General features: G+C 56.9%; 37 protein-coding genes and 4 tRNA genes (1 of these 41 running past the window's edge). 29 read left to right on the forward strand and 12 right to left on the reverse strand.

Annotated features, from left to right (window positions below):
* Together J1W56_RS10615 and J1W56_RS10620 are read right to left on the reverse strand one after the other, a co-directional pair.
* On the reverse strand, positions 1-908 hold the 5' portion of the coding sequence (locus J1W56_RS10615) for a DEAD/DEAH box helicase (RefSeq protein WP_223613233.1). The gene continues 622 nt to the left of window position 1, outside the view; 908 of the gene's 1,530 nt are visible here — the first part of the coding sequence; its start codon is at positions 906-908; its stop codon lies beyond the left edge, outside the window.
* 189 nt (positions 909-1,097) lie between these two features.
* Positions 1,098-1,871, reverse strand: coding sequence for an NAD kinase (locus J1W56_RS10620; RefSeq protein WP_223613234.1), 774 nt, complete (start codon positions 1,869-1,871; stop codon positions 1,098-1,100).
* Positions 1,872-2,026: 155 nt separating this feature from the next.
* Between J1W56_RS10620 and J1W56_RS10625 the strand changes: the two genes are divergently transcribed.
* Positions 2,027-2,102 (forward strand) — tRNA-Thr (locus tag J1W56_RS10625).
* 113 nt (positions 2,103-2,215) lie between these two features.
* Here J1W56_RS10625 and J1W56_RS10630 read toward each other — a convergent pair.
* Complete coding sequence (locus tag J1W56_RS10630) at positions 2,216-2,602, reverse strand: YkvA family protein (RefSeq protein WP_223613235.1); 387 nt, start codon at positions 2,600-2,602, stop codon at positions 2,216-2,218.
* 239 nt (positions 2,603-2,841) lie between these two features.
* Here J1W56_RS10630 and J1W56_RS10635 point away from each other — a divergent pair, with 239 nt between their 5' ends.
* Positions 2,842-3,132 (forward strand): hypothetical protein, encoded by a 291-nt coding sequence (locus J1W56_RS10635; RefSeq protein WP_223613236.1) that lies wholly within the window; start codon positions 2,842-2,844, stop codon positions 3,130-3,132.
* Between the two features lie 183 nt (positions 3,133-3,315).
* Here J1W56_RS10635 and J1W56_RS10640 read toward each other — a convergent pair whose 3' ends face one another.
* Positions 3,316-4,614: an Nramp family divalent metal transporter gene (locus J1W56_RS10640; protein ID WP_226904658.1), complete on the reverse strand. Its 1,299-nt coding sequence runs from the start codon at positions 4,612-4,614 to the stop codon at positions 3,316-3,318.
* A 172-nt stretch (positions 4,615-4,786) separates the two neighbouring features.
* Here J1W56_RS10640 and J1W56_RS10645 point away from each other — a divergent pair, with 172 nt between their 5' ends.
* Positions 4,787-5,599: a class I SAM-dependent methyltransferase gene (locus J1W56_RS10645; RefSeq protein WP_223613238.1), complete on the forward strand. Its 813-nt coding sequence runs from the start codon at positions 4,787-4,789 to the stop codon at positions 5,597-5,599.
* Between the two features lie 446 nt (positions 5,600-6,045).
* On the opposite strand, the gene J1W56_RS10650 is transcribed toward J1W56_RS10645, so the two are convergent.
* The gene (locus tag J1W56_RS10650) at positions 6,046-6,576 is read right to left on the reverse strand and encodes a cytochrome b (protein ID WP_223613239.1); all 531 of its coding nucleotides are present in this window, start codon (positions 6,574-6,576) and stop codon (positions 6,046-6,048) included.
* 271 nt (positions 6,577-6,847) lie between these two features.
* On the opposite strand from J1W56_RS10650, the gene J1W56_RS10655 reads away from it, so the two are divergent.
* Both J1W56_RS10655 and J1W56_RS10660 read left to right on the forward strand, forming a co-directional pair.
* A complete protein-coding gene (locus J1W56_RS10655; RefSeq protein WP_223613240.1) occupies positions 6,848-7,369 on the forward strand; it encodes a cupin domain-containing protein in 522 nt (173 codons plus the stop codon).
* Positions 7,370-7,642: 273 nt separating this feature from the next.
* Positions 7,643-8,746 carry an ABC transporter substrate-binding protein gene (locus J1W56_RS10660; protein WP_374042637.1) on the forward strand — a complete coding sequence of 368 codons (1,104 nt, stop codon included), beginning with the start codon at positions 7,643-7,645 and terminating at the stop codon, positions 8,744-8,746.
* A 97-nt stretch (positions 8,747-8,843) separates the two neighbouring features.
* Here the strand turns inward: J1W56_RS10660 and J1W56_RS10665 are convergent, their stop codons facing one another.
* The gene (locus tag J1W56_RS10665; RefSeq protein ID WP_223613242.1) at positions 8,844-9,419 is read right to left on the reverse strand and encodes a transglycosylase SLT domain-containing protein; all 576 of its coding nucleotides are present in this window, start codon (positions 9,417-9,419) and stop codon (positions 8,844-8,846) included.
* A 287-nt stretch (positions 9,420-9,706) separates the two neighbouring features.
* On the opposite strand from J1W56_RS10665, the gene J1W56_RS10670 reads away from it, so the two are divergent.
* Complete coding sequence (locus J1W56_RS10670; RefSeq protein ID WP_223613243.1) at positions 9,707-10,711, forward strand: alpha/beta hydrolase; 1,005 nt, start codon at positions 9,707-9,709, stop codon at positions 10,709-10,711.
* Positions 10,712-11,055: 344 nt separating this feature from the next.
* Positions 11,056-12,042: a sterol desaturase family protein gene (locus tag J1W56_RS10675; RefSeq protein ID WP_223613244.1), complete on the forward strand. Its 987-nt coding sequence runs from the start codon at positions 11,056-11,058 to the stop codon at positions 12,040-12,042.
* A gap of 19 nt (positions 12,043-12,061) precedes the next feature.
* On the opposite strand, the gene J1W56_RS10680 is transcribed toward J1W56_RS10675, so the two are convergent.
* From J1W56_RS10680 to rlmB, 3 genes are all read right to left on the reverse strand, one after another.
* Complete coding sequence (locus J1W56_RS10680) at positions 12,062-12,652, reverse strand: YceI family protein (protein ID WP_223613245.1); 591 nt, start codon at positions 12,650-12,652, stop codon at positions 12,062-12,064.
* Positions 12,649-13,263: a cytochrome b gene (locus J1W56_RS10685; RefSeq protein WP_223613246.1), complete on the reverse strand. Its 615-nt coding sequence runs from the start codon at positions 13,261-13,263 to the stop codon at positions 12,649-12,651. The genes J1W56_RS10680 and J1W56_RS10685 overlap by 4 nt, the downstream gene beginning before the upstream one ends.
* Positions 13,264-13,376: 113 nt before the next feature.
* Positions 13,377-14,240 carry a 23S rRNA (guanosine(2251)-2'-O)-methyltransferase RlmB gene (gene rlmB / locus J1W56_RS10690; protein WP_223613247.1) on the reverse strand — a complete coding sequence of 288 codons (864 nt, stop codon included), beginning with the start codon at positions 14,238-14,240 and terminating at the stop codon, positions 13,377-13,379.
* A gap of 260 nt (positions 14,241-14,500) precedes the next feature.
* Here rlmB and J1W56_RS10695 point away from each other — a divergent pair.
* From J1W56_RS10695 to tuf, 3 genes are all read left to right on the forward strand, one after another.
* A tRNA-Tyr gene (locus tag J1W56_RS10695) sits at positions 14,501-14,585 on the forward strand.
* A 122-nt stretch (positions 14,586-14,707) separates the two neighbouring features.
* Positions 14,708-14,781 (forward strand) — tRNA-Gly (locus J1W56_RS10700).
* A gap of 239 nt (positions 14,782-15,020) precedes the next feature.
* The gene (gene tuf, locus J1W56_RS10705; protein WP_223613248.1) at positions 15,021-16,196 is read left to right on the forward strand and encodes an elongation factor Tu; all 1,176 of its coding nucleotides are present in this window, start codon (positions 15,021-15,023) and stop codon (positions 16,194-16,196) included.
* A 172-nt stretch (positions 16,197-16,368) separates the two neighbouring features.
* On the opposite strand, the gene J1W56_RS10710 is transcribed toward tuf, so the two are convergent.
* Positions 16,369-16,896: an STM3941 family protein gene (locus J1W56_RS10710; protein ID WP_223613249.1), complete on the reverse strand. Its 528-nt coding sequence runs from the start codon at positions 16,894-16,896 to the stop codon at positions 16,369-16,371.
* A 319-nt stretch (positions 16,897-17,215) separates the two neighbouring features.
* Between J1W56_RS10710 and J1W56_RS10715 the strand changes: the two genes are divergently transcribed.
* The 11 genes from J1W56_RS10715 to rpoC all read left to right on the forward strand — a co-directional run bounded on the left by J1W56_RS10715 (position 17,216) and on the right by rpoC (position 31,984).
* Positions 17,216-18,163, forward strand: a complete 948-nt coding sequence (locus J1W56_RS10715; protein WP_223613250.1) for a COG3904 family protein — start codon at positions 17,216-17,218, stop codon at positions 18,161-18,163.
* 74 nt (positions 18,164-18,237) lie between these two features.
* Positions 18,238-19,524, forward strand: a complete 1,287-nt coding sequence (locus J1W56_RS10720; protein WP_223613251.1) for a hypothetical protein — start codon at positions 18,238-18,240, stop codon at positions 19,522-19,524.
* 144 nt (positions 19,525-19,668) lie between these two features.
* A tRNA-Trp gene (locus tag J1W56_RS10725) sits at positions 19,669-19,744 on the forward strand.
* A gap of 225 nt (positions 19,745-19,969) precedes the next feature.
* Positions 19,970-20,170: a preprotein translocase subunit SecE gene (gene secE / locus J1W56_RS10730; RefSeq protein ID WP_091886799.1), complete on the forward strand. Its 201-nt coding sequence runs from the start codon at positions 19,970-19,972 to the stop codon at positions 20,168-20,170.
* Between the two features lie 23 nt (positions 20,171-20,193).
* Positions 20,194-20,724 carry a transcription termination/antitermination protein NusG gene (gene nusG / locus J1W56_RS10735; RefSeq protein WP_223613252.1) on the forward strand — a complete coding sequence of 177 codons (531 nt, stop codon included), beginning with the start codon at positions 20,194-20,196 and terminating at the stop codon, positions 20,722-20,724.
* Positions 20,725-20,862: 138 nt separating this feature from the next.
* A complete protein-coding gene (gene rplK, locus J1W56_RS10740) occupies positions 20,863-21,291 on the forward strand; it encodes a 50S ribosomal protein L11 (protein WP_223613253.1) in 429 nt (142 codons plus the stop codon).
* Positions 21,292-21,295: 4 nt separating this feature from the next.
* On the forward strand, positions 21,296-21,994 hold the full coding sequence (rplA, locus tag J1W56_RS10745; protein ID WP_182552812.1) for a 50S ribosomal protein L1: 699 nt from the start codon (positions 21,296-21,298) through the stop codon (positions 21,992-21,994).
* Between the two features lie 348 nt (positions 21,995-22,342).
* Positions 22,343-22,861 (forward strand): 50S ribosomal protein L10, encoded by a 519-nt coding sequence (gene rplJ / locus J1W56_RS10750; RefSeq protein ID WP_105732675.1) that lies wholly within the window; start codon positions 22,343-22,345, stop codon positions 22,859-22,861.
* 47 nt (positions 22,862-22,908) lie between these two features.
* Positions 22,909-23,286, forward strand: coding sequence for a 50S ribosomal protein L7/L12 (rplL, locus tag J1W56_RS10755; RefSeq protein ID WP_223613254.1), 378 nt, complete (start codon positions 22,909-22,911; stop codon positions 23,284-23,286).
* Between the two features lie 194 nt (positions 23,287-23,480).
* Positions 23,481-27,632: a DNA-directed RNA polymerase subunit beta gene (gene rpoB, locus J1W56_RS10760; protein ID WP_223613255.1), complete on the forward strand. Its 4,152-nt coding sequence runs from the start codon at positions 23,481-23,483 to the stop codon at positions 27,630-27,632.
* A 143-nt stretch (positions 27,633-27,775) separates the two neighbouring features.
* Positions 27,776-31,984, forward strand: coding sequence for a DNA-directed RNA polymerase subunit beta' (rpoC, locus tag J1W56_RS10765; protein ID WP_223613256.1), 4,209 nt, complete (start codon positions 27,776-27,778; stop codon positions 31,982-31,984).
* A gap of 112 nt (positions 31,985-32,096) precedes the next feature.
* Here the strand turns inward: rpoC and J1W56_RS10770 are convergent, their stop codons facing one another.
* Complete coding sequence (locus J1W56_RS10770) at positions 32,097-32,378, reverse strand: hypothetical protein (RefSeq protein WP_223613257.1); 282 nt, start codon at positions 32,376-32,378, stop codon at positions 32,097-32,099.
* 24 nt (positions 32,379-32,402) lie between these two features.
* A complete protein-coding gene (locus J1W56_RS10775; protein ID WP_223613258.1) occupies positions 32,403-34,145 on the reverse strand; it encodes an ATP-binding cassette domain-containing protein in 1,743 nt (580 codons plus the stop codon).
* 231 nt (positions 34,146-34,376) lie between these two features.
* On the opposite strand from J1W56_RS10775, the gene J1W56_RS26155 reads away from it, so the two are divergent.
* From J1W56_RS26155 to J1W56_RS10815, 8 genes are all read left to right on the forward strand, one after another.
* The gene (locus J1W56_RS26155) at positions 34,377-34,517 is read left to right on the forward strand and encodes a hypothetical protein (protein WP_404928128.1); all 141 of its coding nucleotides are present in this window, start codon (positions 34,377-34,379) and stop codon (positions 34,515-34,517) included.
* 104 nt (positions 34,518-34,621) lie between these two features.
* Positions 34,622-35,518 carry an McbB family protein gene (locus J1W56_RS10785; RefSeq protein ID WP_223613260.1) on the forward strand — a complete coding sequence of 299 codons (897 nt, stop codon included), beginning with the start codon at positions 34,622-34,624 and terminating at the stop codon, positions 35,516-35,518.
* Positions 35,508-36,314 (forward strand): nitroreductase family protein, encoded by an 807-nt coding sequence (locus J1W56_RS10790; RefSeq protein WP_223613261.1) that lies wholly within the window; start codon positions 35,508-35,510, stop codon positions 36,312-36,314. The genes J1W56_RS10785 and J1W56_RS10790 overlap by 11 nt, the downstream gene beginning before the upstream one ends.
* Positions 36,298-37,470, forward strand: a complete 1,173-nt coding sequence (locus J1W56_RS10795; protein ID WP_223613262.1) for a YcaO-like family protein — start codon at positions 36,298-36,300, stop codon at positions 37,468-37,470. Before J1W56_RS10790 ends, J1W56_RS10795 begins: the two co-directional genes overlap by 17 nt.
* A 501-nt stretch (positions 37,471-37,971) precedes the next feature.
* A complete protein-coding gene (gene rpsL / locus J1W56_RS10800; RefSeq protein ID WP_008121760.1) occupies positions 37,972-38,343 on the forward strand; it encodes a 30S ribosomal protein S12 in 372 nt (123 codons plus the stop codon).
* A gap of 60 nt (positions 38,344-38,403) precedes the next feature.
* Positions 38,404-38,874 carry a 30S ribosomal protein S7 gene (rpsG, locus tag J1W56_RS10805; protein ID WP_105732683.1) on the forward strand — a complete coding sequence of 157 codons (471 nt, stop codon included), beginning with the start codon at positions 38,404-38,406 and terminating at the stop codon, positions 38,872-38,874.
* Positions 38,875-38,907: 33 nt separating this feature from the next.
* On the forward strand, positions 38,908-40,995 hold the full coding sequence (gene fusA, locus J1W56_RS10810) for an elongation factor G (protein WP_223613263.1): 2,088 nt from the start codon (positions 38,908-38,910) through the stop codon (positions 40,993-40,995).
* 65 nt (positions 40,996-41,060) lie between these two features.
* A partial coding sequence (locus tag J1W56_RS10815) for a GTP-binding protein (RefSeq protein ID WP_244910400.1) occupies positions 41,061-41,187 on the forward strand: 127 nt, incomplete at its 3' end.

Genomic DNA, 41,187 nt, shown 5'->3' on the forward strand with positions numbered 1-41,187 from the left:
GCAACGAGGATCTTGAGCTTGCCGTCCTTGAAATTGGCCAGCATCGTCGTGCGGGCGCGCTGATCCATATCGCCGTGCAGGGCACCGGCATCGAATTCATGCTTGACCAGCGAGCGGAACAGCTCCGAAACATCCTTTTTGCGGTTGCAGAAGATGATCGCGTTCTTCAGGCCATCCTCTTCGGCGCGGATGAGATCGCGCAGCTTGGCGCGCTTTTCCCAATCCTTCTTGCCCGATTTGACCAGCTGCTGTTCGACGGTCTTGGCCGTCGTCGCCGCCTTGGCGACTTCAACACGCACCGGCGCATGCAGGAACTGTTCGGTCAGCTTGGTGATCTCAGGCGGCATGGTGGCCGAGAAGAACAGTGTCTGGCGGGTAAAGGGGATCAGTTTGCAGATGCGCTCGATATCGGGGATGAAGCCCATGTCGAGCATGCGGTCGGCTTCGTCGATGACGAGAATGTCGACGCCGGTCAGGAGCAGCTTGCCGCGCTCGAAATGATCGAGCAGGCGGCCGGGCGTGGCGATCAGGACGTCGGCACCGCGTTCCAGCTTACGCAGCTGGTCGTCAAACGAGACGCCGCCGATCAGCAGCGCAACGTTGAGGCGATGGTTCTTGCCGTATTTGACGAAGTTTTCCTCGACCTGCGCCGCGAGTTCGCGTGTCGGCTCCAGAATGAGCGTACGCGGCATGCGGGCACGGGCGCGGCCCTGTTCCAGCAGCGTCAGCATCGGCAGCACGAAGGAGGCTGTCTTGCCGGTCCCTGTCTGGGCAATGCCGAGCACGTCCTTGCGCTGCAGCGCATGCGGGATGGCGCCTGCCTGGATCGGAGTGGGGATTGTGTATCCTGCTGCTTCGACAGCGTCGAGCACTTTCGGCGAAAGGCCCAGATCAGCGAACGTGGTCAATGGAGGTTTAACTTTCTATCTGCAGTCGATGCCGCACATGTCCGTCATTTTTGCCAATGGAATGGGTGCTTTGTATTGCACATTGTCTTGCAGGAATGGCGTTAGGGCTCATGCCAGCAAAAGTCAACTCTCGCGTCCCGTGAGATTTAAGAGTCTGTTACAATTGTGCATCACTTTAATCTAATGTTGTCAATAAAGGAACTGTTCTTTGAGAATTCGTTCATTCCACGAATGGTTCTTGTCGAACAAGATGGTTGCGCGCAGTTGTGAGGCTTCTTCGATGGTGACCGAAAGAACCGACTTCACTTCCGTGTGATCGGCGACCGCATTGACCGGCCGCTTCTCCGGCTCGAGGATATCAAGCCGCACCGTGACCTTGTTCGACAGCAGCGCACCGCGCCAGCGGCGCGGGCGGAAGGGTGAGACCGGGGTGAGGGCCAGCAAACGGGCATCGAGCGGCAGGATCGGCCCTTGCGCCGAGAGATTGTAGGCGGTTGAACCAGCGGGTGTTGCCACCATCACGCCATCGCAGATCAGTTCCTCCAGGCGAACCTGGTCGTCGACGGTGATCCTGATCTTCGCGGCCTGATAGGACTGGCGCAGCAGATAGACATCGTTGAGCGCAAAGGAGGTCACGGTGCCTTCCTCCAGCGATTCCGCCACCATCTTGAGCGGGCGGATGGTTTCGGCCTGCGCCGCCTCCACACGTTCCTTCAGGCCGGTCTCGCTGTACTCGTTCATGAGAAACCCGACGGAGCCGCGATTCATGCCATAGGTCATCTTGCCCTGGTTCATGTGGTTCTGCAGCGTCTGGAGCATGAAGCCATCGCCGCCGAGCGCAATGATGACGTCGGCATCCTTGGGGGCCGTCTGCCCGTAGACATTGACGAGAGACGCCATGGCCTCGTCGGATTCCGGTGTTCCGGAGGAAAGAAAAGCAAAGGTTTCAATATTCCGGGTCATGGCTGCCTGCGTGTCCGAGCATGTCGAGGATGTATCGCCTAGCACGGCGCGCTTGATCTGGCAAAACGCGGTGCAGGTAAAAAAACCGGAAAAAATGCGCCAAGTGCTGTTTTTTCATTTTACATCGGGGAGGTTTATGCTAATCGGACGCCGCTGCCCTTGTAGCTCAGTTGGTAGAGCATCTGATTTGTAATCAGAGGGTCGGGAGTTCGAGTCTCTCCGGGGGCACCACCTGTTTTTGCTTCATTTTCAAGTGGTTGTTTGTCCAGCATCTTTTTCAAGGTGCGGGGCCGGGATGTGAAGTGCGGGTCGAAGCGTTCTCCATCCGATCCGCGCCATAGGCCTTATCCCCGCCAATGGCTGTACGCGAACGCTCCAAGAGCCAGCGCAGCCAGAGCCCAAACCAGCAGAATGAATGCGAGGCCCGCCTTGCTCGTGGGGCGATCGGATCGCTCGTCGGCGGCGTGGCGGAATTCCTGCATCAACGGCGCCGGTATGAGTTTTATCGCCAGCAGGATACCGGCAGGGACAATCAAGAGATCATCCAGATATCCCACGACCGGGATGAAGTCGGGTATGAGATCGATCGGCGATAGGGCATAGGCCGCCACGAAACCCGCAATGACCTTTGCCAGCGTTGGTGTTCGCGGATCGCGCGCCGCGATCCAAAGCGCCACGACATCGCGCTTTATCCGCCGCGCCCATTGTTTGATATCCGTTGTCCAGGCCATCAGAGCAATTAGCAACGAATTTCAATCAATAGCTAGTCCATTTTGGCCATTCGCGGCATGGCCCGAGCAGAAGCGCAGATCATCAGATGGTGGTTCGACGCTTCGAGCTGCGATGCAATGCGGCAGCGACCAAACTGGGATCAAGTGAAACGTTGATCACCGTATCGCAATGCGGGCAGACAAACATCCCGCCGCGCAAATGCTTCGTGCCATCCACCAAATCAACCTGTTGAACAGTGATGGATGTCAGTTCGTGCGCGCACTTTGGGCATTTCCCGCTCGTCATTCGCTCTTCCCGTCTTTGGACGGATTTTGACACAACTCTGGCAAAAGCAAACCTATCCGATGAGGTGAAGACCTACATCGTTCAGGCACTGGCGGGCGATGCCGACTCCGGTCTGGCGCCTAAGTGGAAAACGACGTCTGAAGAGACCCTTGCATCCCCAAATTCCTTCCGGGGATCTGAAAGCCTGCTGCGGTGTGTTGGCACAGCACAGATCGCCGTGATGGGGCTTTTCGACAAGCCGTAACCGAGAGAACGCCGGGTGGATCGAACAGCACGTCTGCGGTCGTTGATTGATGTCGATGGACAAGGGCTTGAGATCGGCCCGAGCTACAATCCGCTGCTGCCGAAGTTTCGCGCAGGAGGGCTATCAGCCGTTTCTTTTCGCAACAATGACTGTTTAGCCGGGAAAGCTGTCATCGATCCGTGCTTACAGGAGTGATGTCACGATCATGCCGATCACGGCAGCAGCCATAACGGCCGTGGCCAGCCAGCCTATCCAGCAAAGCGGACCCTTTACGGTATTCTTCTTCATGATGTCGGTTCTGGCCGTCATCAACATCATCATCACCATGACCGGGACGGATACGATGCCATTGATGACGGCACTCCAGAACAATGCCTTGATGGGGTCGATGGGCGAAAAATCAACGAGAATGCCAATGAGTGTCGCCGCGGCAATGGTTGCGTAAAACGCCTTGGCTTCCTTCGGCTTGCGCGCAAGGCCGATCGGCCATTTGCGGGCTTCACCCAGGGCATAGGCCGCCGATCCCGCCAGCACAGGAATGGCAAGCAGGCCGGTTCCAATGATGCCCAGCGCAAAGATCGTGAAGGCAAACTGGCCGGCAATCGGTTTGAGTGCCTCTGCTGCCTCAGCCGATGTCTGTATGTCTGTCTTTCCGGTCACGTGCAGCGTTGCTGCAGTCGTCACCATGATGGCCAGGGCGACCAGGCTCGAGAAGCCCATGCCGACATAGGTATCCCAGCGAATGCGATGGATGGCACCCTTCGACTGTTCCGGTGCATCAACGAGCGGCTGGCGGGACGCGCTCTCCCTTTCGTCTTCCACCTCCTGCGAGGCCTGCCAGAAGAAAAGATAGGGGCTGATGGTTGTGCCCAGAATGGCCACGACCGTCGTCCAGAATGCCGTGTCTGCCGAAAAGGTGGGAATAAAGAGCCCGCGCGCCAGCTCTGCGTAGGGGATTTTCACGACCATGACCGTCCCGAAATAGGCGAACAGCGAAAATGTCAGCCATTTCAACACGGAGACATAGCGGGTGTACTGCAGGAATATCTGCAGGCAGGCGCTGAAAATCGCGAACAGAACCACATAAAGTGCGACCTTGCCGCCGATGAGCAATCCGACCGCGTCGCCCATAGCCCCGAGATCGGCACCGATGTTGATCGTATTGGCAATGAAGAGCAGGGCGACGATGGCCGGCAAAATCCAGGGAGGATAATATGTACGCAGATTTGTCGCGATGCCATGGCCCGTCGTGCGTCCTATCCGGGCGCTGATTTCCTGAATGGCGGCCATCAGCGGATAGCTGAACAGCATGGTCCATGTTATCGCAAATCCGAATTGCGCGCCGGCCTGAGAATACGTGGCGATACCGCTGGGATCGTCATCCGCCGCACCGGTAATAAGGCCCGGTCCCAATACGCTCAGAAGCTTTGACTTCGATGTTCCCGCTGCTGGATCCTTTTCCGGATCCCTTGTTTTCTTCAACACGACGATATTCTCCCGAAATGGCCGCTTCAACGGCACACAGCAACGGGCAAAACAGGAATTGGTTCCTTGACGGGAACGACGCATGGCCGCTGATGGCATCAGCGGCTCAACCGATGTATAGTTCTGATTGTTGGCCATCGGAGCCTGAGGCGCGACAGGATCATCACCTATGCCTGCCATGGACAAGCTGTTCGCGGGATCCATCCCCGAGATTTACGACACCTGTCTGGTGCCTCTCATCTTTCAGGCCTATGCAACTGACCTGGCCCGGCGGGCCGCAGGCGCTGCTCCTGCCGACGTTCTGGAAACGGCGGCGGGAACCGGCGTCGTCACGCGTGCACTGGCTCCGCTTCTCGACGCGAGAGCCAGTTACATCGTCAGCGATCTCAACCAGCCTATGCTCGACAGAGCTGCCATCCGGCAGGGACAGGACGGACGCATCACCTGGCGACAGGCGGACGCGCTTTGCCTGCCCTTCGAGCAGGAGAGTTTCGACGCGGTTGTCTGTCAGTTTGGCGCGATGTTCTTCCCCGACAGGGTCTCCGGCTATCGGGAGGCGCTTCGCGTCCTTAAACTTGGCGGCCGCTTTCTCTTCAACGTGTGGGATCGCATCGAGGAAAACGATTTTGCCCGCATCGTCACGGATGCTGCATCCGCCGTTTTCCCCAGCGATCCCCCCCGGTTCCTCGCCCGGACGCCGCACGGCTATCACGATGTCGGGCTGATCGAAGCAGAATTGCGCATGGCGGGCTTCACAGCCATCGAGATCATGACGCTTCAACACCGAAGCGATGCGCCAAGCGCCCGCAGCGCGGCGATTGCCTACTGCCAAGGCACGCCACTGCGCAACGAAATCGAAGCCCGCGACCCGAAGGCCTTGCAGACCGTTACCGACCGTGCCGCCGAAGCGATTGCGAAGCAGTATGGCGATGGGCCGGTTTCCGGAAAAATCCAGGCGCATATCGTTGTTGCACGGGCCTAGCGGATCGAGTCCCAGCGTTTGCCGCAGCCTTTCGTCACTGGCGCGTCACGCCGGATTTGCTTTTGTCGGTCCTGGAGTGGACAGACATGATCGTCTCAAGAACTGAAGAATAGGGGATCATGCCCCAGTCCACTGTCGAGAATGTGGTGCATTGATCTGACGATGAAGCAAAGTGCTGGAAAAGCGCGTGCTGGAATAAATTAGGGCCCTCGTGTGTCTCCAGACGCGAGGGCTTTTTATCTTTCTGGGGTTTCAGGTTTAAAACCAGCTCTGCCACCGCCCCGTATTGCCGCCGCTGGAGAAAAGCGGGTTCGCGTGTGCTGCGCGGCGCCGAAGTTCTCAACAGGGTGAGCGTGGCTTAGCCCACGGCACGACCACCCAATGGCGCAAATCCTATGACATGGAACGATGCCACCGCAGATGTTCGCGTGATCCGCCCTGGCGGATCACGGCAGCATTCGCTGCATCACCTCATCCCCGCGGATGAAGCGGTGCCAAAGTGCGGCCAGGGCATGAATGCCGGCCAGGATGAGTATTCCGTTGGCGCAAAGGCTGTGCAGTTCCCTGATCGATCGCGCGGTTTCCCTGTTGGGAACAAATGGCGTGGGAATGGTGAAGAGGCCGAAGAAGCTCAAGGCGTCGCCTCTGAACCAGGTGAGCAATATGCCAAGGACCGGAATGGCGATCAGCAAGGCGTAGAGCAAAAGATGCCCGACCTTTGCCAACGGACGCTCAAGGCCTGTCATCGAAGGCGGAAGCTCCGGGGCGCCGCGCGCGACACGCAAAGCCACCCGCCAGAACACGAGTGCGGCGAGCAGCAAGCCGAATGAGATATGCAGCCACCACGCCAGGGCCCTCTTGGGATCACCTCTCGGAAAGAGATCGTTGCCATAGGTCAGCGCATAAATCAGCAGGACCAGAACGAACAGCGACCAGTGCAGGGTCTTCTGCATCGGTGAATATCCATTGACCGCCATGGAAGGTACTCCACTTTATAATCATTCTAATGTTTCTACATTGGCGTGAAACGCGGTGCGGCGGCAACGGTTTTTTTCTTAACGATTCGTAAGGTTCGGAGCCGCTGCTTTCCGCCCGCGGTCCATCGTCCGGCAGACATCCGCATATGCTGTGCATGCGCATCCTGCCATCGTCAGACGGCTTGAAACCGGATAGCCGCTCCCATACCATTCCGCCCAGATTCATGAACACACGACCCGTTTGCGCCGTTTGTTCCATCGGGAGTTTGACATGACAACGAAAGACCGGCCGTCCTGTGTTGCGCATTGGTCCGAGATCGAAGGGACTGATGAAAACCACTACAAGGGTGATGACGAATTGCTCGCCATCAACGCGGCTTTCGGTCGGCATTTCGGGCTCGGCAGGATCGGCATTCATCACCAGCGCCTCCTGCCGGGGCGGCGGACATCTTTCCCGCATGCCGAGAGCGCGGAAGAGGAGTTCGTCTACGTCATCGAGGGCACGCCCGATGTCTGGCTGGACGGCGAACTCTGCCGGTTGAAGGCGGGCGATGCTGTTGGTTTTCCGGCGGGCACCGGAATTGCCCATAGTTTTCTCAACAATACCGAGGAGGAAGTCCGTCTTCTCGTGGTTGGCGAAACACCGAAACCGGAGAATCTGATCTTTTATCCGCGCCATCCCGAGCGGAAGGCATTGCGTTCCGACTGGTGGGACAATCCGCCCGAGCGCCCGTTGGGCGACCACGACGGCATGACGGACAAAGTCCGTATTTGGAAAGCGCGGAACGTGTAGACGGGCTTCCCGACCGCGGGAAGAAGAGAACGCAAAGCACGTTCCTGCAAAAGTACTTGCTGATCATGGGGATTTCCGGAAAAACGCGTGAAATCCGCAGTCGGCATGCGCCGGGAAAGCCGCTGTATTGTTCCGATAAACCGGGCCAGATTTTTCATACTAAATGAGCATTGGCGGGACGTGGCATTTCATTTTTACTTATAGTACGGTTCGCTCGTCCTTGCGGACCATTGAAGAAAAATGAGGGGAAAAACCATGTCTTTGAAGAGAATAATGCAGGCTGCGTTACTGAGCGTTGCTTTGGGCGCTCCAGTCGCCTTGGCCGATGATCTGAAGATCGCGGTCGCAGGCCCGATGACCGGCCAGCTTGCCAATATCGGTGACCAGTTCAAGCAGGGCGCACAGGCCGCAGCCGCCGCGATCAACGAAAAGGGCGGCATCAAGGGACGGCAGATCAAACTGGTGTTCGAAGATGACGTCTGCGATCCGAAGCAGGCCGTTTCGATTGCCAACCGTATTGTCGGCGAAGGGATCAAGTTCGTCGATGGTCATGCATGCTCGGGTTCCAGCATCCCCGCGTCGGCGGTTTATGCCGAGGCTGGCGTGCTCATGATGACACCGGCGTCGTCCAACCCCGACCTGACCGATGCCGCAGCGAAAAAGGGCTGGTCGACGATCATGCGCCTCTATACGCGCGACGATGGCCAGGGTGAATTTGTCGGCCCATGGATCGCCAAGACATACAAGGGCAAGCGCGTCGTGATCCTGCATGACAAGGGCGCCTATGGTAAGGGCCTCGCCGATGCGGTGAAAGCCAAGATGAACGAGAGCGGGCTGAAGGAAGTGCTGTATGACGGCATCAACGCCGGCGACAAGGATTATTCGGCGCTCATCACCAAGCTGAAGGAAGCAAAGGCCGATTTCGTCTATTTCGGCGGCTATCATCCCGAAGCGGGCCTCATCCTGCGTCAGGCGGCCGACCAGAACTTCAAGTTCCAGCTGATGATGGGCGATGCGATTGCCTCGCCGGAATTCTGGGCGGTGGCAGGCCCGGCAGGCGAGGGTGTGATGTTCACATTCCCGGCCAATCCGCAGGCCCGGCCTGAGGCGAAAGCGGCGGTTGAGAAGATCAAGGCCAGCGGCTTCACGCCGGATGGTTTCACGCTTTTCTCCTACGCGGTTGTTGAAGCTTTCGCACAGGGCATCGATCGTGCCGGCAGCGATGATCCGGTCAAGGTTGCCGCGGCGCTCAAGGATGGAAAGCCGGTCAATACGGTCATTGGCTCGGTGGTTTTCGATGAGAAGGGCGATATCAAAGATGCCAAATATGACATCAATATCTGGCACAACGGTGCTTACTCGGCGATGAAGCCGTAAGACAGCAAGGGGCAGGCGGTCGTTTCGTCCACCTGTACCGGTCAAAATGAAAACGGGCGCCTCGGGCGCCCGTTTTCCTTGGCAAACAAGACGTGTTCTACAGTCCGCAGCTCTGCATCTGCGCGGCGTACCGGCTTGCCATGGCGGCCGTGCGCCGCGCCGCCCGGTCGACACCCGGCCTGTTGCGCCATGTTCCGCGGGCATATTCCTTGGGACCGGCATAATAGGCGGCGTAGAGATTGTAGGCGTCGTTGAGCGGGATGCCGTTCTTCTTGTTGCTTTGCGCGTGATACCAGCCGACGAAATACACCGCATCGGCAAAACTGGTGCGGCCGCTGCCATAACGTCCGGTGCTGCGCTGGAATTCCGCCCAGGTGCCGTCAAGCGCCTGCGAGTAGCCGTAGGCGCTTGAGGGGCGCGTCCAGGGAATGAAGCCGAGCAATTTGGTGCGTGGTGGCCTTGCCCGGGCCTGAAAGCCGGATTCGGTGTTGATCGTGGCCATGAGAATGGGAACCGGCACGCCATATTGCGCTTCCGCGCCCTTGGCGTAGGAATACCAATTGTTGAAGAAGCCGTCCTTTTGATCGAATACGGCGCAAACATTGCTGGTCTGGGTGGGCGCCGAGGCGCAGCCTGCCAGCAACAACAAGGGTATCATCATGATGCGGCGCATGGGCAAGTCCTTTGTCTTGCCCAACCAACTAGTCCTCAATTCCTAACGGAATCTTACCAAATGGCCTCGGGGGCCGATCACATTCGATCAAATTTGATGTGACAATTTATTGTTTCTTAAACGCTGCCTGCCGCCGCGCGAACAGGGACGGCACGGGGTGAGGCGGTGCCCCGATGTATCCCGGCGAGAAAGAGGCTTGCCTTCGTGCCGCAGCGGGATCACGTTTGGCCGGGCGAATCCGTTCCATGCAATGGAAGTCGCCGGTCACCATTCCAGAGGTTTTCCCCATGCGTGCCACCCATCATCCCGCCGGAACCGTGCATCGACTGATCATCGACGGTGTTTCCCTTCGCAACAATCTGCTGGGCGATCCGACCGCTCGCGTGGTCGATGTCTATGTGCCCGCCGGGCATGACGGCACCGGTCTGCCGCTGCTTGTCGATCTTGTGGGGTTCACCGCCGGCGGTCCCGCGCACACCAACTGGAAGGGTTTTGGCGAGAACGTTCCGGAACGGCTTGACCGGCTGATCGGTTCGGGCGCCATGCCTCCGGTCGTCGTTGCCTTCCCGGACTGCTTTACCCGGCTCGGCGGCAACCAGTACATCAACAGCGCGGCAATGGGCAATTGGGAGGATTTTCTCATCGACGAGATGCTGCCGGCGGTCGAAGGGCGGTTCCGCTGCGGCGGTGACGGCAAGCGCGGGGTTTTCGGCAAGAGTTCAGGCGGCTATGGCACGCACGTGCATGCCATGCGGCGGTCCGATATCTGGTCTGCGGCGGCAAGCCACTCCGGCGATGCGGGGTTTGAACAGCTTTATCTGCCGGAATTTCCCGGCGTGCTGCGGGCGCTTGCCGAACATGATCTCTCCATTGAAGCATGGATGAAGGCTTTCGAGGCGAAACCGAAAAAGAGCGACAGCGATACGCTGGTCATCATGATTTTGGCCCAGGCGGCAACATTCGATCCGGATCCGCAGGCCTTCCTGGGGCTGCGGCTGCCCGTCGATCTGGAAACCTGCGAACTGATCGAGGAGCGGTGGGCGAACTGGCTGGCCTGGGATCCGGCGCGGCTGGCGGAAACGCATGGTCACAATCTGGCGAAACGGAAAGCGGTTTATTTCGATTGCGGGACGAAGGACCAGTACAACATTCTCTACGGGTCGCGCCGGGTGCATCGGACGCTTGACCGGCTTGGCGTCGTTCACCGTTATGACGAGTTTGACGATAATCATTCGGCTGTCGATTATCGCATGGATGTAAGCCTGCCTTTTCTTGCAAAGGCCTTGAGCTGAGGCATCCGGCGACCCAGATAGGGTAGGCCGGACCGGGCAACCAGCATGGAGAGCAGCGCCAAGGCAACGCCGCCACGGGACGAAAGTTCCGGTTGGCAATCGGACAAACGGGGTTTTATGCAATGTTCTTGCAATCTAATGTGGTGACAACCCGATTGCGGCAGCAACCCGGTTTGATCTGCTGATCAGAATTTGACCGATGCCTCGCAACCTGCTTTTCAGATGAAGCGGCATCCTGCGGGCGCCAGAAATTGAGCCGATGAAAAACGACGTGAACCCATTATGACTGCGACAAACATCGAATACAGGTTGATAGCAATGATTCATGCCGGGGGGATAATCCTATGCTGATCCCCAGGAATTCATGGCTCTACGCAGCACTTTCCTATTCATTGTGGCCCTTGTTCTATTGCGTCGGTCTCGTCGGAACCTATGCGGCGTTTCAGACGCAAGCGCCGCTTCTGTGGTTCAATGTGGTGTATTTTTCGGTGGTGGCGCTCATTGCTGTCTTCGAACGGATCATGCCGTACGAGGAAACCTGGCTGAAACGCGACGGCGAAACCTTCAATGACATCGCCCATACGTTGCTGACAAAGGGCGCTGTGCAGATCGCCGCGGCCATTGGCGCATCGTTTCCCATGCTTGTGGCCATCGTCGCCCAGCCGGTGCTCAGCACGTCGGCACATATCTGGCCGAGCGCGTGGCCCTTGGCGATCCAGGTCGTCCTCGGCCTGATCATCGCCGAATTCGGGCTCTATATCGCGCACCGGCTGGCCCATGAAAAACTGGCACTCTGGCGGTTTCACGCCTTGCATCACAGTGTCGAGCGTTTGTGGGTGGTCAACACGGGCCGCTTCCATGTGATCGATTCGCTGTTCAAGATCGCTCTCAGCCAGATACCGCTCTATCTGCTCGGTGCACCGCTGCCGGTGTTCCTGTGGATCAGCGCCGTGACCGCGTTTACCGGGCTTTTGACCCATTGCAATGTCGACGTGCGCACCGGACCGCTTGACTGGATTCTCAGCACGCCACGGTTGCATCGCTGGCATCATTCCAAGGAATTGTCGGAAGGCAACACCAATTACGGTGAGAATCTGGTGCTGTGGGATCAGATTCTGGGGACCTATTTCAATCCGCCGCGGCCATCGCCTGTCGATATCGGCATCAGCGGCAAGGTGGCCAAGAGCTTTCTTGGCCAGCTGGCGCAACCCTTTTCGTCCAAGGGGGTCCGGCAGATTCTCGGTTATGCGCCGAAGAAGAGCGATGAGGCCGGAGCTTCATCGATCGCGGCGAAAGTACTCGCCGGCGACAAGGCCGGCGACAAGGATTGAGGCGGCTCTCGCCGGTTCATCAGCGCTGGCCGTGGATGGTCATGTTGAACTGCACGACATTCGAATAGATCGGCGTGCCGACATCCATGCCGTATCTGGAGCGCATTACCTTGCCTTCGACATGAAAGACGATGGCGTTGCGGTCATGGGTGGCAAGGCTGGCCTGGAAACTGGCCGGGCTGCTCTTGCCGCGGGCGGTCAATATTCCGTCGATTGTCGCCGTGTTTGGGCTGGTCTGGGTGATATGCGTTGACTTGAAGGTGACGGTTGGAAAGTTCTGCGCGTCGAACACCGCGTCGGAACGCAGAAAACTTTCGATCCGCGACTGGCCGGTGTTGACGCTTTCCGGAAACAGCGTGAACTCAATGCTCGACCGGCTGATATCGCCATTGTTCAAGGAGAATACGCCCGAGAACTTCTTGAAGTCGCCCGATATGCCGCCGCCGCCGATTTGCGCGACGACGAAGCCGATGCGGGACGATGCATCGATCTTGTAACGGCCTGCCACATCGGCCAGCGTGTCGGCATTTGCCAGTGCAGGCGCTATGGCAAGCAGAAGTGGTATGACGGCCTTGAGAACGGCACTGATGCAAGCCCGGGCGATTTTCATGATCGAGTATCCTTGTTTGCAATGCGCAGGGGATCGGTGCGCGATCGAACGGAAGCCGGGCGGCGTGCGCCGAGCATGCGCAGGAGGACAGTGTCCTTTTTCCAGAAGTGATGGTGCAGGGCTGCCAGAATGTGCGCGGCAGCAACAATGGCGGAGAGATAGGCGAGCCAGGCATGACTGGCCGTCCAGAATGCTTCGGCCTGATCCGAGATTGCCAGAGGCAAGGGCGGTATCACCAGCAGATTGAAAGCATAGGTCGGTATCTGCAAAGGCGAACTGGAGGCGAGCGCCCATCCGGTCAACGGAATGACAAAGAGGGCGACGTAGAGGAACGCGTGCGCCACATGCGCCGCGGCGCGTTCGATCCGGCTCATGCTGTCGGGCGCACGCGGTCGCGGATTTGCCATCCGCCAGAGAAGCCGCACGCCCGAGAGCAGCAGAATGAGAAAGCCCAGGGATTTGTGCCACTGGAAAAGGCTGAACTGCAGGGCGTAATTGCCGGTGCGGACCATCAGATAGCCCAGCAGAATCTGTCCAAGGAAAATGGCGGCAATGATCCAATGGAAGAGGATCGTCACCACGCCATAGGATTCCGCATCATTTCGCAGCATCGGTACACTCCATCGCACAAGCAGCCCCTGGGGAGGGGCTACCCTGATGTGGAATGAACACCGCAGCGGTGAAAATTATTCGGTCCGCCGATTCTTTTGTTCGGCGGCGCGGATTATCCGGCTTTTGTGCTCAGAAACCGCTGCGCCGCATACAGCGAGATGGCTGCGGCATTCGAAACATTGAGCGATTTGATCGCGCCGGGCATGTCGAGACGGGCGAGGTGGGTCACCGTTTCACGGGTCTTCTGCCGCAATCCCTTGCCTTCGGCGCCCAGAACCAGCGCGATGCGGTCATGCGCCATGGTTTTTTCGAGTTCGAGCGGGCCTTCCGAATCAAGACCGATGGTGGCAAAGCCGAGCTCGTGCAGTTCGTGGATGGCGTCGGCGAGGTTGCGCACCTCGATATGCGGAATGAGTTCAAGCGCGCCCGATGCGGCCTTGGCCAGGACGCCCGATTCCTGCGGGCTGTGGCGGGCGGTGGTCACGATGGCACCGGCACCGAAGGCAACGGCGGACCGCATGATCGCGCCGACATTGTGCGGATCGGTGACCTGGTCGAGAATCAGCAGGAGCTGGCTGTCTTTCAAAGCCTTCAGCGACTGGGTCTTCAGCGGCTTGACTTCGATCATGACGCCCTGATGCACGGCTTCGGAGCCGGTTTCCCGATCAATCGCACGCGGATCGACAATATCGACATCGAAGGGCAGGGCGGACGAATCAGCGATCTCCAGCCGGTCGAGGGCATTCTTCGTCACCAGCATGCGCTTGATCTGGCGCTGGGGGTTGTCCAGCGCGGCGCGCACCGTGTGCAGGCCGTACAGGCGCACGAGCCCTTCGGGCGCCTGTGTGCCTTCCGCAGCGGGCCGCGTGGGGCGCTGGGCCTGCGGCGGCCCTCCGGCCTTCTTGTCGCGAAACTGGCGGCGCAGCGTGGCATAGTGGGAATCTTTGGGTGTACGGGATGGTTTTTCTTCGCTCATGCCGCAACCTATAACCCTTCATGCCGCCCGGCGATATATGCTTCTTGGCGAAAATGCAGATGCTCCCGCTTTGATCGCCGTGGCCGTGCCGGCGAACGGCCGGGGACAATGATTTTCACAGGACCCGTCATTTTCTTCCGCAGACTGTTGACACCACGAAAGCTAGTCGGCATAAGGCCACCCGCAAGCCGCCGCTGGAAAACAAATCCGGCAGCTGGTTTTGCAGAGTGCCTGATGGCGCGGTTCTATCGGTAGTGACCGGAGGAGTGCCCGAGTGGTTAAAGGGGACGGACTGTAAATCCGTTAGCTTGGCTTACGTTGGTTCGAATCCAACCTCCTCCACCACTGCCGGAACCGAGCGCCTGATGCACAAGCCAAAACCGGAACTGGTTTTGGTATGGCTTGTGCGCCGTTGAAAATGTTACGGTGGTTCCAGTGCGTTTCGCACGCACGGCACTGTAATATGTGCGGGTATAGCTCAGTGGTAGAGCAGCAGCCTTCCAAGCTGAATATGCGGGTTCGATTCCCGCTACCCGCTCCAGATTTGCAAGAGCACCGCGTGCACGCGTGAGCGCGCAGGGGTGCTCTTCGATTTTTGTCTTGAGCATTGCACGCCGCTCATGTGTCCCCATATGAACGAGCATGAACAAGACGAAACCAATCCGATCCGGTTGATCAGACCGGGCGGGCGACTGAGCTGACGGACGGCTTGCTGTCTCGTCTGAGCTACAAACATGGTACCGGCCCTAGACCGGTTGTGATGACGAGAGAACGACAGCTATGGCTAAGAGCAAGTTTGAACGTAACAAGCCGCACGTCAACATCGGCACGATTGGTCACGTTGACCATGGCAAGACATCGTTGACGGCAGCGATTACGAAGTATTTCGGTGAATACAAGGCGTACGACCAGATCGACGCGGCACCGGAAGAAAAGGCGCGCGGCATCACCATTTCGACGGCGCACGTCGAGTACGAGACGGCCGCGCGCCACTACGCGCACGTCGATTGCCCCGGCCACGCCGACTATGTGAAGAACATGATCACCGGTGCGGCGCAGATGGACGGCGCGATCCTGGTTGTATCGGCTGCCGACGGCCCGATGCCGCAGACGCGCGAGCACATCCTGCTGGCCCGTCAGGTTGGCGTTCCGGCGATCGTGGTTTTCCTGAACAAGGTCGACCAGGTTGACGATGCCGAGCTTCTGGAACTGGTTGAACTGGAAGTGCGCGAGCTTCTGTCGAAGTACGACTTCCCGGGCGACGATGTGCCGATCGTCAAGGGTTCGGCGCTGGCCGCACTGGAAGATTCCAACAAGGAAATCGGCGAAGACGCCGTGCGCGCGCTGATGGCGGAAGTCGACAAGTACATCCCGACACCGGAGCGTCCGGTTGACCAGCCGTTCCTGATGCCGATCGAAGACGTTTTCTCGATCTCGGGTCGTGGTACGGTTGTGACGGGCCGCGTTGAACGCGGTATCGTCAAGGTTGGTGAAGAAGTTGAAATCATCGGCATCAAGCCGACGACGAAGACGACGGTGACCGGCGTTGAAATGTTCCGCAAGCTGCTCGACCAGGGCCAGGCCGGCGACAACATCGGCGCGCTGATCCGCGGCGTTGGCCGTGAAGACGTCGAACGCGGCCAGATCCTTGCCAAGCCAGGTTCGGTCAAGCCGCACACGAAGTTCAAGGCAGAAGCCTATATCCTGACGAAGGACGAAGGTGGCCGTCATACGCCGTTCTTCTCCAACTACCGTCCGCAGTTCTACTTCCGCACGACCGACGTGACGGGCGTGGTGACGCTGCCGGAAGGCACGGAAATGGTCATGCCCGGCGACAACATCTCGGTTGATGTGACGCTGATCGTGCCGATCGCAATGGAAGAGAAGCTGCGCTTCGCTATCCGTGAAGGTGGCCGCACGGTTGGCGCAGGGATTGTTGCTTCGATCATCGAGTGATCGAAGCAATCCCGTTGCGACCAACCGCACTAAAAGTTGCGAGGCAAAGCCTCGCGGCAGGTGCAGGCATCGTCGCTTCGATCATCGAGTAATTGTCGCAAGACAAGTTGAATACGGAAAAGGCGGCCAGTGGCCGCCTTTTTTGTTTGCCTGCAGCTATTGCCTGATGAAATCAGACGGATTTCGGTTTGCCGTAGGTGCGATGGTAAGCGGCAACGAGTTCGAACAGGCGATCGAAGTCGATCGACAGGACCCGGCCATCGATGTAGATGCCCTTCGGCATGCGGAACAGCGATGCCCGGACGATCCTCGATTTGATGCCCCGACCGAGCTGATCCACCTGATGGGGATCGATACCCAGTACGATTGTCTGTTCGCGGTTGTCATTCCATGACGCCACGTCGTTGATGTTCTTCCAGGGAATGGTCTCGTCGGCCAGGCGCCTGTCGCACAGGCCTTCCGGCGAGATGGTGATCGCATCGCGGGTCTTGAGCAGCCGCCAGACCAGGCGGGCCGTCAGAAGCGGGAAAACCACCGAACCGGCACAGGCGATGTACTCGATCAGGTTTTCCGGCTCACTGCCGAGCAATTCATAGATAACGACCCCGATTGAATAGAATGACAGCATGCTCGTCATGGCAATATGCTGCAATGGCTTCGAGAACGAGGATTTGATTTTGATCGTTTGGCGCGCGTCCATTTTGATCTCTTTCGCCAATCCCCGTGACCGCCGGTCGATGCCGGGCCCGGTCGCGGGAAGGGACAGGTTGAATTCACGAAAATGTGATGACGTAAATGCATGACGTGAGCATGACAATCCTATGACGCGTCAATTCACACTTTGTTTCAATTGTATACTTATCGGGATCGCGGCGCTTCAACGCGCCTGCGGCGAAAGGACAACCGCTTTCTGTTTACCCGTCCGGACCCTTGGTCTATCCTTGCCACAACAGAGCATATTGGCTCCAAGGATACCGCCGCGATCCGGCAGCGGGCGATTGGCAGTTATCGGGATTGACATGTTTGGTTATCGTTTGGCCGGATGCAGCGTTCTTTCAGGCATGGCTGCCTGTGTTCTCCTGGCATTGGTGCTCCAACTGGCGCTTGTCGCGCCCGTTCTGGCGGGAAAGAAGCAGGCCGGGGCACCCGTCCTGCAGTCCATGCGCTTTGCCATTGTCCGCAGCGCGGTGCCCAGTTGCGAGCCCGCCTGTCCGGAATGGATATGGGCCTCCGGCACCATACTGGACGACACGCCGGCCAAGCTGCGCAAAATTCTGAAGGTCATGGGCAAACGGCGCCTGCCGATCATCATGGAATCGAATGGCGGCAATGTGGATGCGGCCATGCAGGTCGGCCGTATGATCCGCAAACGCGGCCTCGACATTGCCATCGGCAGAACCCGCTTTGAAGGATGCAGCCCCGACCAGAAGTGCAAGCCCGATCGGTATGCCGATGGGGCCTATGCCGGGTTTCCCTATCCGGCGGGCGCCTATTGCCTCTCCGCCTGTCCCTATATCTTCGCAGCGGGCGAAAAGCGTCTTGTCGGCCCCTGGGCCCTGATCGGCGTGCACCAGATCACGCAGGTCTATACGCAGACACGCATCACCTATGAGACGCGCTACCGGATGGTGAACGGGAAGAAGAAGATTCTTGATACCAAGATCGTCGGGCGCAAGCCTGCCGGCTCCTATGAACGCACCGATCTCAGCAAGGGATATCGCCAGAAGCTGCTCGCCTATTTCACCGGCATGGGCATCGACCCGGCCATTGTCGACCGGATGCTGTCGATTCCGGCCAAGGATATCTCGGTTCTGACGCAGGATGAACTGGTTGCGTTCAAGCTCGTGTCGGGAACAGGGGATGTCAGCGATCTCGCGGCCACGCGCATCTGCGAGCAGGAGCCCAAGGCCGCAAACTGTGTCGAGCTCAAATCTGCCGGTTCCAAGATTGTTTCGAGAATGGACTGATATTTCTGACACCCCATTGATAGCGAAGCCGTTCCGCTTATAGATAGGCAGGGGAATGGCTTGTGGGGAAGAGCATGGCGTTGACGAAAGTTGCGTTCGATGATTGCCGGTTGCGCTGCCACGATGGCTTTTCCCGTTTATTGATTGTTCTCAGCCTCGCTTTTGCTCTGTTTGCAGGTTTGACAACGGCGCTGCTTGCCGCGGATGCCGAACGGCCCGCATTGCCCGGCCCGGGCTCGACCAGCCAGCCATATGTTCCACCACCGCTCGGCCTTGCCTCGGGATCGGCAACGACGGTGCAACCGATCCTGCGCGATGCTGACCTGACCGGCCCGTCCTATAGCGCTCCAGGGCAATCCGCGCCCAGCACCGGTCCCTTCTGCGATATGTCATGCCCGGCATGGACGCCGGATCGCGCGTCCATTTGCAATCCGACGAAGAATTGTGTGGCGGGTGTGCCCGCCTATGCTCCGCTTTTTTCGCCGCAAGCGGGAAATATCCCCAGACCAGAACCGATCCAACCACTACCAGACACGTATCAGTCGAATCTTCTCGTGGCTGATAGTCCTATGGTGTTTGCGATTGTGCGCGCCGACGTGGAGGTTTGCAAACCGAATTGTCCGGAATGGATTGCGGCTACGGGGACGATCAAGCCCGATACGCCTGCAAAGCTGCGGAAAATCCTGAACCAGGCCGGCAAGCGGCGGCTGCCGCTTGTGATCGACTCGAGGGGAGGCGCCGTGAATGCCGCCATCGAGATGGGGCGGATCATCCGCAAGCGTGGTCTGGACGTTGCCATCGGCAAGACGATGTATTTGGGATGCACGCCAGGCCCGAAGAGTTGCAAACCCGATTTTGCCGATGGGGCTTACGCCGGTTATGCTTTTCCGGGCGGTGGGCTTTGTCTGTCCGCCTGTCCGTTTTTTGCCGCCGGCGGCTTAAAGCGATTGGCCGGATATGAGGCGCGGGTCGGGATTCACCAGATCACCACCACGGTCACAAATCTCATGATTACCTATCAGACGCGCTACAGGATCGTGAACGGCAAGAAGAAAATCATTGATCGAAAAGTTGTCAGCCGGAAACCTACCGGGACGTATGAAACCACGGAGGTGCGTAAAGGCTATCGCAAGCAACTCGTTGCCTATTTCGTGGAGATGGGCGTCAAACCCAGCCTCGTCGACCGGATGCTTGCCGTTTCCGCCAGCGATATCTACATACTGCAGTATAACGAGTTGTCGGATTTTAAATTTGCGACGGACGAGGGTGATTCTCGTGCATTCACTGCCGGCAGAATTTGCAACCGCGATCCAAAGCCCGGCAACTGTGTGGAACTGAAGCCTGTTTCACCGAAAGCCTGAGAAAAGGCAGCGGCTTTCATCTCTGCCGGCGCGGGAAAACCGTCAAATCTGCGCGTCACGCGACGAATCTCTCATAAAGCGGCGCGCGGCGGGAATAGGGGCTTGAAAAGCGTAGCGCTTTGTGGAATGTACGCCCCGGACTGTAGGGGAGTAGCTCAGTTGGTAGAGCGGCGGTCTCCAAAACCGTAGGTCGCAGGTTCGAATCCTGTCTCCCCTGCCACTCATAGTCTGCCCGCACACGATTGGATGGTGTGCTGACAGATGTTTGGAAAGAAACGAAACCGGGGACTTGTGTTTTACCGGAATCGGTTCTATGTAACATCAACAGACACGCGGTGCGTGGAGCTGAACGATCAGCTTTACGGGCCGTAATGGTGTGAACAAAGCGTGTTGTTACCATGACAACATATTGAGTTTACAACAACATGACACGCACGAGCGGTAAATGGCATCCAAGACAAACCCGATAAGTTTTTTTCAGCAAGTGCGCGCGGAAACGGCAAAGGTCACCTGGCCTTCACGCCGTGAGACGCTCATTTCCACCGCTATGGTGATGGTGATGGCGTTTTTTGCTGCGATTTTCTTCTTCGCAGCTGATCAGTTGATGGCCTTCGGGATTGATCTCGTTCTCGGTCTTGGTCGTTAACGCAGGCTGACAAGGAAATTTGAATGACCGCGCGCTGGTATATCGTTCACGCCTATTCGAACTTTGAAAAGAAGGTCGCCGAGTCGATCGAAGAAAAGGCGAGGCAGAAGGGTCTGTCGCATCTTTTCGAGAAGATTCTCGTGCCGACCGAAAAGGTGGTTGAAGTGCGCCGTGGCCGCAAGGTTGATGCTGAGCGCAAGTTCTTCCCAGGTTATGTCCTTGTTCGTGCCGATCTGACGGATGATGCGTATCATCTGATCAAGAATACGCCGAAAGTGACGGGTTTCCTCGGTTCCGACAACAAGCCGGTTGCGATTTCCGACAAGGAAGCCGATCGGATCCTGATGCAGGTTCAGGAAGGTGTCGAGCGTCCGAAGGCTTCGATCTCGTTCGAGATCGGCGAAAGCGTTCGTGTTGCCGACGGTCCGTTTGCTTCGTTCAACGGTGTCGTTCAGGAAGTCGACGAAGAGCGTTCGCGCCTCAAGGTGGAAGTTTCGATTTTCGGCCGCGCTACGCCGGTCGATCTGGAATTTGGCCAGGTCGAAAAGATCTGATCAATCGGCCGCCCGACGGGCGGCCAGCCACGTCAGTGGCGAATGGTGGGAGGTGAGGTGACCTTTAGCCGGGTCTTCAATCCGTACCACCAAACTGCAACCGCCGGTTTTCCGGCATAATGATAAGGCAGAGAAGTTATGGCTAAGAAAATTGCAGGCCAGCTCAAGCTGCAGGTTTCGGCAGGATCGGCAACGCCGTCTCCTCCCATCGGACCGGCACTTGGTCAGCGTGGCATCAACATTATGGAATTCTGCAAGGCCTTCAATGCGGCCACGCAGGAACTGGAAAAGGGCTCGCCCATTCCGGTCGTGATCACATACTATCAGGACAAGTCCTTCACTTTTGTGATGAAGACGCCGCCGGTGTCTTACTTCCTCAAGAAGGCTGCAAACCTGAAGTCCGGTTCGAAAGAGCCAGGCAAGGTGATTGCTGGCAAGATCTCGCGCGACAAGGTCCGTGAAATCGCGCAGGCGAAGATGAAAGACCTGAACGCAGCGGATGTCGAATCCGCCATGCGCATGGTCGAAGGTTCTGCCCGTTCGATGGGCCTGGAAGTGGTGGGCTGAGACGATGGCAAAAGTATCAAAGCGTGTAGCCAAGGTTCGTGAAGGCGTTGACCGCGAGAAGCTCTATGATCTGACTTCGGCTGTTGCCATGGTCAAGGAACGTGCCATTGCCAAGTTCGACGAGACGATCGAAGTATCGATGAACCTCGGCGTTGATCCCCGCCATGCGGACCAGATGGTTCGCGGCGTTGTCAATCTGCCGAACGGCACAGGCCGTACGGTTCGCGTTGCTGTTTTCGCTCGCGGCGACAAGGCTGAAGAAGCCAAGAAGGCCGGTGCTGACATTGTTGGCGCGGAAGATCTGTTCGAGATCGTCAATGGCGGCAAGATCGATTTCGATCGCTGCATTGCCACTCCGGACATGATGCCGCTCGTCGGTCGTCTCGGTAAGGTTCTCGGCCCGCGCGGCATGATGCCGAACCCGAAGGTCGGCACCGTAACGACGGATGTTACGGCGGCGGTCAAGGCTTCCAAGGGCGGCGCTGTCGAGTTCCGCGTCGAGAAGGCCGGTATCGTTCACGCCGGCGTCGGCAAGGCATCGTTCGATGTCAAGGCGCTGGAAGAAAACATCAAGGCATTCACCGATGCCGTCACCAAGGCAAAGCCGGCAGGCGCCAAGGGTGAATACGTCAAGCGCGTCGCGATTTCTTCGACGATGGGCGTTGGCGTCAAGGTTGATCCGTCGACTGTGCGCCCTGCGTAACAACCGACGTGAAGTCTCGGACCTAACCGTCCGGGTTTTAAAGAATTCCAGGCCTTTCGGGGCCTGGATAACCGGATGAAAGTCCGGTTATCCTGTCCGAGATTGCAGGTGGCTCGCCTTAATTGTCATGAGCCTGCATGAGACGTGGAACAGCTTTGTTAGGGTGGAAAAATCCACCGAGACAAGGTTCGAACCGTAGTTGCCTTTCGCTTGCAGCCGGATTTCCGGCGAAGCAGGGGGGACAGGATCCTCAAGTGTTGTTTGGTTTCAGTTTTCGGATTGAAGCCTTGCAACAAAAGGCAACCCGGCAGGGACGCACCGTGCGTTTCTGCCAAATGGAGAGAGACAGTGGAAAAAGCGGAAAAGCGCGAATTTGTCACTTGGCTGAACGGCGTCTTCAAGGACTCCGGTTCAGTTGTCGTGGCCCACTATACCGGTCTCACCGTTGCGCAGCTGAGCGATCTTCGCTCCAAGATGCGTGATGCTGGTGGCACCGTTAAAGTCGCGAAGAACCGCCTTGCCAAGATCGCTCTTCAGGGCACGGAATCGGAAGGCATTTCTGACCTGTTCACAGGTCAGACACTTGTTGCCTATTCGAATGATCCGATTACGGCACCAAAGATCGCCATCGAATTTGCCAAGGGTAACGAGAAGCTCGTCATCCTCGGTGGCTCGATGGGAGCAACAACTCTCGACGCTGATGGCGTGAAGGCTCTTGCCGCACTGCCGTCACTCGACGAGTTGCGTGCAAAGCTGGTTGGTATGATCCAGACACCAGCAACGCGCATCGCTCAGATCGTCAACGCACCGGCAGGCCAGCTTGCCCGCGTTTTCGGCGCCTATGCCCGGAAGGACGAAGCGGCATAAGGCCGTTCTCGCTGTCAATATATCGAACCTTGTAAAGGAAAACCAAAATGACTGATCTCGCAAAGATCGTAGACGACCTGTCCAACCTGACTGTTCTGGAAGCTGCTGAACTTTCCAAGCTTCTGGAAGAGAAGTGGGGCGTTTCTGCTGCTGCTCCTGTTGCTGTTGCTGCTGCCGCTGGCGGCGGTGCAGCTGCTGCAGCCGTTGAAGAAAAGACTGAATTCGACGTCGTTCTGACCGAAGCCGGCGCTAACAAGATCAACGTGATCAAGGAAGTGCGCGCTATCACCGGTCTCGGCCTCAAGGAAGCCAAGGACCTCGTTGAAGCTGCTCCCAAGCCAGTCAAGGAAGCTGCTACCAAGGACGAAGCTGACAAGATCAAGGCACAGCTCGAAGCAGCTGGCGCCAAGGTTGAACTCAAGTAAGTCCAACATTTTTGGCGGGCAGGGCGACAAGCCCTGTCCGCTGATCTGCCCTTTTTGGGCAACCCGGTACTGAACCCTTTTCCTGACGGCAATTCCGATGCTTTCAGGAAACGGGTTTTGTCCCGTTCACGGGGCCGCAAAAGCGGTTTTAAGAAACATGCCAGTTTCCGCTGGCGCAAAGACGAGGAGCGACGATGGCTCAGACCCATACTTTTAACGGTCGTAGGCGCGTACGCAAGTTTTTCGGCAAGATCCCTGAAGTCGCAGAGATGCCGAACCTCATCGAGGTTCAGAAGGCTTCCTACGATCAGTTCCTCATGGTTGAGGAGCCGAAAGGCGGGCGTCTTGATGAAGGTCTGCAGGCTGTGTTCAAGTCTGTGTTCCCGATCCAGGATTTCTCCGGCGCTTCCATGCTTGAATTCGTCAAGTATGAATTTGAAGCTCCAAAATTCGACGTTGACGAATGCCGTCAGCGCGATCTGACCTATGCTGCACCGCTGAAAGTCACGCTGCGCCTGATCGTGTTCGATATTGACGAGGATACGGGCGCCAAGTCGATCAAGGACATCAAGGAACAGGACGTTTACATGGGCGACATGCCGCTCATGACCGATAACGGCACGTTCATCGTCAACGGTACCGAGCGCGTCATCGTTTCGCAGATGCACCGTTCGCCGGGCGTTTTCTTCGATCACGACAAGGGCAAGACCCATTCGTCGGGTAAGCTGCTGTTTGCTGCGCGCGTCATTCCTTACCGCGGTTCCTGGCTTGACATCGAGTTCGATGCCAAGGACGTGGTCTATGCTCGTATCGACCGCCGCCGCAAGATTCCTGCGACATCGCTGCTGATGGCGCTGGGCATGGACAGCGAAGAAATCCTGTCGACGTTCTACAATTCGCTGATGTTCAGCCGTGACGGCGACACCTGGCGCATTCCGTTCTCCGTCGATCGTTTCCGCGGTTTCAAGGCGACAACCGACGTTATCGATGCCGATACCGGTGAAGTCATTCTCGAGTCCGGCAAGAAGCTAACAGCCCGTGCTGCCAAGCAGCTTGCTGAAAAGGGCCTGAAGTTCATCAAGGCAACGGAAGACGACCTGTTCGGCATGTATCTTGCCGAAGACATCGTCAACATGGAGACCGGTGAAGTCTATCTCGAAGCCGGTGACGAGCTGGACGAGAAGACCCTCAAGGTTCTGCTCGACACGGGTGTAGCAGAGATCAACGTTCTCGATATCGACCATGTCAATATCGGACCGTATATCCGCAACACGCTGGCCGTCGACAAGAACGAGAGCCGTCAGGACGCGTTGTTCGACATCTACCGCGTCATGCGTCCCGGTGAGCCGCCGACAATCGACTCGGCGGAAGCCATGTTCAAGTCGCTGTTCTTCGATAGCGAGCGCTATGATCTCTCGGCTGTTGGCCGCGTGAAGATGAACATGCGTCTCGACCTGAATGCGGAAGACACCGTCCGCATCCTGCGCAAGGAAGATATCCTTGCCGTGGTCAAGATGCTGGTCGATCTGCGCGACGGTCGCGGTGAAATCGACGACATCGACAATCTCGGCAACCGCCGCGTGCGTTCGGTCGGCGAATTGATGGAAAACCAGTACCGCGTTGGCCTGCTCCGCATGGAGCGCGCCATCAAGGAACGCATGTCGTCCATCGAAATCGACACCGTGATGCCGCAGGACCTGATCAATGCGAAGCCGGCAGCCGCTGCCGTTCGCGAATTCTTCGGCTCCTCGCAGCTGTCGCAGTTCATGGATCAGACCAACCCGCTTTCGGAAATCACCCACAAGCGCCGTCTTTCGGCACTTGGACCCGGTGGTCTGACCCGCGAGCGTGCCGGCTTCGAAGTCCGCGACGTGCATCCCACGCATTACGGCCGTATCTGCCCGATTGAAACGCCGGAAGGCCCGAATATCGGTCTGATCAACTCGCTCGCAACCTTTGCCCGGGTCAACAAGTACGGCTTCATCGAAAGCCCGTACCGCCGGATCGTTGACGGCAAGGTCACGGATGACGTCGTCTATCTCTCGGCGATGGAAGAAGCCAAGTATCACGTGGCGCAGGCCAATGTGGAACTCGACGCTTCCGGCGCCTTCACGGACGAATTCGTTGTCTGCCGTCATGCGGGTGAAGTTCTGATGGCTCCGCGTGAAAACGTGGATCTGATGGACGTGTCGCCGAAGCAGCTCGTATCGGTTGCCGCAGCGCTCATTCCGTTCCTGGAAAACGACGACGCCAACCGCGCTCTGATGGGCTCGAACATGCAGCGTCAGGCCGTACCTCTGGTTCGCGCCGAGGCACCGTTCGTCGGTACCGGCATGGAGCCGATCGTTGCCCGTGACTCCGGCGCGGCCATCGGTGCACGCCGCACAGGTATCGTCGATCAGGTCGATGCGACGCGTATCGTTATCCGTGCGACGGAAGATCTCGTACCGGGCAAATCAGGCGTCGATATCTACCGCCTGATGAAGTTCCAGCGTTCGAACCAGAACACCTGCATCAATCAGCGTCCGCTGGTTCGTGTTGGCGACCGGATCGAAAAGGGCGACATCATTGCCGACGGTCCTTCGACGGACCTGGGCGATCTGGCGCTCGGCCGCAACGTGCTCGTCGCGTTCATGCCTTGGAACGGCTACAACTACGAAGACTCCATCCTTCTGTCTGAGAAGATCGTTTCGGATGACGTCTTCACCTCGATCCACATCGAGGAGTTTGAAGTCATGGCCCGCGATACGAAGCTCGGACCGGAAGAAATCACGCGCGACATTCCGAACGTTTCGGAAGAAGCCCTGAAGAACCTGGACGAAGCCGGTATCGTTTACATCGGTGCGGAAGTTCAGCCCGGCGACATTCTCGTCGGCAAGATCACGCCGAAGGGCGAAAGCCCGATGACGCCGGAAGAGAAGCTTCTGCGCGCCATCTTCGGTGAAAAGGCTTCCGATGTCCGTGACACCTCGATGCGCATGCCGCCCGGGACTTACGGTACGGTTGTGGAAGTTCGCGTTTTCAATCGCCACGGCGTTGAAAAGGACGAACGCGCCATGGCGATCGAACGCGAGGAAATCGAGCGTTTGGCCAAGGACCGCGACGACGAACAGGCTATTCTTGACCGCAACGTCTATGGCCGTCTGGCTGACGTTCTCAATGGCAAGCCTGCCGTTGCCGGACCGAAGTCGTTCAAGAAGGGCACTGTTGTCACGACGGAAGTCATGGGTGAACACCCGCGTTCCCAGTGGTGGCAGTTCGCCGTCGAGGACGAAAAGCTTCAGGGCGAAATCGAAGCTCTGCGCAACCAGTACGACGACTCCAAGAAGCTGCTTGAACAGCGCTTCATGGACAAGGTCGAGAAGGTACAGCGCGGCGACGAGATGCCTCCGGGCGTCATGAAGATGGTCAAGGTCTTTGTTGCTGTGAAGCGCAAGATCCAGCCAGGCGACAAGATGGCTGGCCGTCACGGCAACAAGGGTGTTGTCTCGCGCATTGCCGCCGTTGAAGATATGCCGTTCCTCGAAGACGGAACGCATGTCGACATCGTGCTCAATCCGCTTGGCGTGCCAAGCCGCATGAACGTTGGCCAGATTCTGGAAACGCATCTGGGCTGGGCCTGCGCCGGAATGGGCAAGAAGATCGGTGATCTGATCGAAGCCTACAAGGCACAGTATGCGGCCAGTGGTCAGGGCGATATCCAGCCGCTGCGGGCGACGATCGAGTCGATCATCCCCGACAACGACCGGAACGAGCCAGTCCGCAACTATGACGACGAGAGCATCGTTCGTCTTGGTGAGCAGATGAAGCGCGGCGTGTCGATTGCAACGCCGGTGTTTGACGGTGCGCATGAGCCGGACATCAACGTGATGCTGGAGCAGGCGGGTCTGAAGGCTTCTGGTCAGTCCACGCTCTATGACGGACGTACGGGTGAAACTTTCGATCGTCAGGTGACTGTCGGCTACATCTACATGCTGAAGCTGCACCACCTGGTCGACGACAAGATCCATGCCCGTTCGATCGGACCATACTCGCTCGTGACGCAGCAGCCTCTGGGTGGTAAAGCCCAGTTCGGCGGTCAGCGCTTCGGTGAAATGGAGGTCTGGGCCCTGGAAGCATACGGTGCGGCCTACACGCTGCAGGAAATGCTCACGGTCAAGTCCGATGACGTCGCCGGTCGTACCAAGGTCTATGAAGCGATCGTCCGCGGTGACGATACGTTCGAGGCCGGTATTCCGGAGAGCTTCAACGTTCTCGTCAAGGAAATGCGTTCGCTCGGTCTCAATGTCGAGCTGGACGATACACGCCAGCAAGAGCAGCAGGCTTTGCCTGACGCGGCAGAGTAAAAAAGTTGGGGTGCGCGGTTTGCCGCGCACCCGACCATTTTGTTTCGAGCCGCTGCAGAAGCGGCATTTGATCTAGATGGACCCGCGACGGCGGATCATTCCATCGCAAGCAGAGGGCAATTTTTGCCCCATGGAGAAACGGCATGAACCAAGAGGTCATGAATCTTTTCAATCCTCAGGTACCTGTACAGGCATTCGATTCCATCCGGATTTCGATTGCCAGCCCTGAGAAGATTCTGTCCTGGTCATACGGTGAGATCAAGAAGCCGGAGACGATCAACTACCGCACATTCAAGCCTGAGCGGGATGGTCTCTTCTGTGCTCGGATCTTCGGGCCGATCAAGGACTATGAATGCTTGTGCGGCAAGTACAAGCGCATGAAATACAAGGGCATCATCTGCGAAAAGTGCGGCGTGGAAGTGACGCTGTCGCGCGTTCGCCGTGAGCGCATGGGCCATATCGAACTCGCAGCCCCGGTTGCGCACATCTGGTTCCTGAAGTCTCTGCCAAGCCGTATCGGCACATTGCTCGACATGACCCTCAAGGGCATCGAGCGCGTTCTCTATTTCGAGAACTACATCGTGACCGAACCCGGCCTGACATCCCTGAAAGAGCATCAGCTGCTTTCAGAGGAAGAATACATGATCGCTGTCGATGAGTTCGGTGAAGATTCCTTCACGGCACTGATCGGCGCGGAAGCTATCCATGAGCTTCTGGCTTCCATGGATCTGGAGAAGATTGCCGGCGATCTGCGTGAAGAGCTGGCGACAACGACTTCAGACCTGAAGCAGAAGAAGCTGATGAAGCGTCTGAAGATCGTCGAAAACTTCCTGGAATCGGGTAACCGTCCGGAATGGATGATCATGAAGATCGTTCCGGTCATTCCGCCGGACCTGCGCCCGCTGGTTCCGCTGGATGGCGGCCGCTTTGCGACGTCCGATCTCAACGACCTCTATCGTCGTGTGATCAACCGTAACAACCGTCTGAAGCGCCTGATCGAACTGCGCGCACCCGGCATCATCATCCGCAACGAGAAGCGCATGCTTCAGGAATCGGTTGATGCACTGTTCGACAACGGCCGTCGCGGCCGCGTCATCACCGGTGCCAACAAGCGTCCGCTGAAGTCGCTGTCCGACATGCTCAAGGGCAAGCAGGGCCGCTTCCGCCAGAACCTGCTCGGCAAGCGCGTCGACTATTCCGGCCGTTCGGTCATCGTGACCGGTCCGGAACTGAAGCTGCACCAGTGCGGTCTGCCGAAGAAGATGGCGCTCGAACTGTTCAAGCCGTTCATCTATGCCCGTCTCGACGCCAAGGGTTATTCCTCGACCGTCAAGCAGGCGAAGAAGCTGGTTGAAAAGGAAAAGCCGGAAGTCTGGGATATCCTTGACGAAGTCATCCGCGAGCACCCGGTTCTCCTGAACCGTGCGCCGACGCTGCACCGTCTTGGCATCCAGGCCTTCGAACCCATCCTGATCGAAGGCAAGGCAATCCAGCTGCATCCGCTCGTCTGTACCGCTTTCAACGCGGACTTCGACGGTGACCAGATGGCTGTTCACGTTCCGCTTTCCCTGGAAGCGCAGCTTGAAGCCCGCGTTCTGATGATGTCGACGAACAACATCCTGCACCCTGCAAACGGTCTGCCGGTTATCGTTCCGTCACAGGACATGGTTCTGGGCCTGTACTATCTGTCGATCGTTGCGGCGAAAGAGCCGGGCGAAGGCATGGCTTTTGCCGATATCGGTGAACTGCATCACGCCATTGGCAGCGGTGCTGTCACCCTGCACACCAAGATCAAGGGCCGCTTCAAGAGCATTGATGCGGACGGCAAGCCGACGTCGAAGATTTTCGACACGACGCCTGGCCGCATGATCATCGGTGAGCTGCTGCCGAAGCACCACAACGTGCCTTTCGACATCTGCAACCAGGAAATGACCAAGAAGAACATCTCCAAGATGATCGACACGGTCTATCGCCATTGCGGACAGAAAGAGACGGTCATTTTCTGCGATCGTATCATGCAGCTCGGCTTCTCCCATGCCTGCCGTGCCGGTATTTCCTTCGGCAAGGACGACATGGTCATTCCGGAAACCAAGGCGAAGCTCGTTGCCGAGACCGAAGCTTTGGCGACCGAATACGAACAGCAGTACAATGACGGCCTGATCACCCAGGGCGAGAAGTACAACAAGGTCGTCGACGCCTGGGGCAAGTGCACCGAGAAGGTCGCCGACGAAATGATGGCCCGCATTAAGGCTGTCGAGTTCGATCCTGTCACTGGTCGCCAGAAGCAGATGAACTCGATCTACATGATGTCGCACTCGGGTGCCCGTGGTTCGCCGAACCAGATGCGCCAGCTGGGCGGCATGCGCGGACTGATGGCCAAGCCTTCGGGCGAAATCATCGAAACGCCGATCATTTCGAACTTCAAGGAAGGCCTGACCGTGAACGAGTACTTCAACTCGACCCACGGTGCCCGTAAGGGTCTTGCCGATACCGCCTTGAAGACGGCCAACTCCGGTTACCTGACACGCCGTCTCGTCGACGTCGCGCAGGATTGCATCGTCATCTCGGTGGATTGCGGCACGACAACGGGCCTCACCATGCAGCCGATCGTTGATGCCGGTCAGGTCGTTGCGACCATTGGCCAGCGTGTTCTCGGCCGTACGGCGCTCGAAGACATCCTGCATCCGCTGACGGGTGACGTTCTGGTTACCGGCGGCAACATCATCGACGAGTTCGATATCGATGCCATCGAGAAGGCGGGCGTCCAGTCCATCCGCATCCGTTCGGCTCTCACCTGTGAGACCCGTGGCGGCATCTGCGCCAAGTGCTACGGCCGCGATCTGGCCCGTGGTACGCCTGTCAATCAGGGTGAAGCTGTCGGCGTTATCGCCGCTCAGTCGATCGGTGAGCCAGGCACGCAGCTGACGATGCGTACGTTCCACCTTGGTGGTACGGCGCAGGTTGTGGATCAGTCGTTCCTCGAAGCCAGCTATGAAGGCACGGTGCAGATCCGTAACCGCAATGTGGTTCGCAACTCCGACGGCCATCTGGTTGTCATGGGCCGTAACATGGCTGTCGTCATTCTTGATGCGACAGGCAAGGAACGGGCGACACACCGCGTCACCTATGGTTCGCGCATCTATGTCGATGACGGCGATACGGTTAAGCGCGGCCAGCGCGTTGCCGAGTGGGATCCTTATACCCGCCCGGTCATGACGGAAGTCGAAGGTCATGTCGAATTCGAAGACATGGTCGACGGTCTCTCCGTTTCGGAAACGACGGACGAGTCCACCGGTATCACCAAGCGCGTGGTCATCGACTGGCGTTCGACACCGCGCGGTTCGGACCTGAAGCCTTGCATCGTTGTCAAGGACAAGGCCGGCAAGGTTCTGAAACTGGCAAAGGGCGGCGATGCACGCTTCCAGCTGTCGGTTGAATCGATCCTGTCGGTTGAGCCCGGCTCGCACGTGAAGGCGGGTGACGTTCTTGCCCGTATCCCGATGGAAAGCGCCAAGACCAAGGACATCACCGGTGGTCTGCCGCGCGTTGCGGAACTGTTCGAAGCACGCCGTCCGAAGGACCATGCGATCATCGCCGAAATCGATGGTACGGTTCGTTTTGGCCGCGACTACAAGAACAAGCGCCGCATCGTCATCGAACCGAACGACGAGACACTCGAGCCTGTCGAATACCTGATCCCCAAGGGCAAGCCTTTCCATCTTCAGGATGGCGATGCGATCGAAAAGGGCGATTACATCCTCGACGGCAACCCGGCACCGCATGACATTCTGGCCATCAAGGGCGTGGAAGCACTCGCTTCGTATCTCGTCAATGAAATCCAGGAAGTCTATCGTCTGCAGGGCGTTCTGATCAACGACAAGCACATCGAAGTGATTGTCCGCCAGATGCTGCAGAAGGTCGAAATCACCGAATCCGGTGACACTGGCTTCATCGCCGGTGACCATGTCGACCGGATCGAGCTGGACGAGATCAACGAACGTCTCGAGGAAGATGGCAAGAAGCCAGGCTACGGTACTCCGGTTCTCCTGGGTATCACCAAGGCTTCGCTGCAGACGCCGTCCTTCATCTCGGCTGCGTCCTTCCAGGAAACGACACGCGTCCTCACGGAAGCTGCCGTTGCCGGCAAGATGGATGCGCTGCAGGGCCTGAAGGAAAACGTCATCGTTGGCCGTCTGATCCCGGCCGGTACGGGTGGAACGGTCAAGCAGATCCGCCGCATTGCCGGTGCCCGCGACGAGCTGATCATCGACGAGCGCCGCAAGGAAAGCGGAGCCGGTGCTGCCAAGGTCGACGCCATGCTGACCGATATGACAGGCACCCCGGCCGAATAAGCCGGTTGCACACGACGACATTGAAAAGGCCGCCTTTCGGGGCGGCCTTTTTGTTTGGGCTATGATGTGAATGCTGATGGGCAAACGAAGAAACTGTTCAGTATCCTCGGCGTTATTCGTCAAACTCGATCAGCGCGGCCTGGCCGGTGAGGGCGGTCTTCCAGGCGGAGAGGTGCGGTTCTTCCTCCGGTTCGCTTGTCAGCGTGCCGATCTCCAAGAGTTCAGCCTCTTCATAGCCTTCATTGGCCAGAATCTGCAGGGCGGTTTCAACCAGCCCGTCGGCATCGTCATTCATCAGGAGAACATGCACCTGCAGCGGCTCTTCATCGCCTTTCTTCCAGACGTCGGCAACGATGAGGTGGACTGTTTTCGGTTCGGGATTATCTGTTGGCATTGAATTGATTCCAGAGTTTGATCGTCATTCTGTCTGTAATGAAATCGTACCATTTATGAAATCAGAATATTCTTTGCAGCCAAGCAGATCGATATGGGGCCCACAAAGAGTTTTTCCCGGTCCAATCAAATAGAGGACGGTATCATTTGGTCCGATCAACTTTATGTCATGGGTGATTATAATCTCGGTCTGCCTGTTTTCACGATTGTTCAATGCCAGGACCACGCGCGAGCGATTTACTTCATCCAGCGCGGTTGTCGGTTCATCCAACAGCAAGAGATTGGAAGGTTTCAGGAGTGCACGAGCCAAGGATATGCGTTGTTTCTCGCCGCCGGATAGTCTGTTGCCGCGTTCCCCCACGGTCGGCTCGTTCTCGCCATCATGCCGGTCCAGGACCTCACGCAATCCCAATACCGACATGATGGCTTCAATTGCATCGTTCGGTGCGCCGGAACCAAGGGCGATATTGTCTCTGATTGTCATATCAAACAAAAGGCTGTCCTGGTAAGCCACCGCGATACCATTGCGGAATGCTTCGGCGTTGGTCTGTGTCAGATCGACGTTCTCAATGGTGAAATGCCCGGTCGATGGGGGAACCAGACACCCCAGAACGCGCAGAAGACTGCTTTTTCCCGTGCCGGACGCACCGACGATGAACAGTCGGCTGGCTGCGGCGATCGAAAGGTCCAGGCCGACAATCACGGGAGTCGCGCCTATCGTGATCCCAAGATTGGTGAGTTGCAAAGCCCAGGGTCTGTCGGCTACCGGCAAATCAGAACTCTGCGCCGCAGGAACTGGATTTTCCGCAAGAAGACGCATCAACAAGGTCGCTTCTCCGGCAGAAGCATGTATTTCCCTATAGACACGCGCCAATGTCTCGACGGGCTGCAGCAGCCGGATGATGTAGGTATTGATCAACACAAGTTCGCCAACCGTGAGCGAACTTGTGGAAACGTCCAGTGCACCGTGCCATAGAACCCAAATCACGACGCCGCCGAATATGATCGTTTGCCATACGCCGTAGTAAACACGCTGGGTGAAGGTCACTTTCCAGTGCCCGTCATTTGTCTTCAGCTTCTTGTTGAGCTGCTCGATGATTGCCGTGCGCAAGTTCGCTTGCTGTACATGATCTGCGTTGACGAGGGCATCAAGCCCGTATGTCCAGGCGGCGGTGCCGCTTTCCATGGCGTCTTCAGTCGCTGCCCGTATGCGGATCGCCGACAGGTTTGCCAGGTATCCATAGACGCAAAGAGCGGCAATCAACAGCACTGCAATCCATGGATCGACCATGACTGCGATGACAAATCCCGCAATCATCAGCTCGACGATCGTCGGTGCAACGGAAAAGGCAAGGCTCGATGTAATATCCCGGATGGCATCGAGCCCCTTTTCAACGATACGGCCTAGCTCATGAGAGGTGTGTTCCCGCATCGCATGATAGGGAAGCGACAACGCATGGTTGAAGACGTTCAGCGTGAGGTGGCGTTGCAAACGGAGATTGAATGGACCAAATGTCAGCCATTCGAATTGAGAGATGATGGAGGTGATCAGCAAGCTCACGGAAAACGCAAGAATAAGGGATATACCGGCTTCCATGTCACGCCCCTCAGACAGGAGATCGATGCCCTTTGCAAACAGTATCGGAATGGCAGACATTGCCGCACTGACTATGGTGATTGTTCCGATCAAAATAAGTAACAGTGCAAACTGTCTTCTACTTTTGAATATTATTAAAAAGGAATATCTGAATACGGCGGATTCATTCACGAAATTTTCCTGTTACATAAGAATTATATTATTAAAGTTGAAATTATACGAGCCATATTGGCTGAATTCCAATCGTTTATCTATGGAACTAACGTATAATATACATAGCGATGCAATTCGATATGATGTGCTTGTTGCAAATTTCCAAGGAGATATGGAATGTTGATCCATTTTCTGAGCCCAGGACAATTCGGCGATCAAGTCGAGTTCGACGATGATGACAACGCGACCATGGCAAGCGGCGGACTGAGTGGCGTAAGCCCAGGTAGCTCGAAATCGAGCAGCAGCGCAAAATGTGATAGCAGCAGCAGATGCGGTGCATCCGGCAAAAGCAGCAGTTCTTCGGCCTCGGGCAAGGGGTGGAGCACCTAAGCCCAGGGGCGGTACCCAAGCTGCGCGTACCGCCTCTTTTTAGCTGACAACATTGTTGCATTGATCCAGGGCGCCACGGACCACTCCAAATCTGGAGGTTGAGGATGCGATTTAACATTCAGCCCTATGCCAAAATCGTCGGTGAAGATGACGGCATGCCTTTCATATGCACGCCATCCGGTGTCACACGCCTGCATGACCACTCGATGATCGATGTGCTGACGCATCTCAAGGCATTGGGCGTCTCGACAAATCAACCAGCCATTGATCAACTCTTTGCAGATCAGAATATTGACCCGAGGGCTGGCCGGAGTTTTCTTGAAAGAATCAACATATTGAAGCGGTATCGCGATGATGTGCGGGTTGTGGTCTATTCAACAGACGGGGCCATGGCAGTTATGGTTGCCGCGCAAATCGAGAGGAATGATGCTGTCGACGTCGTCATCATTGATGAACTGGGTGACATTTCAGGACCAACAATACTCATCTGTGTCCAGGCGCAATATGATCATGGATTGGCGCGCGCCATTGTCGATCTCTGTCATCAAAAACCGGATCTGTTTCTCTTGCACGCCTACTTTGTATTGAGGCACTTTGTGATTGACGGGTTTTATTCGGTGCGGATGGCGCTGCCCGACCATTTCAGTTCGCTCTACAATCTTGCGGGTCTCGATCGATCATCCAAATTCAAACCTTCCAGCTGGGCGGATGTTTTCTTCGCTCATGCAAGTGCGGTCAGCACCACTGCGGTCCCAACCTTGCCAAGGTCTTCTCTTGAAGAGAGCGCTGCCCTGCATTTGCTTTATACCCGCTTCCGGCAATTGATCGCGGCTGAAATGGTTCCCGTCTTCTCCGATGATCTGGGTACAGTCACGGAGATGAATCTGGATAGCGGACATATTCAACGCCATCGCGCCAATCACTCAAGTTTCAGCTCGTCCATGCGTGACTGGGCCGTTTCGCCGCCCAGCCCAATGGGGAGAGCCGATCATGAAAACTGACGAAACCGCATCGTTGAATCAAATCGGCTTCGCCGGTCAGTTCGTTGATGCCGATGTGGAATACCACGTGAGGGAATTCCATCAGGCCTGCGTGACCCCGGTCGGCTCTGGATTTGAGAATTTATTTGGCTTTTCCGCGGTGACAAACAACCATTTGAAGCGTGCCGAGTTTGCCGAAGCAAGATTTTCCCACCTTACCCAGACCATCGAAATCCCGCAGGAAAAGCCCATCTGCAATATCTCGCGTTTCGCGTCGCTGCACCATGGCGATGAAGGCATCGAGATTGCGTTTTCATTGATCGGCCGCATATTCAATCAGGCACTGGCAGCCGATCAGCAGAGGCGGCGACCCTATCCTTCCGGTGGAGCGCTCTATGCGGTAGAGGCAATCTTGATTACCGGCCCTCGGGTTCAGGAAGGGCAGAGGTTGTCAGCCTTCCATTTTCTTCCCGTGTCCAATGCATTCGAACAACTGACCGCGCATGTTTCAGCGTCTGATTTTTCCGGCCTGAGCGACGTACCAAATCCGTCTTTCTATGTTCTCTACTGCGTCAACCTGAAAAAATCGATCTTCAAATATCGTGCGCGCGGCTACAGGCTCTCACTTCTCGAGGTGGGATCGATGTACCAGAATATGCTGTCTTGCGCCCAATCTGTGGGCGTTTCATCGCGCGTCCTGTCAGGCTTCCCCGAGCGCCAGATTGCACACATGTGTCATCTGGATGGCCGATTGCTGCTGCCGACTATTGTTCAGGCATTCGGGTTCGAAAAGAAACAAGATGGTAATCCAGCATAGATTTCGACCAGTGATCACAGCGGTACCGCACGTTGCCGTTGAGGCATCGAGCCCGCCACTCATATCGGAACCTAGCGTTTTTGGAGCGCACGACAGTAGCCGTATACGAGGGCACGGCTTTGGCTACGGACCAGACATACATCTCAAGGCTTTCGGAGAGTATATGGAGCGCTTTGTTGCGTACCGAAGTATCGGGTCAAGCGGTTATGCCACCATCAATGAATTGAACGTTTCGCTGGAAACGAAGAGTGCATTGAACGCCGCGATAACCGAGGCGTGTGGCGACGAGCAAACCGGCCAATCCGTTGCCGGGCACAGGTTTGATACTGTTGAGGTTCTTGATCTGAGCTCGGGCGAGACGGTGCGGCTGCCACGGATACTGTTTTCCCTTCACACTACGAAGGACCAGCAATTTGTTCCAACCCGCGACACATCCGGATCGGCGCTTCACGTCAACAAGGAGGCAGCGTTCCAAAATGCCGTCCTTGAATTTGTCGAACGACAAAGTCTGGCCGCGATGTGGGCTTCGAAGCGATGTCAGGCACTGTCCGTGCTGGAGCCCGACAACGTTGCAGATCGGAGGATCAAAACATTGCTGCAGCGGTTGAGCATGCGGGGAATGCTGCGCTGCTACAACATTTCGTTTCTCAAGGGGGCGCATGTGTTGTTTGTGGTCTACAAGGCGCGGTCCGAATCCGACTTCGTGCAATTTGCATGCGGCGCTTCAGCAGCGTTTTCGTGGCAAGCCGCGCTTTCAAAAGCACTTACGGAGGTTTGGCAGACGAGTGTCCTCCTTCCACAGATGAATTTCTTCGATTCCACGGAGTATGGTGGAGGGGAACTCAAGGAATGTTTTCAGAAAGCCAACCGCAGCGACTATGACCTGGATCTGGAGGTAGCTCCGTTGTTTGGCTTGAATGGCGAAGATGGGTCTCTGGTTGAACTGAGGCAGTCTTTGCTGGACGTCAGCAAGAGCATGTTTGCCTTCTCACAAAGCCAATACATGGGACTTAACAAACTCACATTCTGTAAATTGTTCTCTCCGGACTTCTTCATTCACATGAATCCGGGGGCAGGCAACAACAACCAGAACCGTTGGCTTCAAACAATTGCTAGGGATAGGCCCCTGCGGCTGACGTCTATGCCTTTCAGCTAGTGCAAGAACGCTTGGAAGGTCATGATTCTGGCAGCCCTGCGACTCGCGGGTGCTGCCTGTTGCAGCGACTCTCAAAATCGCTGTGAAGAAAGAGAAATTTAACTTGAATTATTGGTAGTCCGGCGAAACAATCTTACCATCAGGCCGCAAAGTGCCCCGAAACGCTCCAAACCTTAACAAAATTTGGAGTTCAGGCTTGACGCGGAGCAGGGGACAAAGTATCAGCAGCACATCTGAGCCGATGTGAGATTGGCTGTTTCGGAGCGACACGCTCTGGAGTTCATCTCAAACAGGGTTCGTTTTACGATCGAAATGCAATTTGCCGCTCGCATGAAGCTCTTAAGGCTTCCTCTGCTTTTATTCGGGCAACCACCCTCGCGGTGGTTTATTTGCCCGAATTCGTGCATGAGCATGGCGCTGAAACGGCCCTGACGGGCGAAGATACGAGATTTGTGCCGAAGCGCGTGCGCTTTGATACGCATTACAAAGAGGGAAGGTTGAATGCCTACCGTAAACCAGTTGATCCGCAAGCCGCGCACTGCGCCGGTAAAGCGCAATAAAGTTCCTGCCCTGCAGGAAAACCCGCAGAAGCGCGGCGTTTGCACCCGCGTCTATACGACGACCCCGAAGAAGCCGAACTCGGCTCTGCGTAAGGTTGCCAAGGTGCGTTTGACGAATGGCTTCGAAGTTATCGGATACATTCCGGGTGAAGGCCACAACCTTCAGGAACACTCTGTCGTGATGATCCGCGGCGGCCGTGTCAAGGATTTGCCGGGCGTTCGTTACCACATCATCCGTGGTGTTCTCGATACGCAGGGTGTCAAGAACCGTAAGCAGCGCCGTTCCAAGTACGGTGCAAAGCGTCCGAAGTAAGATTTTCCGGGACTTTGGCCACCAGGTAGGTCAACCCGATGCAGATAAGAGACAAAAAGTATGTCCAGACGCCATAGTGCAGAAAAGCGTGAGATCAACCCGGATCCAAAGTTCGGCGATCTCGTTCTGACGAAGTTCATGAATGCAGTCATGCATCATGGCAAGAAGTCGATCGCTGAGCGTATCGTTTACGGTGCGCTTGAGTCGGTTGAAGCCAAGAGCAAGCAGGAGCCGGTTGCCCTGTTCCATCAGGCCCTCGACAATGTTGCGCCGCACGTTGAAGTGCGCTCGCGCCGTGTTGGTGGTGCAACATACCAGGTTCCGGTCGATGTTCGTCCAGAGCGTCGTCAGGCTCTTGCCATCCGTTGGCTGATCAATGCTGCTCGCGGTCGCAATGAGACCACGATGATTGATCGCCTGTCCGGCGAACTCCTGGATGCGGCAAACAACCGTGGCTCGGCTGTGAAGAAGCGTGAAGACACGCATCGCATGGCAGAAGCCAACCGCGCATTCTCGCATTACCGCTGGTAATCGTCGAAACCCTATTCTTGAAGGCACCATATCATGGCCCGCGAATATAAAATCGAAGACTACCGTAATTTCGGTATTATGGCGCACATCGACGCCGGCAAGACCACGACCACCGAGCGTATTCTTTATTACACCGGCAAGTCGCACAAAATCGGTGAAGTCCATGATGGCGCTGCAACCATGGATTGGATGGAGCAGGAGCAGGAGCGTGGCATCACGATCACTTCCGCTGCAACCACCACCTACTGGACAGGCCGCGATGGCAAGAAGCGTCGCTTCAACATCATCGACACGCCAGGCCACGTCGACTTCACGATTGAAGTCGAGCGCTCGCTGCGCGTTCTCGACGGTGCGATTGCACTGCTCGATGCCAATGCCGGCGTAGAGCCGCAGACGGAAACCGTTTGGCGTCAGGCTGAGAAGTATCATGTTCCGCGCATGATCTTCGTCAACAAGATGGACAAGACCGGCGCCGATTTCGATCGCTGCGTTGAAATGGTCAAGACCCGTCTTGGTGCCAAGGCTGTTGTCATGCAGCTGCCGATCGGTGCAGAGACAGAATTCAAGGGCGTCGTCGATCTGATCGAAATGAAGGCTCTGGTCTGGCGCGATGAGCAGCTGGGTGCGCAGTGGGATGTCGTTGAGATCCCGGCTGATCTGCAAGCCAAGGCTGAAGAATACCGCGAAAAGCTGATCGAAGCCGCCGTCGAAGTCGATGAAGCTGCGATGGAAGCGTATCTGGAAGGCAACATGCCTGACAATGATGCTCTGCGCGCTCTGATCCGCACCGGCACCTGCCGTGTTGAATTCCATCCGGTATTCTGCGGTTCGGCCTTCAAGAACAAGGGCGTACAGCCTCTGCTTGATGGCGTTGTTGAATTCCTGCCTTCGCCGGTTGACGTTCCTTCGATCAAGGGTATCGACCCGAAGACCGATGGCGAGACAACCCGCAAGTCTTCGGATGAAGAGCCTCTGTCGATGCTCGCATTCAAGATCATGAACGATCCGTTCGTTGGTTCGCTGACTTTCTGCCGCATCTATTCCGGCAAGCTGACCAAGGGCGTTTCGCTCGACAACACAGTCAAGAACAAGCGCGAACGTATCGGCCGTATGCTGCAGATGCATTCCAACTCGCGTGAAGACATTGAAGAAGCGTTTGCCGGCGACATCGTTGCTCTGGCAGGCCTGAAAGAAACAACGACAGGTGACACGCTCTGCGATCCGCTGAAGCCGGTTATCCTGGAACGCATGGAATTCCCCGATCCGGTTATCGAAATCGCGATCGAGCCGAAGACCAAGGCCGACCAGGAAAAGATGGGCATTGCGCTGAACCGTCTTGCTGCTGAAGATCCTTCATTCCGCGTCAAGTCGGATGAAGAGTCGGGTCAGACAATCATCGCCGGCATGGGCGAACTTCATCTCGACATTCTCGTTGACCGTATGCGTCGCGAGTTCAAGGTCGAGGCGAATGTTGGTCAGCCGCAGGTTGCCTACCGCGAATCGATCACACGCAAGAAGGAACAGGACTACACCCACAAGAAGCAGTCGGGTGGTTCGGGTCAGTTCGCTCGCGTCAAGATCATCTTCGAACCCCACGATGGCGACGATTTCATCTTCGAATCGAAGATCGTCGGCGGCTCTGTACCGAAGGAATACATTCCGGGCGTTCAGAAGGGTATTGAAAGCGTCATGGGTGCGGGTCCGCTCGCAGGCTTCCCGATGCTCGGCGTGAAAGCCACGCTGATCGACGGTGCCTACCATGATGTCGACTCGTCGGTTCTGGCATTCGAAATCGCAGGCCGTGCGGCATTCCGTGAAGCTGCCCGCGAAGCCGGTGCCCAGCTGCTCGAGCCGATCATGAAGGTCGAAGTTGTAACGCCTGAAGATTATGTCGGTGACGTAATCGGCGATCTGAATTCACGTCGTGGTCAGATTTCGGGTACCGAAGCCCGTGGCATTGCTACGGTCGTCAATGCAAACGTGCCGCTGGCCAACATGTTTGGTTATGTGAACACGCTGCGTTCGATGAGCCAGGGTCGTGCACAGTACACGATGCAGTTTGATCACTACGAACCTGTTCCGACAGCAGTCGCACAGGAAATTCAGAAGAAGTTTGCGTAGCCCTAACGGTTGCGCGTGACAGTTGAGTTAAGCCTGAGCAGGCGAACATATAACGGAGAGCTCAGATGGCTAAGAGCAAGTTTGAACGTAACAAGCCGCACGTCAACATCGGCACGATTGGTCACGTTGACCATGGCAAGACATCGTTGACGGCAGCGATTACGAAGTATTTCGGTGAATACAAGGCGTACG

The sequence above is a fragment of the Phyllobacterium calauticae genome (assembly GCF_019991125.1).
Classification (GTDB): Bacteria; Pseudomonadota; Alphaproteobacteria; order Rhizobiales; family Rhizobiaceae; genus Phyllobacterium; species Phyllobacterium calauticae.

Excerpts from the sequence above, each read along its gene's own strand:
- J1W56_RS10650 (WP_223613239.1), bottom strand. The coding sequence starts at position 6,576 with ATGGCGGTCAATGGATATTCACCGATGCAGAAGACCCTGCACTGGTCG.
- J1W56_RS10620 (WP_223613234.1), bottom strand. The coding sequence starts at position 1,871 with ATGACCCGGAATATTGAAACCTTTGCTTTTCTTTCCTCCGGAACACCG.
- J1W56_RS10630 (WP_223613235.1), bottom strand. The coding sequence starts at position 2,602 with ATGGCCTGGACAACGGATATCAAACAATGGGCGCGGCGGATAAAGCGC.
- fusA (WP_223613263.1), top strand. The coding sequence starts at position 38,908 with ATGGCCCGCGAATATAAAATCGAAGACTACCGTAATTTCGGTATTATG.
- J1W56_RS10770 (WP_223613257.1), bottom strand. The coding sequence starts at position 32,378 with ATGCCAACAGATAATCCCGAACCGAAAACAGTCCACCTCATCGTTGCC.
- secE (WP_091886799.1), top strand. The coding sequence starts at position 19,970 with ATGGCATCCAAGACAAACCCGATAAGTTTTTTTCAGCAAGTGCGCGCG.
- J1W56_RS10790 (WP_223613261.1), top strand. The coding sequence starts at position 35,508 with ATGAAAACTGACGAAACCGCATCGTTGAATCAAATCGGCTTCGCCGGT.
- rpsG (WP_105732683.1), top strand. The coding sequence starts at position 38,404 with ATGTCCAGACGCCATAGTGCAGAAAAGCGTGAGATCAACCCGGATCCA.
- J1W56_RS26155 (WP_404928128.1), top strand. The coding sequence starts at position 34,377 with ATGGCAAGCGGCGGACTGAGTGGCGTAAGCCCAGGTAGCTCGAAATCG.
- J1W56_RS10715 (WP_223613250.1), top strand. The coding sequence starts at position 17,216 with ATGTTTGGTTATCGTTTGGCCGGATGCAGCGTTCTTTCAGGCATGGCT.
- J1W56_RS10685 (WP_223613246.1), bottom strand. The coding sequence starts at position 13,263 with ATGCTGCGAAATGATGCGGAATCCTATGGCGTGGTGACGATCCTCTTC.
- J1W56_RS10785 (WP_223613260.1), top strand. The coding sequence starts at position 34,622 with ATGCGATTTAACATTCAGCCCTATGCCAAAATCGTCGGTGAAGATGAC.
- J1W56_RS10645 (WP_223613238.1), top strand. The coding sequence starts at position 4,787 with ATGCCTGCCATGGACAAGCTGTTCGCGGGATCCATCCCCGAGATTTAC.
- J1W56_RS10635 (WP_223613236.1), top strand. The coding sequence starts at position 2,842 with ATGGATGTCAGTTCGTGCGCGCACTTTGGGCATTTCCCGCTCGTCATT.
- J1W56_RS10665 (WP_223613242.1), bottom strand. The coding sequence starts at position 9,419 with ATGCGCCGCATCATGATGATACCCTTGTTGTTGCTGGCAGGCTGCGCC.
- rpoB (WP_223613255.1), top strand. The coding sequence starts at position 23,481 with ATGGCTCAGACCCATACTTTTAACGGTCGTAGGCGCGTACGCAAGTTT.
- rplL (WP_223613254.1), top strand. The coding sequence starts at position 22,909 with ATGACTGATCTCGCAAAGATCGTAGACGACCTGTCCAACCTGACTGTT.
- J1W56_RS10795 (WP_223613262.1), top strand. The coding sequence starts at position 36,298 with ATGGTAATCCAGCATAGATTTCGACCAGTGATCACAGCGGTACCGCAC.
- tuf (WP_223613248.1), top strand. The coding sequence starts at position 15,021 with ATGGCTAAGAGCAAGTTTGAACGTAACAAGCCGCACGTCAACATCGGC.
- rpoC (WP_223613256.1), top strand. The coding sequence starts at position 27,776 with ATGAACCAAGAGGTCATGAATCTTTTCAATCCTCAGGTACCTGTACAG.
- J1W56_RS10710 (WP_223613249.1), bottom strand. The coding sequence starts at position 16,896 with ATGGACGCGCGCCAAACGATCAAAATCAAATCCTCGTTCTCGAAGCCA.
- rlmB (WP_223613247.1), bottom strand. The coding sequence starts at position 14,240 with ATGAGCGAAGAAAAACCATCCCGTACACCCAAAGATTCCCACTATGCC.
- J1W56_RS10675 (WP_223613244.1), top strand. The coding sequence starts at position 11,056 with ATGCTGATCCCCAGGAATTCATGGCTCTACGCAGCACTTTCCTATTCA.
- J1W56_RS10655 (WP_223613240.1), top strand. The coding sequence starts at position 6,848 with ATGACAACGAAAGACCGGCCGTCCTGTGTTGCGCATTGGTCCGAGATC.
- rplA (WP_182552812.1), top strand. The coding sequence starts at position 21,296 with ATGGCAAAAGTATCAAAGCGTGTAGCCAAGGTTCGTGAAGGCGTTGAC.
- J1W56_RS10720 (WP_223613251.1), top strand. The coding sequence starts at position 18,238 with ATGGCGTTGACGAAAGTTGCGTTCGATGATTGCCGGTTGCGCTGCCAC.
- J1W56_RS10680 (WP_223613245.1), bottom strand. The coding sequence starts at position 12,652 with ATGAAAATCGCCCGGGCTTGCATCAGTGCCGTTCTCAAGGCCGTCATA.
- rplK (WP_223613253.1), top strand. The coding sequence starts at position 20,863 with ATGGCTAAGAAAATTGCAGGCCAGCTCAAGCTGCAGGTTTCGGCAGGA.
- J1W56_RS10670 (WP_223613243.1), top strand. The coding sequence starts at position 9,707 with ATGCGTGCCACCCATCATCCCGCCGGAACCGTGCATCGACTGATCATC.
- J1W56_RS10660 (WP_374042637.1), top strand. The coding sequence starts at position 7,643 with ATGCAGGCTGCGTTACTGAGCGTTGCTTTGGGCGCTCCAGTCGCCTTG.
- rpsL (WP_008121760.1), top strand. The coding sequence starts at position 37,972 with ATGCCTACCGTAAACCAGTTGATCCGCAAGCCGCGCACTGCGCCGGTA.
- nusG (WP_223613252.1), top strand. The coding sequence starts at position 20,194 with ATGACCGCGCGCTGGTATATCGTTCACGCCTATTCGAACTTTGAAAAG.